Source organism: Tychonema sp. LEGE 06208, from assembly GCF_015207505.1.
GTDB lineage: Bacteria > Cyanobacteriota > Cyanobacteriia > Cyanobacteriales > Microcoleaceae > Microcoleus.
In genome coordinates this window covers 1-57,671 of the sequence record NZ_JADEWT010000029.1, presented here as the reverse complement: position 1 = coordinate 57,671, position 57,671 = coordinate 1, and the positions used below count along the sequence as shown (strand labels likewise).

Sequence of the window (57,671 nt, the reverse complement as noted above, 5' to 3'; positions counted from 1 at the left end):
GTGGTTTACAAGCAACTAAATCCGGTGTTTAATTTGACTGGGCCGAGGGCGGCGGGAGAGCTTAAAAATCAAACTGTGATTGTTAAGGGTGACGGTGGCGGCGGCCAAGTTGTTACGGAGTTTGTGCCGGATGAAAATAAGGGAATTTTGGAAAGTAAATAGAATTGCAACCGCAGATGTGGGCAGATGAACGCAGGTGAACGCAGATATAATTAAGATGGGATTGAGTAAGGAGCGGTTGGGATGACGACAACTTTAGAAAAGTTAGAATTACTCGATAAACCTATCTTAATTGACGGACTGAGCTGGAGAGAGTTTAAAGCTGTTGAACAGTTGCTCTCGCGTCCGGGGGTGAGATTGTCGTTTTTAGATGGGGTATTGGAGATTAGACGTATTTCTGGAAGAAAACATCAAATTGTTAAAGAACGGATTTCAACGCTAGTGAATCTGTATTTAGAATCCACAGGGATTGATTTTACGCCAACGGGCTCGGTGACACTAGAAAGTGAAACTGGAAGGGTGAAGCGAGAAGCGGATTTGTCTTACGAATTGGGGGCTAACCGAGAACATCCTGATTTGGTGGTGGAAGTGGTGGTGACTAGCGGTGGGATTAATAAGTTAGAGGCTTACAAACGCCTGGAAATTCCTGAAGTTTGGTTTTGGGAAAATGGCGCACTTCGTATGTATTCGTTGGGGGCTGATGAATATGCAGAGGTCGATCGCTCTTGTGTTCTCCCAGACTTAGATATTGTACTATTGGCGCGGTGTATCAATATGGAAAATCACCTTCAAGCCATGCGCGAAATCAGACAAGCAATTCAAAGTGTTTAGCAGCCTGTTTTTAGAGTAGATTATTGAACCGCGAAGACGCAGTACGCGAAGCGGCGCGCCAGCGCTAGGACACGAAGGAAGAATCAGGAAGAAGATAGATTGTTGATAGGGAGGCACCCTAGGGTATTTGGGATGGTGCGTCGCTGTCATATTTTTAAGCTGACTTGCAGATTATCAATAGCGACGCACCCTACGGTTTCTACTTTTTCCTTTTTCCTTCTTGCTTCTTCCCTCTTCCTTCGATTACAACTGACCAAAACCTTTTTTAGGCTTGTTCTTTTTCTTTTTCTTCTGGCCGCCCATTCCCGGCATTCCCGGCATTCCTCCCATTCCTGGCATTCCCGGCATTCCTCCCATTCCTGCAAAGTTGCCTTGACTCATTTGCTGCATCATGGTACGCATTTTTTGGAAGTCGCTGACGAGTTTTGTTACGTCATTTTCGGCGTAGCCTGCGCCTTTTCCTATACGGCGGCGACGGGATGGAGAACTTGCTAAAAGTTCGGGATTGCGGCGTTCTTCAATTGTCATTGAATTAATCATGGCTTCGGTGCGTTTTAGCTGCACTTCTCCCTGCCGCATTTGTTCGTCTGAGAGTTTGTTCATCCCCGGAATCATTTTCATGATGCCGCCGAGGGAACCCATATTTTTTAACAGTCTGGTTTGTTTGAGAAAGTCGGTAAAGTCAAACTTTGCCGTGAGCATTTTCTCTTGCATTTTCTCGGCGTCGGCGATGTCGAATTCTTCTTGCGCTTTTTCGACTAGCGTCAAGACATCGCCCATGCCAAGTATTCTCGATGCCATGCGATCGGGATAAAATGGTTGCAAGGCTTCCACTTTTTCGCCTACGCCGACAAATTTAATCGGCGCGCCGGATATTTGGCGCACGGATAAGGCTGCACCGCCGCGGCTGTCGCCGTCTAATTTGGTGAGGATTGCACCGGTAATCCCGATTTGTTCGTGAAAGGTGCGGGTTAAATTTGCGGCTTCTTGGCCGGTCATGGCATCAACAACTAACAGCGTTTCATGGGGTTGTACTGTTTGTTTGATGCGAACCAATTCTGCCATCATTTCTTGGTCGATTTGCAGGCGGCCTGCTGTGTCGATGATGATGGTATCTACGCCTAGTTCTTTGCCGCGTTCGAGCCCTTGGCGGGCGATTTCTACGGGATCGGTATCTTTGCCTAATTCAAATACTGGTACGTCGATTTGTTTACCGAGGGTAAGCAATTGGTCGATCGCCGCTGGTCGATAAATGTCGGTGGCGACTAGCAGTGCGGTAAGATTTTGCTTGCGGAGGTGCAGGGCTAGTTTGGCGGTGGCCGTGGTTTTCCCGGTTCCTTGCAAACCCGCCATCAGGATGACGGTGGGCGCGGATTCGGCGGTGGCGAGGGGTACGTTGGTTTCCCCCATGACGCGGACGAGTTCGTCGTGGACGATTTTGATGAATTGTTGGTCGGGACGGACGCCTGAAACGACTTCTGCCCCTTGTGCTTTGGCCGTTACCTCTCCGACAAAGTTTTTGACGACTTGGAGGTTGACATCGGCTTCCAGGAGGGCGCGGCGGACTTCTTTGATGGCTTCTTGGATGTTGCTCTCGGAGATTTTATTCTGTCCGCGCAGTTTTTTCCAGGTGGATTCGAGTCGATCGGCAAGGGCTTCAAACATAGGGCTTTGTTGGCTAGTCAGTCTTTTTTATTTTAGGGCTAAATGGGGGTTTTTGGATTGATGTTTGCTGAAAGAGTCCCAAACGCACGATCAACTCAAGAAACCGGGTTTTTTATGAAAATATTTCTTGTCACCCACAGCATCGTGTAAAAAACCCGGTTTCTGCCCTCATGGGTAGTTTGATGTTTGTATTTTTTAACCGCTGGCAATTTTCCACTAATTTTTGTTTTATTCTGTTGGCGGGTGCCAGCCAGCACTCCCACTGACGCCTAACGGTGACAGCAATATTATTGTTTAGTTGTAGTGCTGTGACTGTCGCGCGACAGCAGTCTGTAACTCCTCGAATTTCTGTACCTTCTTCACTCCAAGCAAAACGATCCGACTATTGCTGAGTGCGCGGGTTAAACAACGTAACGCTCGTTTGCGTGACTGAATCTAATGCGTCTGTTTGGGTTCCTTTGTAATTATTGCACAGACTGCAGGCCAGCCAGAGGTTTTCTTCAGCGTCGGTGCCACCCACTGCTTTGGGAATAATATGGTCAATTTCTAATATTCCCAGCACATACATTTGTCAACTAGGACAATAACCGCATCAGTCAAGTCGCGAGGGTACAAATTTTAGATTTTGAATTTAGGATTAAACTATTAGTAATTGATGGTTAATTTGACAAGTAATTATTAATCAAACAAATCCTCATTCCTCTTTTAGAGAACTTAAGCTGTGAGACAGGGAATTAATTCCCTGCCGGACTTTTGGACTGCGGAAAAGATTTATTAGCGCCAGCGATCCTTAGCTTCGCTCTACTCAATAAATAGCTCGATCGCCCATCAAATCCGCCTACCAAAAACTAAGCCAAAAACTGGAACTGAGTACCGTTAATTGCCAAAGCAAACGGACTGGCTTCTTCAAAGGAACCGAGAAGCTCAAAGTTATCCGTGTTTAAAACCACCCCCAAAATCCGTCCGTCTCTTCGATTGCGAATCACCATATCATCAATAATTCCGTCGTTATCGTAAGCAATCAGATTGTCATCAGTGAAGAGGAGGTCTAGTTCTGTTAAACCGTCAGTCAAACCGATGCGATCGCCTTCCTCAAAATTAAAATCTGTAATGACATCGGCTGCATTGACTCCAAATCCTTCGTCGTTGCTTCTGAGCACCAATATATCAGCACCGGGGCCTCCCGTGAGCACGTCAATTCCCCGATCGCCCACCAAGAAATCGTTGCCATCATTGCCGTCTAAATCGTCGTCTCCTTGCCCTCCCCGCAGGACATCGTTTCCAGACCCTCCAAAAATAATGTCGTTTCCCGCGTCGCCCCTAACTAAATCGTTGCCATCATTTCCATCCAGGCGATCGTTCTCTTTGCCGCCGTAAATGATATCATTTCCCTCGCCACCGCCGATAATATCATCCCCATTATTTCCTAGCAGCCGTTCGTTAGAATCCGACGAACCTGCTATGGTATCGTTGCCGTCTAGTCCCCAAACTCCCCAGGGAAAAGACGATAAATTTCCCTCTTCTACGTCAATCTCATCTGGTGTAGCGAATGCCAAAAAACGCGGGCCGCCACCAGCAAATACAGGAAATCCAGTCAAATCACCGATGAGATTGTTAATCGTCAAAGCCATAAGTATGTCCTTGCCAAAATGTTAATATTTACATTATATATTTTAATTAAATCATTGACAAATAGCAAGGCTATTTTATTTTATATTCCTTCAATAGACTCAATAATTGATGGCAATTGGCAAATCATCAATTACTAATTACAATTTTAAATTGCCAAGGCTGTGCCTCGTTCAACCCAAAGCTGCTATTTCGCCGAGGAGTCAAATAGCATTAGTCGCTGACAGGATCCGCTACGGCTCACCGCCTATAATGGGTGTTACCCGTCAGCCCGCAAACACGTTAATATCACCTATAACGTCGAGACTCAGAGGTTGTTTGTCAAGAAAAGTAAAAGTTTTTGGAGCGATCCTCCGAAAATACACCCAGTTTCCGAGACCAATACACAAACTTTACAAACAAGATCTAAGTTCTTTACATTCGCTCTAAATCGCCGTTCGCTCATTTTTTAACAAAATCCACTGCTTTCAGGTGTTTTGCTTATGTCTACTCCTAAATCGCCTTCCCCTCAAAACAACAATAACTCCGTAAAATCACGGTCAACCGCAAGTATCGCTCAAACAGAGCAAGACAGTGACAAGATGTCAAGCGAACCAAGCATGGAACAGCTACTCGAAGCTTTGGCGGCCCAAGTACCCAGTAAATCTGCTGAAATTGAAGGCTTGAAAACGTGGAAACAAGATTTAGAGCGACTGTTTCAATTTCTCGGCGATCGCCGCGTTTTAATCGCAGTCATGGAACCGGGAACTTTTGCCATACGTTATGGTAACGCGGCATTTTGCCGCTTGGCGGGTTGGGAGGGCACGCCCTTGGTAACTCAATCTAATAACGGTTGGTTTGCAGAAGCTGGCATCAGTTTGCTGGAACTGTTCGAGGATGGGGATGTCAAAATGGCAGAGCAATTGTACCGCCGTCACCTTTTGCATTGGGTGTTTAAGCAATTTTATCAAATTGACCTTGACAGTTTGCGGCTGCTAGATGAACCTCTCACGGCGAGTATGAAAAATCCCAAACACCGCGAACCTAAATTTATTGAATTTTGGTTGGGTTCGGAACAGTTAAAAATTACTCGAATTGACTCAAAAATAGATGAATTTGCCGATGTTCGTTTAAAATTAATGCCTCTTGCAGAATTGGAAGCTTGGCTGATGCAGCCGAATCAACTGGCAAATTTAGCCGATCGACTAAATTTAGATAATTACCTGGTGGAAGGTTTGTTGCTGCTAGAAGGTGTTGATGTCACGGTGCAGGAGCAAATACGGCGGCTGACTCAGTTATTGATCGATCGCAATTCGATGCTGCGGCCAGATAAATTTGAGAGAATCGATCGGTGTTTGCGATCGCTCTTCCATGCTGACGGCACTTTGCTGCTGCGCCCCGACGGCGAACAGGCACAGCTATTAGTTGCCAAAGATGACCAAAATTTGCAGCCGATTGTTTATTCAATGCAATCCCTAGAAGCTTCTCACTTTTTTAAGGCTACCGCAGCAAATCAAGTTTGGAACGTGCCAGACTTGCGCCGGGAATGCGAAACCGAGTGCGATCGAGCTTTGCGAAAAATGGGGACTCGATCGATGCTCCTCGTGCCCCTAGCCGTCAAATCTGTCACCCGCGAGGGGTGCGGGCTGCGGATTTTGGGCGTGGTGGGGCTGCTGTGCGATCGGCCCAACCAGTTCAACAACATCGACGCTCAACACGCCCAAGAACTCATTCCCGCCTTCATTGCAGCGCTGCGGCAAGCCATGCAGCAGCGGTTTACCAACATTCACAACATCCACCCCGCAGTCGAGTGGCGGTTCGCCCAAGAAGCAGAAAGGCGCAGTTGGGGACTGCCCCCAGAGACGATCGTCTTTGCAGAGGTTCATCCCCTGTACGGAATTTCCGACATTCGCGGTTCCAGCGACGAAAGAAACCGAGCAATTCAAACAGATTTGCTCGAACAATTCCGCTTGGGTTTAGCCATAGCCGATGCCGTTTGCCAAACACAAACTACCCACCTAGGCGAGCAAATGCGGCTCGACTTGCTCGACTACATCGAGCATTTAAAAGAAAAAGTAACAGTCGATATGGAAGTGCGAGCAGCCGAGTATTTAAACGAGCGTTTAGAAGTATATTTTGACTACTTTGTACAGTGCGGGCCCACGGTTCTGGTAGCAGTTGAAGCTTACCGAGCCGCCTGCGACAACGAACACAATTGCGTTTATAGCGATCGTACCCGCTACGATCAAATGTTGAACCTAATCGGCACTAAACTTCAAGAAATCTGGGCCCGCTGGCAAGAAAAAATGCAGCAAATCATCCCCCACTACTGCGACATCGAATGCACCGACGGCATCGATCACATGATTTATGTCGGAAAGTCGATCGATCCCAAATTCAGCCCGTTTCATTTGCACAGTTTGCGCTACGAACAACTGCGAGCAATTTGTGACTGTGCCCGCACAGTTTTTCGCCTGCAGGCCGAGTGTCAAATTAACATGGAACTCGCCCATTTAGTCTTAGTACAGAATACAACCATCGACATTTTTCACAACGAAAACACCGAAAAAATGTTCGATGTCAAAGGCACCCGCGACATCCGCTACGAACTCGTCAAAAAGCGGATAGAAAAAGCCGTTGACCAAGATGCAAAACAGCGCATTACCCAATCGGGAATGCTAACCGTAGTTTATTCAACCGAAGACGAATGGGAAGAATACCAACAATACTTGCGCTACTTGTCACGGGAAGGTTGGGTAGAGGCAAAAGTTCAGACGGGGATGGTAGAATCACTGCAAGGAGTCAGCGGTTTAAAATTCGCCCGCGTGCGTATTTTGCCGGATACCAAATCTCTTGCAGAATACCGTGAAGTTACCGTAGTCACCGAGTAAAATTATCCCGAAAATAATCTTAATTTTCGTCTGGTGCAGGGCAGGCAAAATATTTTGAGCGTACCTCTTTTAATATCAATTGCGGTTGCAATCCTCATGATGTTAACTGTTAACAGTTAACGGTTAACAGTTAACAGTGAATTTACTATTCTGATGAAGAGAGGGATTGCTATAATAGCTACAAATAATATCAAATCCTCTCTTCATCGGAATGATTCAGATCTATATTCTCGGACTCTGTGTACTCTGTGTTCTAGCGCCGGTTAAATCACCTGACGATGCAACCGGAAACGATATAATCTAAAAAATCTGCGTTACATCTGTGTGGTATCTGCCTTGAATCGGCGGTTGATGTAATCGATGATTTATGCAAGAAGTATATTGAAGGATCGATCGCTAAACACCTCATTTTTTGAGCGAACTGCTATAACCCTACCAAGGGATGTCAGCGGAGGTGAGGGCGAAAATATTTGACTGCTGGTTTACTACCAAAGGAGTCAGAAAGGGTAAGGGTTTGGGGCTGTCTATCAGCGGCCAAAGCGTGCAAGAAACCCGCGGCGGTAAACCCAGTTGCAAATCTGTGTTTCGTGGAGGTACCCAATTTGCGATCGCAAATGTCGATCGACTAAAATTTATGTAGCGTGGGAAAATACAGCAGATTGGACGCATCAATACAAAAGAAACCGGGTTTTTACCTGAATTCTCGGCTATAACACGTCTTTTCGTAAAAAAAACCGGTTTCTGGCCACCTGTGCAATCGCGAACTGTAATCTATCAAAGAGTCCACAGTTTACCGTTTAAAGCAGGCAATATGCAGTTACATTATTAGCTAAATGATGTCATAACTGTATTTGATAGGAGTTTTTCTAGTGAACGCTGCCGAACAAGCCAGAAATATAGAATTAGCTAGCAAAATTGCTGCGGTTGTTAATTTATTCAAATCGGAATTCCCGGATGTGAAAGTCGATTTGAAACCTTGGATGAACGATCGGGATACCAGGGAACTTGTCGATCCAGATTCCATCGACATTGGCTTCCATTTTCCCGGTAGAAGCCGCTACTTGCAAAGCCGCAGCATCCTGATTCAAATCCGATTTTACCAAGATCCAGTCGAAGGATCTCGGCGGGCGATCGGAGTTGAGGCAGCCGGTTACGATCATAGCGGTCAGCAGTGGCGCTTTTCTACGGTGGAAAATTGGGATTTTGTGGGTGAAACTGAACCTGTTGCGGAGTCTGCCGAAAAGCTCAAACACTTTTGCCGCGAGATATTCAATTTGTTTAATAGCTAATATTAATTTCTGGTTAATTACACATCATAAATCAGGCTTATAGTAAGGACTTTAGTCCTTATTAAGGCTTGTAGTGAGGACTTTAGTCCGTATTAAATTAAATTATCCTCGATGGAAAAAACTAAAGTCCTCACTACGAACCGGATTTTAAGTCGGGATTGTCGCAATTCTCGATCGCCCTACAGCCAACTGCATAAACAGATTTGTACGTTGTCGATCGCTTGCCAAACAAAGTATAGCGGTTATCGCGGACTTGTTCGTACAGGCGATCGCCCATCCACTTCATCCCCGGCATAGCGCGGTAAGCCGCCACAAACACCTCACCAGCAGGCAATATCCGCCCGATTTCCTCCGCCGCATCGCTACCTTGCCAGCGTTTTTCTAGATTCTGTGAATCTATCAAAATCATCCCCATTTCGCAGTCATCGGTAGCGATCCCAAAGCGATCTAATCCCTCTAAATCTTGCATAGAAATATATTCAAAATTCTGCCCTCCATCTAAGTTTTCCAGTAACTGCACCAAGGTGACGCAGAGATTGCAATTGCCGTCGTAAATTACCTTGTAATTCATAGGTTAACTGTTGACTGTTGAATGTTGACTGTTGACTGTTGACTAATGACTAATGACTAATGACTAATGACTAATGACTAATGACTAATGACTAATGACTAATGACTAATGACTGTTAACTGTTAACTGTTGACTACTGACTACTGACTACTGACTACTGACTACTGACTACTGACTTCTAGCGACAGGAATCTCGATCGCAAATTCCGTACCTTGACCCGGTGCAGAATGACATTTAAGCTCACCGCCGTGCTTTTCTACCACAATTTGATAGCTGATAGACAACCCCAAACCCGTACCTTTACCGGGTTCTTTCGTAGTAAAAAACGGATCGAACAGCCTTTGATGAACCTCTGGCGGAATCCCCGGCCCGTTGTCAGCAATCCGAATCACAATATGAGAAGCATTCCCAATAGAATCATCCGCAACAGCATCCCGTTCGTATTTTACATCAGTACAAATCCGCAGCGTCGGCGAAGGACAAGAAGGAATAGGCGCAGGTTCCCCATCTGCCCAATGTCCCGTGTCCATTGCTTCTTCCAAAGCATCTATTGCATTACCGATAATATTCATAAAAACCTGATTCAACTGTCCGGCATAACACTGTACGCGAGGCAAATCACCGAACTCTTTGACTAGGGTAATTTTCGGATGTCCTGCCGTTTCTTTTAACCTGTGCTGCAAAATCAACAAAGTGCTGTCAATCCCTTCGTGAATGTCAACCTGTTTTTGTTCGGCTTCATCCAATCGCGAGAAATTCTTCAGCGACAGCACAATTTGACGAATTCGCTCGGCTCCCATTTTCATTGATGTTAACAGTTTTGGCAAATCTTTGAGCAGAAAATGCAAATCTATATCCTCTATCTCTTGTTGAATTACTGCTGTTGGTTGAGGATATTCCTGCTGGTAAAGTTGCACCATTTTTAGCAAGTCTTTAAAGTAATCGTCAGCGTGCATGACGTTGCCGTAAATAAAGCTAACTGGATTGTTGATTTCGTGAGCTACACCAGCTACTAACTGCCCCAAACTCACCATTTTTTCATTTTGAACCATCAGGCTTTGAGTTTTGTGCACGTCCCGCAGCGCTTTGGCAAGTTCTTCATTTTTATTCCTCAATTGACTTTCCGAAAGGCGCACTGCTTCTTCTGCTTGTTTGCGATCGGTAATATCTTTGCGAATTGCTACATATTGATGGGGTTCTCCGTTAGAATTTAAGCAAGGTACAATAGTTGTATCCAACCAGAATAATGTGCCATCTTTAGCTTGATTTTTCATCTCTCCCCGCCAAACATTTCCTTGGCGAATGGTAGACCAAAGATGCTTGAAAAAATCCGGTGAATGATAAGCTGAATTGACAAGTCTGTGGGTTTTGCCGATCAAGTCTTCTCGATTGTATTTAAAGAGCTCGCAAAATTGGTTATTGACATAGGTAATGGCACCGAATTCGTCGGTATTCGAGACGATCGCAGATTCATCTAATGCAAATTTTTCAAATTCTAATTCTTGGAGAGTTTGTCGCAGTTCGGCTTCGGCTTGTTTGCGATCGCTAATATCGGTAATCATCCGCAAAACACCTGAAAATTCGCCTTTGTCATCGAACATCGGTGTCGCTGAGACGATCGCCCACAAGTGAGATCCATCAGAGCGAGTAAACTTAAAATCGTGGCGTTCCCGAATACCTTGTCGCCTGCGCTTTACGTAACCTTCAGCTATTTCCCTCGCCTCGGCGTCGATAAACTCAAATAGCGATCGCCCCAGCATCTCCTCCACAGTATACCCCAGCATTTCGGCCATCCGAGAGTTAGCAAAAGTCGTGGTGCTATCAGCGTCAAACATCCAAACGCCCTCCGAAGCCGTCTCGACAATGCAGCGGTAATAACTCTCGCTCTCCCTCACTGTTGCCTCTGCTTGCTTGCGATCGGTAATATCAGTTTCTACCGCAATAAAACCTTCTAGTTTCCCAGTTTCTTGATAAATCGGCACGATCGACATCGCCACCCAATAACCTTTTCCATCCTTGCTGTAATTGTAAATTTCCTGATTAAACGGTTCACCTGTCGCCAAAGCCGATCGCATTTGAGCAATAGTTAACGGGTCAGTGTGAGGGCCTTGCAGCACATCAACCGGTTTTTTTCCCAGCACTTCTTCTAGCTTGTAACCGCTAATCCGAGTAAACCCTTCATTCACCCATTCAATACAGCCTCGATCGTCAGTAATAATCACACCATTTTGCGTTTTTTGAGCCACGATCGCCAACCGCAACAATTCTGTTTCAGTTTTTTTACTTTCCGTAATATCTTGAGCAATACCCAGAATGTACTTAGGCGCGCCGGAAATGTCCAACAAAGGAACTTTTTTAGCCTGCAAAATCCGCTTTCCCCGGCGCGGTAGTTGAATAATTTGTTCTGGCAAATCCACACATTTTCCCGTAGCCAATACTTCTAAATCTTGGGTTTGCAAGTAATTTGCCTCCTCTGCTTCCAACAAATCAGCAGCATTGTTATTAAGCACTTCATCGCTGGAATAGCCAAATAAATTTTCGCTGGCTTTATTCCAATAAATAAATTTTTGTTCCGTAGCATCTTTGATAAACACGCTAATCGGCAGATTTTGCAGTACCGCATTCAGAAAATCTTCTGTATTTCGCAGCTTTTCCTCAGCTTGTTTGCGCTCCGTAATATCCCAAATCACTCCGTCGATATAAAAAACCCGCGACTGAAAATTTGCGGGCGAAATCGGCGAATCAGCAGCAGACAAAAACCCCTCAATTTCCCCTTGTCCCTCTTGTTTTCCTCTAGCCTCATTTACCTCGCCGCCAACAGATCGGCCTTTTTCGCAAACCCAGCTAATTTCACCGTCAGCCCGGACAATACGGTATTCAAGAATGTACGGAGTTTTTGTTGCTACACTTTTTTGGACAGCAGCATCCACATTTTTGCAGTCTTGAGGATGGATAATGCTGGCAAAAGAACGGACGCGATCGTTGATAAAATCAGAAGATGGATAGCCTGATATTTCTTGAATTGCCTCGCTCAAAAACCCCATTGTCCGTGTTGTGAATCGGCCGTCGCCCGTACCCTCGCAGGTACAGCGATAGACAGCACCGGGAATATTAGCTACTAAGTTTTTATAGCGTGCTTCGCTGCTTAACAAAGCTGAGTGGTCTTCGTTATGGCGATCGCCGTTATTAAATTTAGAAGAATTCGAGGAAGTTTGCATAATTTAGTCACTTGTGAGTGTGGGGGCAAGTGTTAGAGTAGATGCCTGTATAAAAAATGAATTTAATTGGGACAATAATCCGCTATCAACTAATATAGTACAAAATTACTTGGACTAACATTCAAAAAATTTTATTCTGGTTAATAGGTAAAGCTAATCAAAGATATTATGTAGAACGCAGAAGGTCGTTCGCCAAGGGATTTGATAACGGATTTAAGGGATTTAACCCATGGATGTTCGGGAAATATTTTTCCGATTCTCCCCTTGAGACTATCTTTCTCTTTCCCCATCGGACTATTCTCCCCATCTCCCCCTCTCCCCCGATCTCCATTGGGATCATCTGTGTTTTACTTTTGATCTGGCGAACTCTTAAGCTCGCAGTGTAACAAAAAATACTTGGTGGCAAACTTTACAGATGCTCTCTCCCCATTACACCATTAGACTATCTCCCCCCGCTGCCACTTCCCCAATTCCCCACTCTCGTTAGAATAAGAGAAGTTGCCTTGCTATCGATCGCCCTCAAACAAAAACCATGACTCAACAACAACCCCGGATTTGCATTCTCGGCGGAGGCTTCGGCGGACTCTACACAGCCCTGCGCTTGAGTCAGTTACCCTTCTCCAAAGCCGAAAAACCCGAAATAGTCCTAGTCGATCGGCGCGATCGCTTCCTGTTCGTTCCCCTGCTGTACGAACTCCTCACCGGTGAACTCCAAACCTGGGAAATCGCCCCGCCGTTTGCCGAACTATTGGAAAACACAGGCGTGCGCTTTTGTCAAGGCACCGTCTCAGGCATCGACTTAGACCAGAAGCGAGTGCAGTTACGCGACGGGCCAGAAATTCCGTGCGATCGCCTCGTTTTAGCTTTAGGCGGCGAAACCCCTCTCGATATGGTAAGAGGAGCCGTTGAATACGCTTATTCGTTCCGCACCCTCAAGGACGCCTACAGCTTGGAAGAAAGACTGCGGTTTCTCGAATCCAGCAATACCGACAAAATTCGGGTGGCGATCGTCGGCGCCGGTTATTCGGGAGTAGAATTAGCTTGTAAATTAGCCGATCGACTCGGAGACAAAGGCCGCATCCGGTTAGTCGAACAAAGCAACACAATTCTGCAGACATCGCCAGAGTTCAACCGCGAAGCCGCCAACAAAGCACTAGAAAAGCGCAAAGTGTGGATCGACTTAGAAACATCAGTAGAGGCGGTCGAATCCGACACCATATCCTTAGTCTACAAAGGACAATTAGACGTTCTCCCCGTAGACATAGTATTGTGGACAGTAGGAACTAAAGTTAGTCAAGCAGTGCGATCGCTACCCCTCAAACAAAACCGTCGCGGTCAACTAATAGTGAATCCGCAGATGCAAATTATCGACCATCCCGACATATTTGCCTTGGGAGACATAGCAGAATGTCACGATGCAACCGGTCAAAAAGTCCCCTCCACCGCTCAAACAGCATTCCAGCAAGCCGACTACACCGCCTGGAACATTTGGGCATCCCTGAGCGATCGTCCATTACTACCTTTCCGCTACCAGCCGCTAGGAGAAATGATGACATTAGGAATAGACAACGCCACCCTCACAGGTTTAGGAATCAAACTCGACGGACAACTAGCACACATTGCTCGCCGCCTAGCCTATCTCTATCGGATGCCCACATTTGACCACCAAATAAAAGTTGGATTCAACTGGATTAGCAAACCAATTCAGGACTTGTTGAAAAAGTAATAGTTAACTGTTAACTGTTAACTGTTAACTGTTGATTTATGATATAGAGGAGACGGCAGTGCCGTTTCCCTACGCCAGATTAATTGTAGGGAAACGGCCAAGCCGTCTCCTAATTTCTAATAATTCCGATGCAACCGGAAACTCTATGACTAACAATTAACTTATGATATAGAGGAGACGGCTTGGCCTTAGTCCCTACCTTGATTAATTGTAGGGAAACGGCACTGCCGTCTCCTAATTTCTAATAATTCCGATGCAACCGGAAACTCTATGACAAATAACAATTAACAACTAACAAATAACCAATAACTAATGACAAAAATTATATTTTTAGATGCCGCAGGTACATTATTTGACGTTCGCGGCAACGTCGGCGAAGTCTACGCAGAACTAGCCAAAAAATTTGGAGTTGCAGTTAAAAGCGAAGAGTTAAATGCAGCATTTTCCCAAAGTTTTGCCACAGCCAGTCCGATGGCATTTCCTGGGATAGAAGCAGCAAAAATTCCCCAGCTAGAATTTGAATGGTGGCTGACAGTTTCCGCGAAAGCATTTCAAATAGCAGGCGTTTTCCATCAATTCTCAGACTTTCCAAATTTCTTTGCCGAACTCTACGCTCATTTTGCCACCGCCGAGCCTTGGTTCGTCTATCCCGATGTATTCCCCGCCTTAAATAGGTGGCAGCAACAAGGAATTAAATTAGCAGTAGTATCGAATTTTGATTCGCGAATTTATGCAGTCTTAAAAGCATTAAATTTAGCAGAATATTTCACATCGGTGACAATTTCTACCGAAGTAGGTGCTGCTAAACCAGATTATAAGATTTTCACGGCAGCTTTACAAAAGCACAACTGTATTGCTGAAGATGTGTTGCATATTGGCGATAGTTTTAAGGCTGATTATTGTGGTGCTAAAAATTCTGGGTTAAAGGCAATTTGGTTGAATCGCCAACAGGAAAAACTGGATTTAGGAAAGTTGTATTTTCCGAAGGTGGAGGAATTTGCTAGCTTGGATTTGATCTAAATATGATTTTTATGATGTTAAGGTTATGATTTTTATGAATTGACTTTGAGAATTATTTATTGAATAATATGGATAATTTAACCGCAGAGGGCGCAGAGGGCGCAGAGGAAGAGAAGAGAGGGGTGATTTATATATCTGATTTTTACTGGAAAACTCTATGGAAACTCGACTTACTCAAGATCAGTTAGCACAGGTTGTCGCTGAAATCGATAGGTTATCAAACCAGCGTGAGTTAGAATTGGGAACGGATCGCGTAAGAGAAATTTTACGGGAGTTGAATTTGCCTGATGAACTTCTGGAAGATGCGATCGCCCAAATGCACCGCCGCGAGGCCTTGGAAAAACAGCAGCGACGGAATCGTTGGATTGCGATCGCCTCGACTGCGGTTGTGATTTCGGCGATCGCGATCGGCATTCTATTCGGGCAAAATCGACAGCAGCAAAATGCTGGAGTTGCGTCAACAGAAGACAGGATTTCGCTATCGAAAAAGGGTGGTGATAGCCTCAGTCAAGTCAATCGTCAAATCAATCCCCGCATCTACTACCAGGTGACGTTGAAAAATGCTCCGATCGGCAATCGGTTGTCTCTGCAATGCGACTGGACTAATCCGAGTGGTCAAATTGTTCATCAGAACAAGTATCAGACTCGCACGATCGATACATCAGTTTGGAATACTTACTGTTTTTATGACCTCGGATCTGCTTCCTTGCAGGGAAACTGGGAGGTTCGGATGTCTCTGGATGGGCGCGCGATCGGCAGTGAACCTTTCGTGGTGAAATAGATATGGGTGCGATCGGCAAACCTGCACATTTCATCGGCTACTGGGGACAAACTGATCTCACAAAAACCCTTAGCCGTTTAGTGCCTAATTACTTTATCCGATCGGGCAAATTATCCGAGTGGGCGATCGCCTCTGCATCAATCCTCGCGGCTGACACAGTGACGCTGAATGCTTGCGGGCGATTTCAACCGACGGATTTTCCGGGAGATGTTTGGGCTGGAGTGGAAACGGGACAGCTACGGCTGGGGCGCGATCCGTTTGGGCGCGTGCCGCTTTACTGGATTCAGTTGGCAAAAACGATTTGGTTTTCGACTCAAATGCAATTGCTGCTACCGCTGATTGATTCTCCTGAAGTGAGTCCGATCGCCCTACACAGTTATGCTTGTTTTTCCTATGTACCAACGCCGTTAACTGCGATCGAGCAAATTGCATCTGTAGCAGCCGGAACCGAAATCCTTTGGGAAATCGCCGATGTTCAGTCTCAGCCGAAAGTGAGATCGCTCAAATCAGCTTGGCAAGAAGCGCCGCAATTACTGCGGAGTGAAGATGAGGCGATCGCACAATTGCAAACGCTGTTACAACAGGCGATCGATCGACAGGTGGCTGATTTGCCGATCGACGAACCAGTCGGCGTTTTGCTATCAGGCGGGATTGATTCTTCCCTAGTGACAGCGCTGCTAGTCAAAGCAGGCTTGAAAGTCCGCGCCTATGCCCTCGATTTTGGTGTCGAAGCCTATTCCGAATTGCCCTACGCGCAACAGGTTGCCGACTTTTTCGGGATTCCGCTAATCCGAGTGGCGGCGACGGGCGATACAATCTTGGGCGCGATCGGGCCAACCGCCAAAGCCCTAGATTCACCCTACGGAGACGGCACAACAGCCCCGCTGTTTTTGCTCAAACAGGCGGCGGCGCAAGAGGTGCGAGTTGTATTCAATGGCGAAAACGGCGATCAGCTATTTGCCGGATGGACAAACAAACCCTTGATTGCTAACGGAGTTTACAGCGCAGAACATCCAGCCGGCAAAGAAACCTTTGAACAGCAGTATTTGCGGACGTTTCAGCGATTTTATGGTTATGAAAAACAGATTTTTACGCCCAGTTTTTTATCAAAGAGGCTCGATCGCACTCAATCCCACGATTTAAGCATTTACCTGCAAGATGCGATCGGTACCGACACCTGTCCCTCCCTGCTAGCCAAACTGCGGCGGGCTTCGCTGATGCTCAAAGGCGCCCAAAATATCCAGCCGAGGGCCACCGCATTGGGCTTTGCTTGCGGTTTGTGGGTGCGATCGCCCTTCTGCGACCCCGACCTCACGGAGTGGACGTTTCAACTCCCTGGCGAGCTGCTGCTGCAAGGTGCGTGCGAAAAATACATCCTCAAAAAAGCCTCCGAACGTTGGCTGCCACCGGAAATTGTCTGGCGGGAAAAACGCGGGATGGGTGTGCCGTTGAAGGTGTGGTATTACCGGGAGTTTTGGAGTGCGATCGGATCTCGGCTGAATCCGAATGTACTGCGATCGCAAAAATCCTGGCAACCGCATTTAGCCGACTCGATGTTATCGGGAAAACTCGGAGTTGCCATGCGCGATCGATACATTGGCAACAATCTGTGGTTGCTGCTGATGTGGCAAGCATGGCGAACCGAAGTTTTAGGCGAAATTCCAGTTAAGCGATCGCTGGATCATGTTTTTTGGTTGCCACCGGCGATCGGACAACGCATTTGGAAATATCGAAGACAGTTAACAGTTGACAGTTGACAGTTGACAGTTGATATGGTCGGGGCGGGTTTATAAATTTGTTGGCTTTGAATTTGAGAATACTGGTGAACCCGCCCCTACAAGATATGGAATTATATCAGAACAGATCCATCGGACTTGATATAACCTCCGTTACATCCGTTACATCCGCTACAAAATCCGTTGCCGAACTTCTTCCTTATGATTAAATCTTTGCTAAATAATGAAACGAAAATACATTCGCCACCATTCTCCGAAGCAATGGCCCAGCGACTTTTATCAACCTATGGTTCGCCCTTATATGTGTATCAAGCCGATCGCCTGCGTCAAACCCTAGAACACATTACCCGATCGATCGACTATCCGCACGTTCAGTTTCATTTTGCCACCGTCACCAACGGCAATATTGCTTTGTTGCAACTGATTCAGCCAACTGGTTGGGGGCTGCACGCGAATACGCCCGGTGATGTTTTTTTAGGACTGAAAGCGGGTTTTACGGGCGATCGCATTGTCTACACTGGCAGTAACCTCAACCGGGCGGATATTCAGCAACTGATTGAATGGAAGATCGATCGATTCAACTTCGATAGCCTGTCGCAACTCCAGGATTTTTGCGAATATTCGCGCAGTCAACCGCGATTAATCGATCCCGAAATTGGACTGCGGCTCAACTTACCCGAATTGACGGGAGACAGCCGTATCGGACTCAATCCCGCTGAATTTGAAAAAGCCAACGAAATCGCGCAGCAGCACAGTTTTAGCATCACTGGACTGCATTTTTATCGGGGGACTGGAACTAATGCCACTGGTGCTTTTACGCAAGTAATCGATCGCCTAATTGCGATCGCCCAACAGTTACCCGATTGGCGAATTCTCGACTTTGGGGGTGGTTTTGGCTATCCCTATCGAGGCGGTGCGGTGTTTGACTGGGGGGAGTTTGGGGCAGCGATTACTGAACGATTGAGTGCCCTATCTCGCCCGATCGAGTTAGTAATTGAACCGGGACGATCCGCGATCGCAGGTTGCGGTATTTTGCTAGCAAAAGTTGTGTCTGTGAAGTGGTTGGGCGAGCGGCAAATAGTCGGAGTCGATACCACTGTATCAAATCTATCAGTGCCTGCGGTACACGGAGGCTATCGGGCGATCGCAACTTGGGAAACCGGCGATGTATCGCGATACGAAACCGATATTTGTGGCAACACAACTTATTCGCGGGATTATTTAGGGCGCAACTGTTGGCTACCGAAACTGCAAATTGGAGATAATCTCGCCATTTTGGATAGTGGGGCTTACGGTTATGCGATGTCGTCACATTTTCTGCACCGCCCCCGCCCTGCGGAGGTGTTGATTGAGGCTAAGGGCGATCGACTAATTCGACAGCGAGAAGACTATTCCATTCTGTTAAACGGGCAAATCTTTTAAACCGAATTATTCATCTCTCTCTTCTCTTCCTCTGCGCCCTCTGCGCCCTCTGCGGTTAAATCATTCCGAAACAACCGCCAACGATATAAATCCATTAAATCAATCAGGAGTAACCGAAATGGGAATGAAATGCGTCCAGTGTAACACCGACAACAATTTGCGCGATCGTACCACCCACTCAGGTCACTGTAAGAATTGCAACCATCCCTTTGTATTTGATCCCACTACTATCACCGATCAAAAAATCGCCTTCACCGATCCATTTTTCAAGAATGCGATCGCAGATATCTCCAGCCAAAATATGTTATTTTTTACGCCCAAACAGTTTTTGTATTTGATGGATAAACGGCTAAAAAATCGCACGTCATCTAACCTTTGGAAGTGGACTTTAGAATATTTGATCCAGAGCTTGATAATTATAATCGTTGGCGGTTTATTCATGAGCTCTATTTTTTCTGACACTCTGGGATTTTTGATAGTGTGGACAGTTTTAAATATTATTTGGATTGGGGGCTTTTTTGCCAAAAGCAAATCTACCGAGCAAAGTGCTCGCAACAGAAGAATTAATGCCACAAATTTACAAACTTTAGGAATAATAATTTTAGTAACAGGGATTTCAGGAAGCTTGATACTGAACTATGTCCCAGGATACATTGCAGCGATCGCCCTAGGACTATTTTCCTACTGGCTGGGCATTTCACAAAAAAATCGTCCACAGATAACTGGTGAAATATTTCTAGTCAATCAAGCCCAGAGTAATGAGTGGCTGCTAGACTGGCAAAGAGTAAACGGTACACTAGAAAAACTCCTCCCAGCACCTCGCCAAGAAGCTTTATCCGCCAGCATCGATCCAGAAATTAGCGCCTACAGTTTCGATCGCGCAATCATCTGTGACAGTGACGAAACCGCCCAATTCCTGATTGCCAACAACGTCCATTTTGAAAACAACTGCGCCATTCTCAGCATCAGCGGCTATCCCCAAAGCATCTTCGACACAGTAATCGAAATGCTGCGACGCAATGCCGATTTAAAAGTGTATGCGCTGCACGATGCGAATCCTGCTGGAGTTAGTTTAGTCCATCAATTACGAACCAGTCCAAACTGGTTTGCAAATCAAGCCGTCACAATTTTTGATTTAGGCATTTCTCCCCGTCAAATCTTGGAAACTCGCGATATGTTTGTACAGCAATCTCAAACAATGGCACAAAGCGCTCGTCAATTACCCGATGCTGTGAGGCAAGGTTTAACAGCAGAAGAACTCGCATGGTTAGATGCCGGTAATTTCGTGGAATTAGAATCTTTTACGCCGCAGCGGTTGTTGCGGGTGGTGAATTATGGACTTGCTCAGAGTGGCGATCCGCAGGGCAACGACGGCTTAATATTAGCGGATAATTCTGTGGGATATGGCGGCGGCTATGTGTTTGTTTCTGATAGTTTCGGTTGAGGAACAGAGGAGACGGCAATGCCGTTTCCCTACCCCAAAATAATCCGATCGCCAAACAACAGAGGAGACGGCAATGCCGTTTCCCTACCCCAAAATAATCGTAGCAACAGAGGAGACGGCAATGCCGTTTCCCTACCTCAAAATAATCTGATTGCCCGGGATTTAATGCAACCATCGCCCGATTAATGGTAGGGAAACGGCACTGCCGTGTCCTGATTTATTTAATGCAACCATCGCCCGATTAATGGTAGGGAAACGGCACTGCCGTGTCCTGATTTCGGGTAACTTGCCCGTCATTTAAAAACACTCCCTAACGGCGATTCACCTGTAACCAAATTTCCAGTGTTACCAACAGCCACAGCTTCAGCCCGTAGCGGGGAAAAACTTCGCCTCGATAGTTTAGCCATTCCTCAATCAATGCCCGATCGAGGTAAGGTGCGATCGCCGCACGACGATTCAACAGCAACGATCGCGCTTGCCGCTGCCAATCCCTCAAAAACCACTGCTGCATCGACATCACCATCCCACTTTTCGGACGATTCACAATAACATCGGGCAGCAAATCGGCCACAGCAGCCTTGAGCACGGCCTTTTCCTGCGCGCCCGAAAGCTTGTACTCTGGCGGAATTTGCAAACTCAGCGCCACCATCCGCCGATCGAATAGGGGCGATCGAGCTTTTAGCCCCGCAGCAGCCGTCAGATTGTTTACCTTAGTTAAAATGTAATCGGCCCCTTTGTACTCAATATTCAGCCGCATCAACCGATTCAAAAAAGTCGTTTCTGTCTGTTGCAATTCCTGTGCAAACACCGAAGGCGCATCTTTTACCTGATTCCAAACCTCCGGTTTCAGCAAGCGCGGTAAATCCACATAGCATTTTTGAAACGAAGTCAAGTAAGCTGCGATCGGATCGGGTTTACCCTGAATCGAACCATACAAACTATTCAGCAACATCGGCTTATTTTTGGGCCCGCCAAAACACGGATCGCCACCTTCCCCATTCAGTACCACATCTGCGAATTGTTTTGCCGATCGCCCCAGCAGCAAATTGGGCACCGTCAAGCCTTCCCCCACCGGATCGTCCATAGCAGCCAGCGTTTCCGGTAGCAACTCCCAAATTTGCTTGGGCGAAACTTCTAAAATATGGTGCTCGGTGCCGCAATGTGCTGCGACGATGTTGGCAAATTCAATCTCGCTGGGATATTCGGCGCCAAAGTGCATCGAAAAAGTGTGCACTGGCCGATCGTGCAACCGGGCTGCGATCGCAGTCACGCAACTTGAATCAATGCCACCCGAAAGGTATGCTGCGACAGGTTCCCCGGCTGGTAGCCCTTCTTGCACCAGTTGTTCCAAGAGCGATCGCACTTGTTGACTGTGCCATTCCAAAGGGCGATCGGCGTTAGTAATTTGCTCCTGCGGTTCCCAATATCTCTGCGCTTTAACATCCGGTAAATACAAGTAGCTACCAGGGCGCAACTCTCGCACTCCTTCCCACAGCGTTTGCGCTCCGGGTACAAAGGCACAGCACAAATAGTCGCGCAAAGCAACTAAATCGAGTGTGCGATCGTGATACGAATTGAGCGATCGCAGTCGAGGCGCAATCCAGCGAGTATTTCCCGCACGGGTGTAATACAGCGTTTTGGCTCCGACGCGATCGCGCCCGATACAAAGCGTTTGCTCTTCTCTATCCCATACAGCCAGCGCAAACTGTCCTTCTAGCAAGCTAAGAGTTTGAGGGCCGGATGTTTCCCATAACTGCCCGACGATCGCCAAATCGCTCAATCCATCGGTATCAATCTGTTTTTTGAGCAGCAAAGTGCGATCGAAGCAGCAGTCACCCACCAGCACAAATCGCTGATTGGGGCTGAAGGTGGGTTCAGCTCCAATTATGGCAAAACCGGCGGTTTCCCAAGTTGCAGGGTGCGATCGGGTGGCAGTCCCCCAAGCGATCGCCCAATTCGGGTTAATCGACTTCTGATTTTCCATCGATTTATATCCGGTTGTATCGGAATAATTAAACCGCGAAGGCGCAAAGGACTCGAAGGAAGTACCCCCTGCCCCCCCAAGGGGGGAAAGAAGAAGATGCTGTTCTTTCTTCGCGCTCTTCGCGTCTTCGCGGTTCGTTTAATCTTACTCCATAACAGAACTTTATATAATACAATTCCGATTAAAAAACATTAGAAAGCAACTTATAAATCAAGCGAAATACGGCTGTTGCCGCGATCGCCCCCAAAGCCCCCAAACATCCCACAAACAACACGCCAACCATCGGAGAACCGGGATAAATCATAGTTGCGGCCTTCTGCCAAGCCGGGAAAAACCACAGCACAGCCAGAGTACCAGCACCAATAATCAGCATCTCAGTTTGTTCGATCGCCCTGCGGTACTGAGCGTAAATCAGCCCCCCCACGATCGCACCCAGCAACCCGATACTCAAGCCCGGAGATGGCAGCCAACTCGTCAGGGCGATCGCCAGCAACGCCCCCTCAAAACCCGTAAACGCAGCCCCACGCAAAACCTCCCAAATCGAAAAAGCCCCTCTCGGCCGAGGTTGCAGACTTCCCGGAGGAGTCACAGCAACAGGCAGAGGAGGCGGCAGAGGAGGTGGTAGCTGCACAGGAGGTAGGGGGGGCGGAGTCTGCACAGCAGGCGGCTGCACGACCACCGTAGGCTGTTGAGAATTGTATTTCAGAGCCGCTTGCACCTCCGCAGCAGATTGATAGCGCTGACTCGGAGCCGGCAACAACATTCGATCGAGAACTTCAGCCAAACGCGGGCTTACCTGCACCCTAGAACGCCAATTCCACTGATTTTGATAACTATCAAACAACTCCGTCGGCTGCAAATCGGTCAACAAAGTAATGCAAGTCACAGCCAAAGCATAAAAATCCGTTGCCGGATAAACTTCTTGCCCGCTCATCTGTTCTGGCGGAGCGTAACCCAAAGAATAAATACCAGTAGAAGCCTTAGAACTGCCCGCAGTTTGCGTCACCTGTTTGACAGCCCCAAAATCTAATAAATAAAGCCGACCATTTTTAGCCCGCATAATATTAGCAGGTTTAATATCTCGGTGAATCGAACCGCGAGAATGCACAAAATCGAGAACCTTCAAAATTTCTCCCAGCACCTCCAGCGTTTGGGCCTCCGAAAACTTACCCTTAGCAGCAAGTTCTTCCTCCAAATTTTCACCGTCAATAAATTCTTGAACCAAATAGAAAAACTGATCGTTGTTCCCCCCTTGCAAACTCGGAACAGTCAGCTCAAAAAACGCCAGCAAACTCGGAATTTGCGAATGTTCGTTTCCCAGTTCTTCCAGCACCGCCGCTTCCCGTTCAAACAGAGTATGAGCGATTCTTAGCTGTGCCGGAGTCATATTTGCCGACGGCTGCAAAAGTTTAGCCACGCACTGCCGCATCGCCGGAGTGTAGCGGTCTCTAGCCAAAAATGCCGCCCCAAAACCGCCTTGACCCAACAACCTCGCGGGCAAATAGCGGCCGCTCAAAATTAGGGGCATCCCGCAAGTCGTGCAAAACTTTTGCTGCACAGTTTTCAGCAGGGAACTATCATCGAGGTCTGCAAAATTGTTTTGAGGGCGCGGGCAGGCCGGGCGGGTGCAGTAAACTTCCATTGTGGTTTGCTCATTGGTCTTAGGGAATTGGTCATCGGGCTCTAGCGAAGCGGAGGGATTGGTCATCGGGCCGATGCCCGCGCGGGGAATTAGGAATTGGTAATTGGGAATTGTAATTGGTTTAATTCCTAATTCTAGGCGGTCAAACTTTTTAAGACTAATCCCAGTTTGTTTTACCCTCTTTATCTAGTTTTGGTATTAGGTTTTGGCATCAAAAAAGCCAATTACCGATTTCCGATTTCCGATTCTCGATTCCCAATTTATTCATTTTTCCAAGGGTTCTCAAACCGGATTTTTATTTATAAACTAACCGCGAACTACTAACTGCCAACGACCTCACAAATTAATTTCCCGCCGAGTTGGGAGTTACTATTTCTATCAGAGGCAAATCGATCGCCGGAGCTGCTTTTTTTTCTGAAATGGTGGAATAAGTAGTAAACAGGGGCAGAATTTCATTGCTGAAAGCCTCTGCTGCTTTAGAACGGTAGCGGTTGGGGTTGCAAATCAGGGACAAAATCCGCGTTACTAACACTTCGTCCATTTTAGATTTGTGCAAAACGCCCATCAGCAACTCTTTTTCGATCGCCGAAACCGACACAAAAGCAGCGCCTAGACCCGACTGAACCGCATTTTTAATAGCTTCGATCGAATTTAGCTCCATCTCGATTTTCAGGCGGCGCGTGTCAATGCCGCAGCGAGTCAGTACCTGATCGATGACTTTGCGGATAGTAGACTGGGAGTCTAGGGAAATAAACTGCAATTTATAAAGGTCTTCTTTTTGGATACTTTCTTGTTGTACCATCGGGTGAGACGGAGGCAGAATCAGAGCCAGTTCGTCCTCTGCGTAAGGAACAATTTCTAAAGCTTCTACAAGTTCGGTAGGAATTTCTCCGCCTACAATTGCTAAATCGATTTGCCCGTTGGCCACACTCCACGCGGTGCGGCGGGTAGAGTGAACGTGAAGCTGTACCGCTACATCCGGGTACTTTTGCCGGAACATCCCGATCATCCTGGGTAGCAAATACGTCCCGGTTGTTTGAGAAGCGCCGACTATCAAAGTACCGCCTTGGAGATTTTGCAAGTCTTCGAGAGCTCGACAAGTTTCTTGACAAAGCGATAAAATTTTCTCGCCGTAACTCAGCAGCAGGTGTCCGGCTTCGGTGAGTTGAGCCCTGCGCCCCCCCCTGTCAAACAGTGGCACGTCCAACTGTCTCTCTAGGTTTTGCACCTGCAAGCTAACTGCGGGCTGGGATACGTAGAGGCTGTCGGCGGCGCGTTTGAAGCTTCCTTCGGAGGCGATCGCCTTGAGAATACGTAACTGGTCTAAAGTGAAAGGAAGGTCAGACATATATCTAAATTGTCAGTTGTCAGTTGTCAGTTGTCAGTTGGTAGGGGCGGTGGATGGTGCGTGCCCGCCCTCTTAGTTGTCAGTTGTCAGTTGTCAGTTGTCAGTTGTCAGTTGTCAGTTGTCAGTTGTCAGTTGTCAGTTGTCAGTTGTCAGTTGTCAAGAAAGCAGTGGGCAGCGGGCAGTTGTCAAGAAAGCAGTTGTCAGTTGTCTGTAGCTGCGAATTGGCTGAGGGCTAATGACTAATGACTGATGACTAATGACTAATGACTGATGACTGATAACCGCTGAATGCTCCTATAGATACTTTGTGACACAACTTGGCCACGAATCAATAACTTTTCTTAATATTTGCAATGACGATCGACTTAGCGCTTGACTCCCACTTAGTTATTCTGGGACTTTTATTCGGTTTTGCGATCGCCCACAGCGGTTTAGCAGCCCTCCGGCCAACAGGTGAAAAGCTGATGGGGGCTAGACTTTACCGGGTTTTGTTTGCCCTTGTCAGTTTGCCGCTGGCGGTAATTCTGATTGTCTATTTTTTCAACCACCGCTACGACGGCGTGCAGCTTTGGCAAGTACAGGGAGTGCCCGGAGTTAAACCCGCAGTTTGGATACTTTCAGCAATTTCCTTTCTGTTTCTGTACCCCGCAACCTTCAACCTCCTAGAAATTGCCGCCGTCCAAAAGCCGGAAGTTCACCTCTACGAAGCCGGGATCATCCGCATCACCCGTCACCCGCAAATGGTGGGACAGGTGATTTGGTGCGTGGCCCACACCCTGTGGATTGGCACTAGCTTTACCCTCGTCACTTCCATCGGTTTGGTACTTCACCACCTGTTCGGAGTGTGGCACGGCGACCAGCGGCTGCGGGCGCGTTTTGGGGAATCCTTTGAAACCATCAAATCTCAAACCTCAATTATTCCATTTTTGGCCATCCTGCAAAAGCGTCAAACCCTTGATTTGCTTGAGTTTATGCGTCCTTCCTACCTAGGTGTAGTTATTTTTACGGGCCTGTTGTGGAAAATTCATCCTTTTTTGATGCGTGTCACTGGGAACATATACTGGTAGCATGATCCCTAGGATAGAAAAAAAATTATTAAATTCTGAGGGCTCATGGTGTTGTCGGTTAGCGAACGCACTTTTGCACAAGAGGTTTTTCAAGCCTCTACCCCCGTTTTAGTTCACTTTTGGGCACCTTGGTGCGGTTTGTGCCGCGCGATCGACCCTACGCTTGCGACTTTTGATGCACAGTGGGCAGGAAAAGTCAAGCTCCTAGGGGTGAATGCCGACCAAAGTTTGAAGTTAGCCAACACTTATCGGCTGACAAGTCTGCCGACTCTGATTTTGTTTGAGGGCGATCGAGTTCGATTTAGATTTGAACACTATCAAGGACGCGAGGAACTGCGGCGGACTCTCGATTCTTGGATGCTAGCCACTGTGAATTCTCCCCAAACTCAACGCCTGCAACCGCAGCAAGCAGTTAACAGGTAATCTCGTTTCCGGTTGTATCTGAATAATAAAATCGAGTCAACAGTTAACGCTCAACCATTCAGTTTTTCGACCCGCCCGTCAACAGTCAGTAGGGGCGGTGCCTGTGAGTGCGGGCCCTCTTAACAGTCAACAGTCAACAGTCAACAATCACCTGACGGTGCAACCGGAATTGATATAACAGGTCAACAAAGACATTTGGCCCGCGCGGTAGAAAGTATTTGGAATTCCCCATTTATTCGATCGACCATCCGACGACACCTCAGTAGAGGCAGAAACCGAGTTTTTTTACGAAAATACGGCGTATATCGCCTGATATCGATAAAAACCCGGTTTCTTGACTCGATCGGCTCCAAAAGTGTATTGATTTGTCAATCTATCTTTAGGAATAGATTGAAAGCGAACAAGATCGATCGGGAAAAAACAAAGCAGTTCTCAAGCATTGTCGATCGGCAATACTGAAAAATTGGAGCGAGTATTTTTGCCCAGTGGCGCAGGCGTGTGTCACAATTGTTTACAGTTTTGGCAATATCTAGTAGAAACTTTAAACAACCTATCAGTCATGGAACTGCTTTATCTATACGCTTGGCTGATTCCAGTCCTGCCGCTGGCAGGCGCAATGCTAGTAGGTTTAGGCTTAATCACCTTTAACCAGGCAACCAACAAACTCCGACAAGCGAATGCGATTTTAATCGTCTCCACGCTGGGAGGGTCAATGGTACTATCTTTCGCATTGCTGTGGAGTCAACTACAGGGCCACGCACCCTACACCCGCAATATTGAGTGGGCCTCTGCTGGCGACTTCTCGCTAAAAATGGGCTATATCATCGACCCCCTGACGGCGGTAATGCTGGCGATCGTCACCACGGTCGCCTTTTTGGTGATGATTTACACCGACGGGTACATGGCTCACGATGACGGGTACGTGCGATTTTACGCCTACCTCAGCATCTTCAGCGCCTCAATGTTAGGTCTAGTCCTCAGCCCGAACATCATTCAGGTTTACATTTTCTGGGAACTCGTAGGTATGTGTTCATACCTGCTAGTCGGATTTTGGTACGATCGCAAACCCGCAGCAGACGCTTGCCAAAAAGCCTTCGTCACCAACCGCGTCGGCGACTTCGGCCTGCTGCTGGGCATCCTCGGCATTTACTGGGCCACCGGCAGCTTTGAATTTGAGGTGATGGGCGAACGCCTGCACTCCCTAGTCGAATCCGGGGCCCTTTCGGCGACTCTAGCGACAATCTTCGGTGTTTTGATCTTTTTGGGCCCAGTCGCCAAATCCGCTCAATTCCCCCTCCACGTCTGGCTCCCAGACGCAATGGAAGGCCCCACACCGATTTCAGCCTTGATTCACGCGGCCACGATGGTAGCCGCCGGAGTCTTCCTGATCGCTAGGATGTACCCAGTATTGGAAGGTCTGCCTGAAGTCATGAATCTGATCGCCTGCACCGGCTGTTTTACAGCATTCATGGGTGCTTCGATCGCAATTACGCAAAATGACATCAAAAAAGGCTTAGCCTACTCCACCATCTCCCAATTGGGCTACATGGTCATGGCAATGGGCGTCGGCGCCTACAGTGCCGGACTGTTCCACTTAATGACCCACGCTTACTTCAAAGCAATGCTGTTCCTGTGCTCGGGTTCAGTCATTCACGGCATGGAAAATGTCGTCGGCCACAACCCAGCTCTGGCTCAAGACATGAGAGTCATGGGCGGCTTGCGTAAATATATGCCAATTACCGCTTCTTGCTTTTTAATCGGTAATTTAGCAATCTGCGGCATTCCGCCCTTTGCAGGTTTTTGGTCAAAAGACGAAATCCTCGCCCAAGCTTTTCACGCTAATCCCGCTCTCTGGGCGGTGAGTTGGCTGACTGCGGGCATGACCGCGTTTTATATGTTTCGGATGTATTTCAGCACCTTTGAGGGCGAATTCCGGGGCAATAACAGCGCCATCAAGCAACGACTCCTACAACCGAATCTGGTTTTCGGCCCCGGAGCGATGAATGTTAAGGAATTGGCACCCACTGGCGAAAGTCACGGCGAACACGACCATTTTCCTCACGAATCTCCTCTGACAATGGCTCTGCCGTTGGTGTTGCTGGCTGTACCTTCAGTATTTATCGGTTTTGTCGGTACGCCGTTTGCTAATTATTTCGAGCAGTTTGTGCGCGCGCCAGGGGAATCTCTCGAAGAAGTTTTGCAACACGCGGCTGAGTTTGATTTGACGGAATTCCTCATCATGGGCGGGAGCTCTGTAGGTATTGCTTTGCTTGGCATTACTTTGGCTTCTCTGATGTATTTGAGCCGGAAAATTGACCCGAGTGCGGTAGCTGCAAAAATCAAACCGCTTTACGAGTTCTCTCTCAACAAGTGGTATCTCGACGATATCAACGAAGTTCTCTTTGTCAAAGGCAGCCGCCGTTTAGCGCGACAAGTCATGGAAGTGGATTTGCGAGTTGTCGATGGTATTGTCAACTTGACAGGGTTTCTGACTCTAGTTACGGGCGAAGGTTTGAAATACTTTGAAAGCGGTCGCGCTCAATTTTACGCCCTGATCGTGTTTGTCGCAGTTCTGGGTTTTGCGATCGTTTCGGGAGTCAGTTAAATCTGTAGGGAAATGGCAATGCCTATTGGTCTCAACAATCGCCTGAAACCTTTTGTCTTTCTCCTTTACTGCCGAGGTCTGATCCCCCTAAATCCCCCTTAAGAAGAGGGACTTTGAGCAGATTCTTGTCCCACCCCCTACTCCCCTTTTTAAGGGGGGCTAGGGGGGATCTGGCCTCGGAGATCGACGAGAGATACAAAGGTTTTCAGGCGATTGTTGAGACGCCTTGGGCGAAGCGAAGCGGAGGGATTGCCGTATCCCCACCAAGAGATATTTTAAGAAATGCTATTAGCTCAATAACTCACAATTGACAATTAGCCAATAGATGTACATCTTTGATTAAACTCAATTTGTGCGATCGCACAAATTGTCGCAAATATAGCAAAAACAAATGTTTCGTATAAAGAAAGTATAAAATTTATAGGAAAACGGTTAAAATATGTTTAAACCTAATAGTTGATGGCTAATTTTAAAACGCAATGGATACAGCTAATTTCCCCTGGTTAACAACAACAATTCTGTTTCCCATTGCTGCGTCCTTGCTGATTCCTTTGATTCCCGACAAGGATGGCAAGACGGTGCGCTGGTATGCACTAATTGTAGGTTTGATCGATTTTGCTCTGCTTGTTTACGCTTTTTGCACTCATTACGACTTCAGCAATCCAGATTTGCAACTGGTAGAAAGCTATACTTGGGTACAGCAACTCGATTTAAATTGGTCGGTGGGTGCTGACGGTTTGTCGATGCCGCTGATTTTGCTGACTGGTTTTATTACTACGCTGGCTACTTTAGCAGCTTGGCCAGTCACATTTAAACCGAAGCTTTTTTACTTTTTGATGCTGGTCATGTACGGCGGACAAATCGCAGTTTTTGCCGTACAGGATATGTTGCTGTTTTTCCTAGTTTGGGAACTGGAATTAGTCCCTATTTACCTAATTTTGTCCATCTGGGGCGGCAAGAAGCGCCTCTACGCAGCAACTAAGTTTATCCTGTACACCGCAGGCGGTTCGCTGTTTATTTTGGTGGGTGCGCTGACGATGGCGTTTTATGGCGATACCGTGACTTTCGATATGCGGGCGATCGCGCTTAAAGACTTCGCCCCCAATATAGAATTGCTTCTGTACGCAGGTTTCTTAATAGCCTACGGCGTCAAACTGCCAATTTTTCCCCTCCACACTTGGCTCCCCGACGCTCACGGCGAAGCCACCGCACCCGCCCATATGTTGCTAGCAGGAATTCTCCTGAAAATGGGCGGTTACGCTTTACTGCGGATGAATGCGGGAATGCTCCCCGACGCTCACGCTACCTTCGCACCGCTGTTAGTAATTTTGGGCGTAGTTAACATTGTTTACGCCGCCTTAACTTCTTTTGCTCAGCGCAATTTGAAGCGGAAAATTGCTTATTCTTCGATTTCGCACATGGGCTTTGTGCTGATTGGGATAGCTTCGTTTACCGATTTGGGAATTAGCGGTGCAATGCTGCAAATGGTTTCCCACGGTTTAATCGGGGCGAGTTTGTTCTTTATGGTAGGTTGCACTTACGATCGCACCCACACCCTCATGCTCGACGAAATGGGCGGTGTCGGGCAGAAAATGCGTAAGGTTTTTGCAATGTGGACTGCTTGTTCTATGGCTTCTTTGGCTTTGCCGGGAATGAGCGGTTTTGTAGCAGAATTGATGGTATTTGTGGGCTTTGCAACCAGTGATGCTTACAATCCGGTATTTAAGGTTTGTGTGGTATTTCTAGCTGCTGTCGGCGTAATTTTGACTCCGATTTATCTGCTGTCGATGCTGCGGGAAATCTTCTACGGCCCGGAAAACAAGCAATTGGTGGAACACGAAGAGTTGGTGGATGCGGAACCGCGAGAAGTGTTTATTATTGCGGCTCTGTTAGTGCCGATTATTGGCATTGGTTTGTATCCAAAGATGCTGACTCAGGTTTACGATGCGACTACTTCACAGTTGACTGCAAAGTTGCGGGCTTCTGTACCGTCTCTGGTGGCTAAGGCTGCTGATAAAACGGTGGCTCTGCGCGCTCCGGCGATCGAGCCGAGCAAGTTGTGATTTAAACTGGATTTAGGAATAAAACCCCCAAACCATTTTAAAGATAGGGTTTGGGGGTTTTCTATTTTGTTTTGGGCTGGAACTTGTCTATTAGGTTTGCATCAATTTGCGATGATGTTATCTTTGAGATGTTTAGTCTTAACAATTTCATACTCAAACACAATGACAGACTATATTAAAGAGCATTATGTCAAGCCACTTTATCTCAAGGTTTTACACGGTAACTTTTTAGGGATTGGTAAAGATATAGATGCGTTTGTGGACTTGACAAAAGTTGCTCTAGATGAAGTAACTGACAAAGAACTGATCCAGATGTATAACGGTTGTTGGAGACATACAATTACCGCAAGTTGGTTTTGTGGAATTGGGCGCTTTCCACAACATCTCAAGAAAATTGAAACTTTGCTGATTCCAAGCCGAACTTGTTATGCAGGACAATTTCATTGTTTTGCGTTAGCTCGTCTTGACAATGCTGAGTCGGTAAGAATTTTGCGATCGTATTTAGACACATACTTACCCGTTGGCGCTCGACAATACGACCAAAAATGGGCTATTGGAGCATTATGGTGGTTAGATCGCAGGCATGGAACAGATTATGCACAGGTTTATCTAGAAAACCCCGATAATTGGAAACTTGGATATCGAGACCAAGAGTATGGGACACTAAGCGCAGAGGAAGGAATTCTCCACTTTCAAAAGGTTATGGACTTTGTAGACAAATATTTCCCAGAATTTACGGCGTAGATAGCTCCGCTTTCTAGATATCGATTTGCCAGGAAGAAGCGATAATAGATAATATGCCATTTTAATTCTAAGAGTGTGCTAGCCATGACTGAGTTACTGGAGCGTGCGATCGCTAAGTTGAAAACCTTGTCTGCAAGTGAGCAAGATGCTTTAGCGAAGCCCTCGAAGAGGATCGCCTCAATGATTTTGGAAGAACTTCAAGACGATCTAAAATGGGATCGAGCATTTGCGAGTTCTCCCGATGCTCTTGCCAAACTTGCAGCCTCCGCAATGGCTGAGTATCACGCAGGTAAAACCCAAAAACTCGATCCAGAAACCTTGTGAAGTAGTGAGCTATCATATCCATAACAAGAGCAAGAGTTATAAAAAAGAGGAAATGTATGCAAACAATCCTTTTGAGTCGTGAAGAAGTCGCTCGTCGTGCGAAACATTTGTATGAAAGCACCATCCGCCAAAAAATTGAATTAGAAGAGAATATTGGCAAGATGGTCATCATTGATATAGAAACAGGTGACTACGAAGTTGATAAAACTGGGCTAAAAGCCGCACGTAGTCTGATGGCAAAGCATCCGTATGCTCGACTTTTTGGCATTCGTATTGGTTACAATGTGGCTGCTTCGTTGGGTGGTGTAATGGAGCGTGTCAACAAGTGATTTCTGGTATTGTGACGGATCGGCACGCGATCGTCGCGTTGACGTTTCTCCTCCCAAGCGGCTCTACTTTCCCGATCGAGTTTGTCATAGATACGGGCTTCACTGACTACCTATGTTTGCCACCGGAGGCAGTTACCTTACTGGGGTTGCCGTTTCTGTACGATATGCCTGTAAACTTAGCAGATAACAGTGAAGTCCTAGTAGCAGTTCACGAAGCAATCATCCTTTGGGACGGGGAAGAACGAGAAGTTCGTGTATTTGCTACAGGGCGAAGGCCTCTGATTGGAACTGCTTTGCTGGACGAGCAAGAACTTGTGATTCAGTTCACTGAGGGGGGGTTAGTGACGATTGATGAGTTGTAGTTTCCAACGCTCGATCGCAAAACCCAATACTTTAAAATTACCATTTGGTCGATCGCCATTCAATTCGGTACGATCGCCCTTTTAGTTTCTAGCATTATTTTTTTAGGGAAAGTGCGAGCTTTGGAAAGGTCGATCGCACCCTCGCAAGTTTCGATTCGCTCAACTTGCCAGGAAGAAGCGATAATAAATAATATGCCATTTTTATTGTAAGAGTGTGCCAACTATGACTGAGTTACTTGAGCGTGCGATCGCTAAGTTGAAAACCTTGTCTGCAAGTGAACAAGATGCGATCGCCTCAATGATTTTGGAAGAACTTCAAGACGATCTGAGATGGGATCGAGCATTTGCGAGTTCTCCCGATGTTCTTGCTAAACTTGCAGCCTCCGCAATGGCTGAGTATCACGCAGGTAAAACCCAAGAACTCGATCCAGAAACATTGTGAAGTCTCGTACTACAACCGAATTCCGTACATCTTTTGCCACACTGCCAAAACAAGTTCAAGAGCAAACACGCGAAGCATATCGCCAATTCAAGGAAAACCCAAGTTATCCAAGTCTGCGTTTCAAAAAAGTGCATCCAGAGTTACCAATCTACTCTGCTCGAATTAGCAACAACTATCGAGCCGTTGGTCAGTTGGATGGAGATACCGTGATCTGGTTTTGGGTAGGTTCACACGCAGAGTACGACAGGTTGCTATCTCACTTATAATGGTTATTTCATCTACTTTAGTTTAACTTTATCAGAACGTTCACTGCGGTTGTTGAGAAAGACCATGAAACTGCTTTTGAGCTTTATACTGAGGCATTTTTATGTTGAACGAGACAGTTGATGAAATCCAGCGCGATCCTTCAAAGTATCTGCGTCAAGTGGAAGCAGGTGCAACTTTTGTTATCCTGCTTGCAGATAAGCCGATCGCCGAACTAAGACCTATTTCTAGCAGCAAGCAATTACGACCATTCGGTTTGTGTGCAGGCGAGTTTACCGTTCCAGATGATTTCGACGATCCTTTGCCGGAAGATATCCTCAGTGCATTTGAAGGTAAATGAAGATTCTGCTAGATACGCACATCTTTTTATGGTTCATCAGTGGTGACAGTTATCAACAGATGTTCGAGATGCAATTCGCTATCCAGATAATTATGTAGCAGTTCAGGGTTATTTGCCGTCGCACAACTTAACTTAACCGCTGAAGAGTTTTTAGAGTCTTGGTAACATTAAAGGGAATACTAACCAAACTGCAACTCATCCTAAAAACCATCGAAGGTACCCGCATTACTTGCCAAACCATCCCTTGATGACTCATCATTATGTTGATGATTGTTTCATTCTGATAACTCAATTAATATGCGATCGCTCCTCTTGACTCTAGCTCTCATGTGTTTAGCCACCCCCGCTGTTGCCGCAACCTGCGAAGAAAGCTTTCAAAAAAAGGGAGACTTTTTCAATGGTGCTGCCTTTTCTGCGCGTGTTCAGGTTGAGGGATTATCGATAGAAAGAGCATTTTCCCAATTACGACCCATTTTGGCCCGCGAGAGCATCAGAACGATCAGCACCGATGTGAGCGCAGGTGTAATGAAAGCTGAAAATCCCGCAACAGCATTTCAGCGTGCTTTGCCGATCGATGTTTTTGCCTCAGCCGACGGAAATCTATTAACTGTCGAGATGATCTTTACCATTCCCAGCGGCGTGGGCGCAAGTAGGGATACCGTGAAGCGATACTTGTGCGGTGCGCTAAATCAATTGTTGCCCAAAACTACAAACTAATATTTAACCGTAGATCGATCGCCCTTCTCTTCAAGCTCGATCGCTCTTTTAGTTTCCAGTCTGGCGAACTAAAATTGCTTAAGATTCAGCAGGGATCTGGAATGATGAAATAATCGATTGCCGAATGGGGATCTGAATTACAAACTCAGTGCCTGAGCCAGGTGTAGAAAAACACTTGATTTTACCGCGATGTTTTTCAGTAATGATTTGATAACTAATCGACATTCCCAAACCCGTACCTTTACCGATCGCTTTAGTAGTAAAAAAGGGGTCAAAAATGCGCTGCTTCACTGGGTCTGGCATACCGATTCCGTTATCAGCGATCGCCACCTCCACCCATTGATTGTCGATCGCAGAAGTCCGAATCGTAATCTGGTTTGGGGTATCTTTAAGCTCCTGATAGGAGCGTTTGGTATTCATCTCATCTAGGGCATCCAAAGCATTCACCAAAATATTCATGAATACCTGATTGAGTTGTCCGGGGAAACATTCCACCTTCGGCAATGTGTCATAGTCTTTGATTACTACCACGGCTGGACACTCTGGTTTATCTTTGAGCCGGTGTTGCAAAATCAGCAATGTACTTTCAATTCCCTCATGAATATCAACATCTTTGAAGTCTGCTTCATCCATGCGAGAAAAATTTCGCAACGAGAGAACAATACTGCGAATTCGATCGGTGCCTACCTTCATAGATGAAATTATCTTTTGGATATCTTCTGTGAGGAATTCCAAATCAATTTCCTCTGCCATTGCTTGCACGTCTGGATCGTTGCTGGGATGGCGCTGTTGATAGAGTTCGATCATCTGCAGCAGATCTTGGGTGTATTCGTCCAGGTAGGTGAGATTACCGTGGATGAAGTTGACCGGGTTATTGATTTCATGGGCAATTCCCGCAACCAACTGTCCCAAGCTAGACATTTTTTCGCTTTGGATAACTTGCATCTGAGCTTTTTGCAGTTCGTTGAGGGTCGTCTCCAGTTCTTTAGCTTGTGCAGTGGAGGAGATTGCTAGTTCTTCGATCGCAGCAACCTGGGGCAGACTTGTCCAGCAAGCAATTGCCACCCCCACAAATGCCAGCGTCATCAACACAATAATCAGCAGATAGGGATTGTTGGTTCCGGCTTCTACCCGCAGCCAGGATCTGATCAGCCAACTGATCGTCGCTGTACCACAAATCAGCGCGATCAACATTGCAACCTGAAACACTATAAAATCTTCGTTTTTAGGAGGAATTACTGGCTTGGTATGGAGTCGATCCCACCACGGTAAGTGCAAAGGTGCCCAAGGAATCCGCCGAATTGCCGCGTCGATCGCGATCGCTGCTAACGGCAACAGCAATCCGAGACCAAAATCCATCCATCCCCAGGCAACACCACCCACCACCAGGGAAATGAACTCCACCACCAGTAATGCTAAGGATAGTCGCCCCCAACGCACGACTGGATCGTTGCGCTGCATCCACAGCCCCAAGTGGAACCCCATGATAGAAATGAAAAAACTCACCCCTGACACCACGACAATTCGAGTGGTGTTGCCCCAGACTAAAAATCCTAAACTACAGATAAAGGTTAGCAGCAGGGCGGGTTCTAGGGAACCCCGACGGGACACTGCACCAAACACTGGAGACAACAGCCCATCCTGCGCGAGTTGGAAAAGGATGCGGGGCGTATTGCAAACGCTAGTGGCAGATCCCAACAAACAGCTAGCAGCAACCAGCAAAGTGACTATGACAGGGGCAGCGTCTCCCCAGAAAGGCTTGGCAGCCACCAAGAAATTGCCGTACAAATTGCCTTCTAAACCGGAAGCGGTTGCCAACTGCACCAACACTAAAGTGCCACCGACAAACACCAGAGGCATGAACCAGGCAACCCAAGACAGGGCCTTGAGGGTGTCTTTTGGGTGGAGACTGTCTGCTACAAAGGATGAAGCTGTGTCACAGCCATAGAAGCTATAAGCGGCAAACAAGTACCATTTCAGCCAGTCCTGGACACTGATGGCATCAATGCTGCTGGGCAAGAGTCCGGGGCTTTGGGGCGCAAAGGCAAGCCAGCCTAAACCCTGAACGCAGAAGAGGAGTAAAAAGCCGATCGAAGGAAAGACAAAAAAGAGGTGCAGAATGGCGACGGCGCGGGTGCCACTGAATGCTAAAAAGTAAGCGATCGCAGTAAAACCGATCTCAAACACTTTTTCTGGAATACTCAGCCCCATCGGTTCTAAATGGAATTGGATCAAATCTGTGATGACGATCGCATTAATGGTCGGAAAGGAAACCCACCCCAAGAAGTAGGCAATCCCCAAGTAGCGGGAAAGGGCAGGGTAACGATCGAGCAGTCGCGTAATGTAATTGGGTGTTCCCCCAGATATATCTGGATATTTCTCACCCAAACTCTGAACTTGAAGGTTAAACAGAATTCCGACGATCGCACCAGGAATCCAGACCAACAGCGATGCCGAGCCAATTTCTGCTTGCATCGACGGCGCTAAGGTAAACCACATAAGATATCCAACTACACTAAACCCCCAAGCTTCCGCAGAGGACATGGTGCGCCGGAGGCGATTCAGAAATGGCAAGCGATCTATTTCCATAACCAGTAAATCGGGGTAATCGTGTTGTGATACAAGTGTAATTTCCACAATCAAGAAAAAAACAAATACCTAGTGTTTCCTTCTAGAAATGAAAATTCTCAGCTCGATCTGATGTAGCGATGAAAGATTGAGGCAATCAGTTGAGGTTGCCAGCGATCGTAATACTCAATACCAAATACTTCAAAATTACCAGTGAATCAAGCGCCATTCAATGAGCGTGCGTTAGCGAAGCTTGCAGAAGAGGATCGCTCTCTTAGTTTCTAGTCCGATCGTTCTTTTTTGTGAGACATATAGATATCCTATAATTAAAGCTGTTGGTGTCGTACTACAATGATTTCTATGCTACAAATTACAAGCTGAATACCGAGCGACAGTGGGACATTACCATGAGAATTGACCGACTAGAAATCGAAAACTTCAAGAAATTTTCAGACTATACTCTTGACTTGCATCCCCAATTTACCTTGCTAGTTGGGGACAATGGCACAGGTAAAACGACGATCCTCGATGCTTTGGCGATCGCGGCTGGAATTTGGCTGGTCAACTCCCCCGACACAACCCTCAACAATAGCCGCCGTAACATTCTTCCCTCAGAAATTCGCTTAGAAGCCATCGAATCCGGCACCATCACCCAATTTATAGAACGAAAACCCGTCCAGATTAAAGCGATCGGCACGATTAACAGTCAGCCAGTCCAATGGCTCAGACAAATCAAAACTAACGGCTCTAGAACCTCCAACACAGCCAAACAAGCTCTAGAAATTATCTCCACTTTATTTCAACAGGTTGAAGCAGGCGAAAAAATTTGGCTACCCATCATCGCCTACTACGGAGCAGGTCGAGCTTGGCTACCCTCCAACCAACGTGACCCCAAAGCAACTACCCATACCAGCCCCGCCCGCCGTTGGGATGCCTTCTATGACTGCTTTGAAGAACGGATTAGAATCGCCGATCTCCATACTTGGTTCCTGAAAGAAGCGATCGCTTCGGTCAATCGACAGGGACAAATGCGCCCTGGTTACAACGTGGTAAAGTTTGCTATTTTGCATTGTATTCCCAACGCAGATGACCTATGGTTTGATCCAGAGCGATCGGAAATTGTTGTTTCCATCCAAGGCAACCCCCAACCCTTTAGTAACCTTAGTGCAGGTCAAAAAATGATGGTAGGTCTAATTGCCGATATTGCCATCAAAATCGTTACTCAAAATGCCTCTTTCCTATCAGAATATATATCTATTCAAGAATTGCCTCTGATTTTGCAAGAAACACCAGGGCTAGTCTTAATTGATGAAATAGATGTACATCTCCATCCGAAATGGCAACGTCAAGTTGTGAATGACCTCACCAAAACCTTCCCCTCAATCCAGTTTGTTTGCACTTCCCATTCGCCGCTTGTTATTGGTGAAGTCGAAGCAAGCTGTATTAGAAACCTCGAACGTGATGAAGAAACTGGCAAAGTTGTTTCTACAATTCCCTTAGAATCTTATGGTCTTGATGCCAACCGAATACTAGAGGAGCAGATGGGATCGTCAGAACGTAATCAAGAGGTCGCAGACAAGCTTCACGCTCTTTTTAGACTAATTGATAATGAGAATTTTGATGGTGCACGTAAAGCTATGATTCCCATTGGTGAAAAAATTGGACACCAAGCTCCTGAGATTACTCAAGCTCGATCGCTGATTAAATTCTTAGAAGGTAATGAATGAGAAATATCCAGAAAAAGACCGAACCAACGTCGTTGACACAGCATCGCTGCAATACAAATACTGACTATGATAACTATGCCGAAAAAGATGACCTGAGAGCAAGTCTGGTGAGCGAGCAAAGAGGAATTTGCTGTTACTGTATGCAACGGATTTGTCCTGACTCAGAAAACATGAAAATTGAACACTGGCAAAGCCAAGATATATACCCTCAGAGACAGCTAGAATACAATAATCTCCTTGGGGCTTGTCGAGGAGGAGAAGGGCAAAAGAAAGATCAACAGCACTGTGACACAAAAAAAGGAAATCTCGATCTAACTTTTAACCCTGCCAATCCATCTCATAACGTCGAAGGTAAAATACGTTTCTTGGGAGACGGTACAGTTGAATCAAATGATCTCCAATTTAATAAAGAAATCAAGGAAGTCTTGAATTTGAATGAAGGTGCGTTGGTTCGTAATCGTAAAGGAGTATTAGAAGCCTTTCGCCAAGGATTGATTCAAAAACACCCCTCTGATGCAGATATACGAAAAGCACTACGCAAGTGGAATGGCGATAATGGAGCAGAACTCGAACCATTTTGCCAGGTTGTTGTTTATTATCTTCGTAAAAAGATTGCGAAAATGAAATCAAAATAACTTCTGAATGAACTTTTCAAAATGCGATCGAAGATCTCCTCCCAGAACCGATCGCCATTAGAGGGAGGAGGACGCATCATTCTGTCAGCATGGCACCGAGGGAGAGACAAAACAGATGCTACACGTTGGCTTTGCCAAATCGTTGCAGAATGTTAAATAAATTTTCTTGTGTTTGATGAGAATGATTAGACTGAAACTATAGCAGTTCTCAGTAACATAAGGTACGCCTCTAGATGAGTCGATACAGATTCTGAACGATCGTAATGAATATGTACCAGATGGCAATCGAAATATCAACGAACATTTTGTCAGGCATCCCTCAAATTATAAGCTGCGGGTCAAGTTGGTTGCAAATTGCAGTGAGTGCGTTGCGAAAATAGGTCGATCGACCTAATATTTTTTACTTTCAAATCGATTTCTCATAACTCTTGTGGGGAGTAGGGGTTAGGCATCCTGCCCGCCATAAAGCTTAACATTCTGCCCGCCTGAAACGTTAATTTTGAATAAAGGACAAAGGACAGTTGACAAATTGCGATCGCTCCCCGAGCAGGCATAAAAGATATATGATAATCTTTTACAAATTTTTACGGCTCCATGAGGAACCCGAAAAGATATATCATTATCTTAACCGGATCATTTCTTCCCCAAGGATATGTTCTACTGCTCAAATCCAAGGTGCTCTAATCCTTTCAATCCCGACAACTCTAAATTTTGTCAAAGTTGCGGCGAATCAGACCTCACGCCTCTCTTCAGAAACCGCTACCGCGTGATTCGACTGTTGGGCGAAGGGGGATTTGGCAGAACTTATGAAGCGGTAGATACCGATCGCATGGACGATTCCTGCGTCATCAAGCAGTTTTCCCCCCAAGTTCAGGGAACATCAGCACTTCAAAAGGCTACAGAACTGTTTAAGCAAGAAGCGAAACGGCTTTACGAACTCGGCGAACATCCCCAAATCCCTCGATTAATTGCTTATTTTGAACAAGACAAGCGGCTTTATTTAGTACAAGAGTTGATTGAGGGGCAAAATTTACTGGCTGAATTAACTCAGCAGGGCGCTTTTAACGAAGAAAAAATTTGGCAGTTACTGGCAGATATTTTACCGATTCTGAAATTTGTGCACGATCGCCATGTCATTCACCGAGACATCAAACTTGAGAATATCATCCGCCGCCGCACCTCAGCCAGCTCATCCATGCCAAAAGCTGCAAATTTTCGCAATTCTGCTTTCCGCAGAGGAGGGCGGGGAGAATTAGTTTTGATTGATTTCGGCGTTTCCAAACAAGTGACGGGCTCGCTGATGAGCAAAGTCGGCACCACCGTAGGAACGCCCGGATATTCGCCGATGGAACAAATGCGGGGTCAAGTTTTCCCCGGAAGCGATTTATATAGTTTGGGGATAACTTGTCTCAGACTGCTAACTAAATGTTTGCCACAAGTTGACGGTTCCGATGACCTTTACGATCCGATTAACGGCGGCTGGATTTGGAGAGAACGCTTACCAGCCGGCACAAAAATCAGCAGCGAATTGGCAATAATTTTAGATAAATTAATTCAAGATTATCTCAAAAATAGATATCAATCGGCTGATGAAGTAATCAAAGCTTTAAATCTCTATTCTCTACCTCCCCCACCTCACTGTGGTAAGGGCGGACAACTTACTTTAAATTATCCTCAGCCCAAGGCAGCTCTACCTCCGCTCAATGCTTATTTGACCGAAATTGAACAACTTGCTCTCAATAGTCAGAGCCAGCAAAGCCGACAAATCAACAGCAATATCTCTGTTAATCCGAGTGGAAAATTCCACACCAATCCGCCTCCCAACAAGGGATCGCAAAGTATTGCTACTGTCAAAAGTACCTTTGAATTTCAGGTAGTTACAGTAGACAATCGCGGGCAGCAAACTAATCTTAACAGCCGCAAAGCGCGTTTTTTTGAAGAACATATCGGCAGCGGTACAGTCATGGAAATGGTATCTGTTCCTGGCGGTACTTTCCTGATGGGCAGCCAAAAAGATCGGGGTGACAGCGACGAAAAACCACAGCATTCAGTAACTTTAGCTGCTTTCTATATTGGTAAATTTCCAGTCACTCAGTCGCAATGGACTGCTGTTGCAGCGCTGCCGGAAATTAAAATGTTTCTCAATCCTGAGCCTTCCCGTTTTAAAGGTGTAAATCGACCGATTGAAAATGTATCTTGGTACGAAGCGGTGGAGTTTTGCGCTAGACTTTCTCACAAAACTGGTAAGAAGTATAGCTTGCCTAGCGAGGCGCAGTGGGAATATGCTTGCCGGGGGCAAACTATGACGGCGTTTCACTTTGGGGAAACGATTACTAGCGAGTTAGCAAATTACAACGGAAATGCTAATTATGCTGATGCGCCGAAGGGAGTTTATCGATTTCAAACTACAGATGTTGGCAGTTTTAAACCAAATGCTTTCGGATTGTACGATTTCCACGGCAATGTATGGGAATGGTGCGCGGATGCTTGGCACAGTAATTATAAAGGTGCGCCTGTTGATGGCAGTGTTTGGGAGTCTGGCGGCGACTATTCGCTGAGGTTGTTACGGGGGGGTTCTTGGAACGATCGCCCTCCGAATTGTCGCAGCGCGTGCCGTCTCAGATATCAGCCGGATTGTAAGGCTAGTATTGTAGGTTTTCGTGTGGTTGTTTCTGTTGTTTGATATTGTGTTGGCTTCTATTTTAAACACCCTAAAACAAGTTCGATGGTTCGGATTTTAGTCCTTAAAATCCTAGGACTAAAGTCCGAACTACAAACACCAGTTTCTACCTTAGCTTAATTAGCTTTCTTCTGAGGAGCCATCATGCGTTCTACACTCATAGCAGCCACGCTCAATGTCACTACAGCCATGCCAATAATTGCCAAAGGCTGCAACTTCTCATTGATAATGACAAACCCGAAGAGTGCGGTCATCGCCGGCCCCAAAGTGCCAATTACGGAGGCTAAGGCCGCCCCGGCAAACCGGATAGCAAAATTGTTCAAAAGATAGCTAAACAGCGTCAGCACCCCTAAAATAACGCCTCCAAAAATCAAACCGGGCCATACATTTGGGTCGATTTTAGGAGCTAAATTTTCCGAGAGCGGCACCCACAAACTCAGGGCGGAAAATACAAAAATCGTGGCGAAATTAACTAAACTAAAAGGAATCGGGTGCAGCTTGCCCGCGGCCATTTGCGTCAGCAATACGTAACCTGCAAAGGTAATGCCAGCACCGAGTGCCGCGGCGACTCCCACCCCGACATTGCCGCCGCCGGGAGCTGGCGCTGCAAAACTCGGCCAGCCGGCTAAAATCAAACCTGCGGTAATTCCGCAGATTGCCAAAAAGCCGATCGTGCTTGGGCGAGCGCCAAACAAGATCCAAGAACCGAGTACGGTGACGATCGGGTAAATAAAGAAAATCGTAATCGCAATTCCCGCCGGAATATTGCCGATCGCCAAATAAATCAAAACCTGAGACAAAAACAGAAAAAATGCGCTTCCTAAAACCTTGCTCCACAAAGCGCGATCGCCCGACTGGAACAACCGCCTAATATCTTTCCACACAGAAGGATACAGAAAAGTTGCCAATATTGGCATCAAAGCCATCACCACGATCAGCCGCATCAACAAAATCAACAAAGAATTGCCAAAACCAGGAGTTACAACTCCCGGAACTTCAAACAAGCCAAAAATCATCCGAGGATTTCTGCTTTTAATCAAAATTCTCAAACAAACATTAAACAGCGACAATACCACCGCCGAAGACAAAGCCAGCATCAAACCTGCTTGCACTTGAGAACCGGCTTTAGCAATTGCTGCAGAACCTGAAGAAGGCTGCGACACAGAGTCCCGCGGCGCATCCACAGGTGCTGGCGCTATAGCTGGGGGGCGGACAGAATTAGCTGATACTTCGGGATAGGAATCTCTAGGGTCGAAAGGATTGTCAAGATATTCTTCTTCTTCTTGTTCGAGTTCTTCCCTGATGCGGTTTACAAGATTTTGTAACAGCTCTTCCCCTTGCCGCTCTAGGGTTTGCATATTATTGAGCCGCATGGAAAGCTCGCTTTCATAGCTGCTCAAATCTTGTTCGAGCATCTGGAAACTGCGATCGATCCTTTGATCCAGCGCCGCCAGCAACTCCGAGGCCCGTTCGTCGTAGTTGCTCGGCGGCATCGGTATCGGGAATTCGCCACTGGGAATCGGGCTGCTGAGAGAATGTCCCGAGTTAGCACTGAGTTCGCTGAACCGCTGCACCAACAAATCCTGCAAATTGTGAGCCAAAACTTGAGCCAACTGCTTCAGCCACAATTGTTGCTGCTGAATGTATCGCCCAGACAGAGATTCCATTTGCTGGGACTGCAATTTGCGATATTGCTCTCTGAGGTCTTCAATATCGTCAATCAGGTTATTTTTTTCACTTTCGAGCCGAGTAATGTCCTGATTTAACTGGCCTTTGACATTTTGGTGCAAAGCGTCCAGTTCCTGAATCACTGAGTGGAGGACTTCCTCTGCTGACTGTGCATCCCCTGGGTCGTCTTTTGACGAGTATACGTTGCGCTGCGCCATTAGCCTATAACCTCTAATTTAAACTGCACGTTCAGTGTTCTTAAGTATTTTTGCAAAGTAGAGCCCAACTTCCAGTCATTTTCTGTAAAAGATCCCTGACACTGTTTAATCAATATTAGTCGCTTGGGTTGAAGATGTGAGAAAATTGCGATCGCCCCAAAAACACTTTGTGCAATTAGAAATCATACTACAGCTTGACCTGTACACCGATTGCTCTGGGTCATTTTCGGATCTGAAACCAGCTTGCCAAAAGAATGCCGCTGCTGTTGTGCCCCAAACCCCGATTCAGTCACTTCTCTATTTTTTGACCGCAATCGGCAGCGACAGTTTTTGACGCCCAACAGTAGAATGAGGGTTCCAGCGCAATCTGCCTGCCTTCGACAACACTACTGCTGAGTTCCCAGCCCAAGTTCTCTTTAAGCATTCGCACAAAACTCCGAGAAACCCGGTTTCTGGGTTAATTTCTCGCCACTAATATCAAATCCGGTAGCATCGGAATTATAAAATCGAGTCAGATTAAATCCGCGCTTCATAGTTCTGTATTCATCTCTCTCTTGTCTTCCTCTGTGTTCTCTGCGCCCTAGCGCCGGTTAAATCACCTGACGATGCTACCGGAAACGATATAAACCCAAAACTCCGAGAAACCCGGTTTCTGAGGATGTTAAAAGTGTCATTTTTTTACTCGCCAAAGTTTTAAGAGGCGATCGCACCGTAAAAAAGCCACCCGCGCCCTCAAAAAATTAACACATCTCATCCCCAAGAGCAACAGATATGGCATCCGAAATTCATGACAATTTCTTTACAGGCGATCGACAAACTCTGAATATTTCCTCAGAAGCCGAAGTCTTTGTCTTTCCCGCATCATTTGCCCAGCAGCGCCTGTGGTTCCTCGACCAATTCTCACCAGAAAACCCTTTCTACAACGTAGTAACAGCACTGCGATTAATCGGTTCCCTCAACTTAACAGCCTTGGAAGAAACCTTCAACGAAATAGTGCAGCGACACGAAACTTTGCGAACCACTTTTGCAGCGGTATCAGGTCAACCAATGCAGATAATTTCTCTGAACTCTCAGATAACTTTTCAAATATTAGAACTGCAACATTTGCCGCCAGAACAACGGCAAACAGAAGCCAAAAAACTCTCCGCCGCCGAATCTCTGCGCCCTTTCAATTTATCCACCGGGCCGCTGATGCGAGTCACCATCCTGCGGCTGACAGAAACGGAGCATATTCTATTGCTCAATATGCACCACATAGCCTCCGATGATTGGTCGATCGGCGTGCTAATTCGAGAACTAGAAGCTATCTACACAGCTTTGATAAATCAACAGCCATCTCCCCTGCCAGAATTATCACTGCAATATGCCGACTTTGCCGAGTGGCAGCGAGAATGGCTGCAAGGTGAAGTATTAGAAACTCAGCTTGCTTATTGGCGGCCGCAATTGCACGGGATTTCTGTGTTAAATTTGCCGATCGATCGCCCTGCACCAGCTAGGCAAAATTATCGCGGAAAAACTCAATATTTAGAACTGCCGAAACAACTGAAGGATGCACTTGTAGCGCTCTCGCAGCGAGAAGGAGCGACTTTATTTATGACACTGCTCGCAGCATTTCAAACTTTGCTTTACCGCTACTCGCAGCAAGCAGATATTGTTGTCGGTTCGCCGATCGCCAATCGCAACCGCAGCGAAATTGAAGCATTAATCGGTTTTTTTGTCAATACTTTAGTGCTGCGAACAGACTGCTCGGGAAACCCGACGTTTCGAGATTTTTTGGGCCGGGTGCGGGAAGTAACCCTGGGAGCTTACGCTCACCAAGATTTGCCCTTTGAGAAGCTAGTCGAGGAATTGCACCCGGAGCGATCGCTCAATCGCCACCCGTTATTTCAAGTGGTATTCGGTCTGCAAAATGTGCCTGTGGACGAGTTAGAATTGCCAGAATTAAAGTTGAGTTCTTTTCCTTTGGAGACTCAAACAACGCGCTTTGATTTAGAGCTGCATTTGTGGGAAGCTGCGGATAAGTTTAGGAGCAGGTACGGGGAAGAGTGGGAACATTCGTCAGGCCTCAGAGGTTTAGCTGTGTACAATACGGATTTATTTGATGAAGTTACGATCGCCCGAATGCTGAGGCATTTTAAAACGCTGCTGGAAAGCATTGTCGCCAATCCAGAACAAAGAATTGCTAACTTACCTTTATTGAGCGAGAATGAAGTGAATCAATTATTAATAGAATGGAACGAAACTCGCACGGATTATCCTCAAAATAAGTGCATTCATCAGTTATTTGAAGAGCGGGCCCTGCAGCACCCGGAGGCTGTCGCCCTAACTTTCGAGGGCCAGCATTGGACTTACAGAGAACTCAACAGCAAAGCGAACCAACTGGCGGGCTATTTACAAAAACAGGGCGTGGGTGCGGAGGTTTTAGTGGGGCTTTGCGCCGATCGCTCGATCGAGCTAATTGTCGGGATGTTGGCTGTACTGAAGGCTGGAGGCGCTTATTTACCCTTAGATCCGAGCTATCCGCGCGATCGGCTAAACTTGATGCTGGAAGATGCTCAAGTTAAAGTCTTGCTAATTCAGGATAAATTGATTGAGAATTTCCGAGACTTCTCAAACTTGGTGATTAAGTGCGATCGCGACTGGGAACACATAGCCAAAGAAAGCGCCGAAAATCCCGCCAACACCGTCACAGCAGACAACCTAGCTTACGTTATTTACACATCTGGATCTACAGGAAAACCCAAGGGAGTTGCTGTCACCCACAAAGCAGTAAATCGGCTGGTAATCAACACAAACTACATAAAAATAGAACCGGGCGATAAAATTGCCCAAGCATCAAACGCTTCATTCGATGCAGCCACATTCGAGATTTGGGGAGCCTTGCTTAACGGCGCTCAACTCGTGGTAATTAGCACCAATATTACCCTTTCGCCTCACGATTTAGCCTTAGAACTGCGCCAAGAAGGCATCACAGTTTTGTTTTTAACAACAGCCTTATTTCAACAAATTGCTAGAATTTTACCGCAAGCTTTTAATTCGCTGCGCTGCTTGCTGTTTGGCGGAGAAGCCGTCGATATGAGATGGGTTAAAAAAGTTTTAAAACAAAATCCAACCACTCAATTAATTCACGTTTACGGGCCGACAGAAAATACCACATTTTCGGCTTATTATTGCGTGCAAGACGTACCAGAAACCGCAACCTCTATCCCCATCGGCCGCCCGATCGCCAACACGCAGATTTATCTCCTCGATGCGGATTTGCAGCCGGTGGCGATCGGTGTTGCAGGTCAATTATACCTCGGCGGTGACGGACTGGCGCGAGGCTACCTCAACCGCCCAGATTTAACCGCTGCTGCATTCATTCCTAACCCTTTTAGCAATAAATCTGGTTCTAGCCTTTATAAAACAGGTGATTTATGCCGCTATTGGGTTGACGGAAACATCGAGTTTTTAGGCCGCGTTGACGACCAAGTAAAAATTCGCGGCTACCGCATAGAATTGGGAGAAATTGAAGCGGCTTTGTGCCAGCATCCCCAAGTGCGCGAAGCAGTAGTAATTGTGAGAGAAGACATCCCCGACGATAAACATTTGGTAGCTTATGTTGTGACTGACGGCCTTAAGGAAAAATCAGACATTCACAATCTAAAATCAAGTGAATTGCGCCAATTTTTGACAGAAAAGTTACCGGGATATATGGTTCCTGCAACTTATGCAGTGTTGGAGTCCCTACCGCTGACGCCTAATGGCAAAGTCGATCGTCGTGCTTTGCCTAATATAGATACAGACAACGAGGATCTAACAGAAAACTATGTAGCGCCTCGGACTAATATAGAAGAAATGCTGGGAAAAATTTGGGCTAAGATTTTGGGAAAGCAGCAGGTTAGTATCTACGATAATTTCTTTGAATTAGGCGGGCATTCCCTGCTAGCAACTCAGTTAATTTCTCGCATCCGAGACGCTTTGCAAGTTGAGCTACCGGTCAGCAATTTGTTTGAGGCTCCGACTGTGGCGAGTCTGGCAAAATACATTGAAACAATGCGCTGGGCCGCGAAAGGTTTGGATGCTCCCAGAACCGACGAAAAAGAGCGAGAAGATGTGGAATTTTAAGGGCTTACATACAGCAGATTCCACGTTTATAAAGTACACCCAGATTGCTCTTCTATTGCCGTAGGGACACGGCACTGCCGTCTCCCTACCTCTGTTGTGTACCTCACTAACCTGAAAAGTGCTGTAATTGCGGGATGATTTTGATTGTTTTGTGGAATGACCGTCCAAAAGTGGGGTTCATCTCACTTTTGCAGGCAAGCTATAAATTGGAGTTTTGAGGCCCGAGGCTGCCAGGAAAGAGGAAGAAGGAAGGAGCCAGAAGAAGTGTTTTTACAAATAGGAGATGCTCCCGGATGACAACCCTCCTCAAACCCTGATGGAGTAAAGATTGAGCATCGCTTATGCTAAAAAAAGATAGGCAGCCTTAACTGAACGGTATTGCAATATACTGGTCTTTAGTTACTTTCCCTGTTGAATAAATCTTCATTAGGATTACTGACGGCTAAAAACTTCAGAAGCAGCAACTCTGTTTGACAGCCTGTCTTTTGACATTGTTGATACTTGTGTAGCATAATGGCTTTTTTTCGATATTTTAGCAAACGACAATGAGTAAATTGAACAGCGTTTTGAACCCTTCACTGGTTACTGAACCTCCCAGTAATCGTTTTTATCGCACCGTTTGGCGATGGCATTTCTATGCAGGCTTGTTTGTTATTCCTTTCATGCTGATTTTGTCAATCACAGGCATCATTTACCTGTTTAAACCGCAATTAGATGCTGCGATGTATCACCAGAATATGTTTGTGCAGCCTGCGGATGTGGTGATGCCTTATACTCAACAGGTGGCAGTTGTTCAACGAACTTATCCTGATGCCAAAGTAACAAAATTTACGCCGAGCGTTGCGTCTAATCGTAGTGCTGAAGTGACGATCGCGACTAAAGATGAAAGAACACTAGCCGTTTTCGTGAATCCTTATACGGCTAAGATTTTAGGCGATCGCGATGAAAATAATAATCTCCAAGCGATCGCACGCAAGATTCACGGCGAACTGATGATCGGAAAATTGGGAGATTATTTAGTAGAGCTTGCTTCCTGTTGGGGACTGATTTTGCTAATTACCGGATTATATTTATGGTTGCCTCGCGGCAAAGTAAATTTTTTAGGAACATTAATTCCGCGTGTGTGGAGCCAGAACAAGCGGGTATTTTGGCGGGACTTACACGCCGTTTCGGGATTTTATGGCGTATTGCTAATTGGCTTTCTCATCATTAGCGGACTACCCTGGACAGGTTTTTGGGGAGATACCTTCGCTCGTTTGTCGAGTCACTATCCTGCACAAATGTGGGATAACGTGCCTCAATCTACAACACTCACAGGCTCACTCAATCAACAGGGCAATCTAATTGTGCCTTGGGCAGTAGAGCAATTACCAATTCCCAAATCTAGTAAGCTTGGAGAGGAGCATCATTCAGGACACAACGAAATTATCAGGGGAACTCCTGCTGGTACGTCCGTAAATCTAGATTCTGTTGTAACTTTAGCCCAAGCAAAAGGCGCACCCCCTGGATTTAGTGTTAGTTTTCCAGAATCCCAAACGGGTGTGTACACGGTTTCGGCATTTCCCAATAATCCGGCGCAAGAAGTCACTCTGCACATCGATCGATACAGTGGCAAAGTGTTAGCAGATGTGCGGTGGAAGGATTACGGGTTAATACCCAAAGCCGTAGAAATGGGAATTTCCATTCACATGGGCAAATATTTTGGATTGAGCAATCAACTGCTGATGTTGTTTGCATCCTTAATTTTGATTGTGCTTTCAGTCAGTGGTGCGGTGATGTGGTGGCAGCGGCGTCCGAAAGGGACGGGTTGGCTTGGTGCGCCTGCAATGCCCAATCATGTTCAGGGATGGAAAGTGCCACTTGCAATCGTTGCTGTTTTAGGGATTGCCTTCCCGCTTGTAGGACTTTCACTTGTCACCGTTCTGCTGTTGGATTATTTCGTGTTGGCTCGTATTCCTGCCGTGAAGCGCATTTTCAGTTAAAGGTAGGAGGGTGACAAAGAGGTCTAAGAACTAGACCGAATCAGTGCGTAGGTTGGCCCCCGAGGGAACGAACCCTCCGTTTCACTCCGCCCAACATTTTCGCTACAATTTTCCTTAACTGAACCGTATTGAAATATGGTGCGCCTAGTACGCCGATTACACTCACGCTCCAGCAAACTGAAACGCAGATCGGCCTTACTATCCATAATGAAGGCGATCCGATCGCCCTAGACGCTCAATCTATCCTCTTTCAACAATTTCGTCGAACCCTTTGTGCCGAGGAGCAAACTGGCTGGGGATGAGGATTATTTTTAGCGAAGAGTATTATTGAAGCCCATAAAGGGACACTTGCGGTTGAAAGTGCAGAGGGCAAGGGGACAAGCTTTATTATCAATTTATCAAAGATTCTTTTTTAGTTCGGGACATTAAGACTAAGAACCAAAATAGGGTATAAGATAATGAATCCACAGTCCACATTGTGAGCTGACCCAGAGAGGAAGCGCTTCAGCAAAGGCGATCGCTCTACACCCGCTATCTTTAAGCCGTCTGTCCTGCGAAACACCGCCTTTCGGAATTGACAAATCAGAGATATATCTACCTCACGAGTTCCTCACATTTTCTTCACATTTTAAACGTAATGTTGAGCGCCCTAACTCCGCATCATGAAATCATAAAAGAGTAATCTCAGTTTTTTACCAGTACAGTAGATGAGGTCATTTATAATAACGACTTTTATGGCGGGCTGGTAATTTAATAACACTATTGATAAGTCATAAAAACTAAACGGAAGTGAGCAGGCTGAGGCACTGAAACTGCAATGTCGTTGCTTAAATCTAGCAGTGAAAGTCCGGCTGTGACTGAGAAAAGCAAGTTAATGGTAACAGAAATTATGTTGGAGCGACTGTTTAAAAAACCTGTGAATTGGATAAGCTCTACTATAGTAAGTCATCCCAAAGGTAGAGATTATATTGAGCAACTCTGATTATGGTTAAACCAACGACGAAATAAACAAAATCTGAGATTCAATCGAAACTAGACGAGGTGAAAACAAAAGCCTCTAGTTCGAGAAAAAAATTAGAAATTGATCGCTGGAGTCGTCTTACAGAGTTGAGGGGGTCTAACAAGACGCACCGTCATGGTTTCTCAAAAACTTTTGCTTTTTTGTGAAATTTTAGTAAGGTTCAACACTTATCGGAGATTTTTACTTATGGCTGGTCCATTTCGAGTTGCACCACAGGAAATAAAAAGTGGAATTCCCACCTGGGCTGGGGGAAGACAAACTAAAGTGATCGTTGATTGTCAAGCCGGTGGTAATTGTGATATGACTGCTGGTGGTTCTTCGACTGAAGTTAATGTGCTTAGAGTAGGTCGAAATGAATTTCAGCGTTCATTTGGTGGTGTGCAATTAGCCGTTAAAAATTTAACTCTGGAGGATATTACGGTGACGACAGAATAAAAGTTAACCGCCCTAATGAAATTTTAACTGGATCTAAATTTTATGACTTTTCGTAATCGGACAATTCTCTGACACGGGCAAGTATTTTTGGATTCAGTTATCGCCGAAAACTGTCAATTTAGGAGGTCATCAATAATGGCATGGACTTACGACAAAAGCAATATGGAATTTGTTGGTCAACTCACAAAATCCGAACAGGAAAAATTTGACAAATTTCAAAATAAGATTGAAAAGGATGGGGTTCATCCTAGAGACGCAGCTCAAACAGCCGGTAGTACAAACTACAGACAATTGCAAGGAACTCAAAACCAATTTGAGATTCGCTTAAGTCAAGGAACGCGGGCTACATTTTTTGTTCATGACCAAACCAAAGTAGTTGAAATGAGTCAAATCGGCGGTCATACATGATCCCAACTCCAGTGCGATCGCCGCTTTCGTAGCTTTCGTAGGGTGCGAAAACGTGCGTGTAACGCACCATATATAGCAATCCTAAATGATTTGCGTAATTCTTGTAGGGGCAATCCCCCCGTGGTTGCCCCGATAGATAGGGGGTAGGCACGGGGCACTACCCCTACAAATTTATCTGAATGATTTAGGATTGCTATATATCTACCTCACGAGTTACTCACATTTTCTTCACATTTTAAACGTAATATTGATCGCCCTCAATCCGCATCATGAAATCATAAAAAAGTAATCTCAGTTTTTTACCCGTACAGTAGATGAGGTCATTTACAATAACGACTTTTCTGGCGGGCTGGTAATTTAATAACACTATTGATAAGTCCGATAAACTCAACATAAGTAAGCAGCCTGACGCACTAAAACTGCAAGTTTGTTATCTCAATATGGCTGTCAAAGTTATACTGTCAGCGAGAAAAACAAGTTTTTAGTAACAGCAATTATGAGGTTTTTCCAATATTAAACTTGCGGACAAATCTTTAAATTTCTAATAACCTATTCACAATGATAGATATTTTATTCAACGATTAGGTTTAAGTTAGGTTTACGAGGAAAGAAACCAAATCTGAGATTCAATCGAAACTCGACGAGGTGAACAAAAGCCTCTAATTTAATCGAAAAAATCTGAATTTGACTGCTGGAATCGTCTGAGAGAGTTTAGAAACAAAAGACAACGACCTTAATAACAAAGGAAAAAATCATGTCTAACAAAACACATACTGTAGCCGCTGGAGAAACATTTTCTAGTATTGCAGAGTTCCACTATGGTAATGGCAGTGATGCGAACGCGCAGAAAATTGCAGCTGCTAATCCTGGTGTTAGCCCTGGAAAATTACAAGTTGGTCAAACACTTCAAGTTCCTGCTTAACAGGTTTGAAAAGCTTGTCAACATAGCTGGTTCTAATAGCAGCTATTAAGCATCCAGGAGGTTAGCCAATAAAACTAACCTTCTGGTCGCACAAATTTCCATAAAAAAGTTTCTTTTTGACAACCGCTTATGTTTGATATTTTTCTGAGTTTTCTGAATAACACAGACTAATTTAGAAGAAAAATAAGGGCTGAAAGAATTGTGTTTAGCGATTCCAATTGCCGAGTGGTTTCCAATAGCTTTACCCAAGACTTAGCTAATGTCGGAAATTTTTGGAACGACAAAATTACAGCAGTTAAAGTAATCTCTGGTACATGGCAAGTTTTTGGGGATACTAACTTCAACGGGAGTAATGTGAAACTTCCACCGGGAGAGTATCCTAATCTTGCAATCAGCCCAGGTGTTATCAATAACGATAGCATTTCGTCACTCAAGATTGTAGGATAACGAGCCAGAAAGCATCACATCCGTTGACCCCCCGTTGCCAGTGGTGGCAATGGGGGATTTTAATTTATGATTTAAGGAGAATACTCATGTCTTACCTTACGAAACTCAGTCGAGCGTCAAGTTTAATAGCTTTTGTTGCTTGTGGTGCAATTCTAGCTGTAATTCCCAGGGAACCTGCTTTGGCAAGACCCACATCTCCTAGCAGTTATCAAAGTTCTTGTCAGAATATTAAGATTACCGGAGCGACTTTATCAGCAAGATGTCGTTTAGCTAATGGCTCAACTAAGTCAACATCAATTTTGATTCGGGGAATAGAGAATCAAAATGGAAACTTGACGTATTCTCGCAATCCAAGAGCCGCTAGCAGTTATCAATTTTCTTGTAAGAATATCGATCGTACCGGAGCGACTTTATTAGCAAGATGTCGTCTAGCTAATGGCTCAACCAAGTCAACATCAATTTTGATTCGGGGAATAGAGAATCAAAATGGAAACTTGACGTATTCTCGCTAGCCATTAAGGTCTGATTAATCCACGACATACAGCAAACAAGGAGAATTCCATGACGAACTATGACTACATTATTATCGGTGCAGGTTCGGCAGGCTGCGTGGTCGCCAACCGTTTGACAGAAGACAGTAAAACAACAGTGTTATTACTCGAAGCTGGCAACCCAGATACTAAACCGGAGATTCAAATCCCGGCGGAATGCCTAAAACTATTAGGTTCTGAGGTGGACTGGGGATATTTTTCTGAACCAGAAGCGTACTTAAATAATCGCAAAATCTATTGTCCCCGCGGCAAAGTCTTGGGTGGCAGCAGTGCGATTAATTTCATGCTTTATATTCGAGGCAATCCTCATGATTATGACCACTGGCAACAATTAGGTAATCCCGGTTGGAGTTACCAGGATATGTTGCCCTATTTCAAGAAATCCGAGCACCAGCAACGAGGTGCCTCCGAATACCACGGGGTTGATGGGGAGTTGAGCGTCACCGATCTCATGGACACTGCGGTAATGTCTCAACGCTTTGTCGAGACAGCAGTGGCAATGGGCTATGACGATAATCCTGACTTCAACGGCAGTCAACAAGAAGGGGCAGGCTTTTATCAATTTACGATTAAAGATGGGAAGCGGCACAGTACGGCTGCGGCTTTTCTGCTTCCCATTCTCGATCGTCCGAATTTGACAACCACAACAGGCGCGTTGGTGACTCGGTTGTTATTTGAGGGCACTTGCACCGTTGGGGTGGAATATCTTCACGAGGGCACGCTGCACCAAGTCAGCGTCAACCAGGAAGTGATTTTAAGTGCTGGTGCGTTCGATTCGCCCAAACTGCTGATGCTTTCCGGCATTGGGGATGCAGCACACCTGCAAGCCTTGGGCATTCCTGTTGTCGCCGATCTGCCTGGGGTCGGCCAAAATCTCCAAGACCACGTTCTCGTTCCCATTACCTACCAGGCAACTGAGGCTGTCCACCCTGCCAGCAGCAGCAGTGGGATTGGTGAAGCTGGATTGTTCTTGCATAGCGAGCATAACTTGGATGTTGCGCCAGATTTACAGTGTTTCGCAGGTCCCATTCTGTGGGCACCACCTGGCTCTAACCGCTCTGGTCCAGGATTCTTTGGGGTCGCCTCTTTGACCCATGCTCAAAATATTGGGAGTGTCAGCTTGCGATCGTCCGATCCCAAAGATACACCGATGATTCGGCTGAACTATCTACAAAGTGAAACCGATGTACAAACGCTAGTCGCAGGACTTAAACTACTCCGCCAAATCTTTGAGACTCATGCCTTTGATGAGTTTCAAGGGGAGGAACTGGCTCCTGGTAGCGACATGCAGAGCGATGAAGCGCTCTCCGCTTACATCCGAGACGCTTGCGATACGATGTACCATCCTGTCGGCACTTGCAAAATGGGCATTGATTCAATGGCGGTGGTAGACCCCGAACTGAGGGTACATGGGGTTGAGGGGTTGAGGGTCGTCGATGCTTCCATCATGCCAACGATCACTACAGGAAATACGAATGGGCCGATAATTGCGATCGGCGAAAAAGCAGCCGATTTAATTAAAGTCGCAGGTGGCGTTTCAAAGCAAAGACCTTTGGCGATGATCGCACACTGAAAAGAGCGATCGATCAGTTTTTAGGAGAATCGACGATCGTGATGCTCGATCGATTAAGTCCAGATGAAGTGACAGCACTAGAACTGGCAACGGGTGTACCGAAATGCTTTGAAATATGCCTAACACAACAGGAAACTTGAGCGCGCCAACCCAACATGAAACGCCAACAGTGCTGCAACGAATGTCTGATGCCATCAACGCACACGACGTTGATGCGTTCGTGAGCTGCTTCGCTAATGATTTCAAGGGCGAACAACCGCTGCATCCTGAGAGTGCCTTCACCGGACTAGCCCAAGTCCGGGAGAACTGGACTGCCCTCTTTGCCCAGGTTCCAGATTTACGTGCAACTTTGGTCGCTTCGACGATCCACTGTGACCTCGCCTGGGCTGAATGGCACTGGCAAGGTACGCGCACGTCCGGATCGGCACTGAATATGCGTGGTGTAGTCGTTGCTGGACTACGCAACGGAATCATCGCGTGGGCAAGGCTATACATGGAGCCGGTTCATGACCAGTCGTGAACTGGCTAGGTAGAAGTAGATTCTAAGAAGAAAACCGAACGCTCAAAACTACAAGAGGAAACGATGAAAACACTACTGAAGCGATTTGCGTTACTGCTTGGTTTGATGACTGGTGTTTCAACTTATCTTGTCTTACCAGCCTCGGCTGATTCTACTGCTGACTTGGTACTCAGTTTGAAGTGCCAAGGTGGATACAACGTTAATGTTTGGAAAAGGTATAATTCGGGCGAACTTCTCTACCGTTCTACAAGTCCTCAAGGTAATTTGAGTTTGGGCAAGGGAACTAGAGACGATACGGGAGCGGCTCAAGTTTATAAGTTTAAGAATGGCAACTATAAATATCAAGTGCTTGGTGGTAAGGGAGATCGTCAAGGGAAGGGGACTGTGCGATTCGTTGAAACGTGAATCACGGTAATCAGTCCGTACATAGCGTTTCCAGCCATAAGGCTGAACTCTCGGGCTGATAAGGGTGCAAGCCCCTTCTGCCAGACTCAGGTATGACTCCCTATCTGCCCACACCGACCAAGCTCGATTCTTGGAGAGTGAAGCTGGGAACAGGACGCAACCAGACATCTAATGTGAGGTGACACTGGCGTTAATGGGGAGTTCCAACGGTGAAACAGAGCCTAGGGCGTCGGTTCAGTATTAGGAGTTGACAAAACAAACTGAAAATGATATGTGAATTGAAAAGCCTGTTAAATTCTGACAATCAGGAAGAAGGAAGAAACCTTATGCGCCCTCCCTTATGGCATCCTCCAATTGAACTCTCAGAAACAGAAGCGTTGATTATCAAGCGCATTAAACGAGCCAAGTTATTCACGTTTCTTCGACTGAACCGTTCATTCATATTTAATGATGAGTTTCAAGAACAACTTGCTACAATTTTTAAAGACAGCACAGTAGGTCAGGGCCCAGTTCCTCCTGCACAAATTGCTCTGGCAATTATTCTGCAAGCCTACTTAGGCATTTCTGACGATGAAGTAATTGAAGAAATGCTCATGGATCAACGTTGGCAGTTAGTTCTCGATTGTCTGGCATTGTGAAACTCCCCCTTTTAGCAAAGCAACTTTGGTGAGATTCAGAAATCGCTTAATTAAAAAAGAACTAGACCAACGTTTAATTGACCGCACCGTAGAAATTGCCAAACAAAAAGGTGGATTTGGCTCATCTCAACTTAAAGCGGCTTTAGATTCCTCCCCGTTATGGGGAGCCGGGAAAGTCGAAGATACATATAATCTATTGGGTCATGCTTTGCGGAAAGCAGTAAGCATGATAGCTGCTGTGCAGGGGCGGGAGCCAGCAGAAATTGCCCTGGAAGCAGGTGCACCCATCCTTAATAGTTCCAGCTTAAA

Annotated in this window: 50 protein-coding genes and 1 pseudogene (1 of these 51 running past the window's edge); 39 read left to right on the top strand and 12 right to left on the bottom strand. The window is 46.2% G+C overall.

What is annotated here, in order from left to right:
• Both lptC and IQ263_RS10470 read left to right on the top strand, forming a co-directional pair.
• Positions 1-162 carry the 3' end of an LPS export ABC transporter periplasmic protein LptC gene (gene lptC, locus IQ263_RS10475; protein WP_194067366.1) on the top strand. The gene continues 1,038 nt to the left of window position 1, outside the view, so the window shows 162 of its 1,200 coding nt (coding positions 1,039-1,200); its start codon lies off the left edge, out of view; it ends in the stop codon at positions 160-162.
• An 81-nt stretch (positions 163-243) separates the two neighbouring features.
• Positions 244-831 carry a Uma2 family endonuclease gene (locus IQ263_RS10470; RefSeq protein ID WP_194067365.1) on the top strand — a complete coding sequence of 196 codons (588 nt, stop codon included), beginning with the start codon at positions 244-246 and terminating at the stop codon, positions 829-831.
• Between the two features lie 243 nt (positions 832-1,074).
• Here the strand turns inward: IQ263_RS10470 and ffh are convergent, their stop codons facing one another.
• From ffh to IQ263_RS10455, 3 genes are all read right to left on the bottom strand, one after another.
• Positions 1,075-2,496 (bottom strand): signal recognition particle protein, encoded by a 1,422-nt coding sequence (gene ffh / locus IQ263_RS10465; protein ID WP_194067364.1) that lies wholly within the window; start codon positions 2,494-2,496, stop codon positions 1,075-1,077.
• Positions 2,497-2,878: 382 nt separating this feature from the next.
• Positions 2,879-3,058, bottom strand: coding sequence for an HNH endonuclease (locus IQ263_RS28440; protein WP_333193868.1), 180 nt, complete (start codon positions 3,056-3,058; stop codon positions 2,879-2,881).
• A gap of 286 nt (positions 3,059-3,344) precedes the next feature.
• The gene (locus IQ263_RS10455) at positions 3,345-4,127 is read right to left on the bottom strand and encodes a calcium-binding protein (RefSeq protein ID WP_194067363.1); all 783 of its coding nucleotides are present in this window, start codon (positions 4,125-4,127) and stop codon (positions 3,345-3,347) included.
• Positions 4,128-4,706: 579 nt separating this feature from the next.
• Here IQ263_RS10455 and IQ263_RS10450 point away from each other — a divergent pair.
• The 3 genes from IQ263_RS10450 to IQ263_RS10440 all read left to right on the top strand — a co-directional run bounded on the left by IQ263_RS10450 (position 4,707) and on the right by IQ263_RS10440 (position 8,284).
• The gene (locus IQ263_RS10450) at positions 4,707-6,995 is read left to right on the top strand and encodes a GAF domain-containing protein (RefSeq protein WP_228049951.1); all 2,289 of its coding nucleotides are present in this window, start codon (positions 4,707-4,709) and stop codon (positions 6,993-6,995) included.
• 442 nt (positions 6,996-7,437) lie between these two features.
• Positions 7,438-7,635: a hypothetical protein gene (locus IQ263_RS10445; protein ID WP_194067361.1), complete on the top strand. Its 198-nt coding sequence runs from the start codon at positions 7,438-7,440 to the stop codon at positions 7,633-7,635.
• Positions 7,636-7,864: 229 nt separating this feature from the next.
• Positions 7,865-8,284, top strand: coding sequence for a hypothetical protein (locus IQ263_RS10440; protein WP_194067360.1), 420 nt, complete (start codon positions 7,865-7,867; stop codon positions 8,282-8,284).
• 133 nt (positions 8,285-8,417) lie between these two features.
• On the opposite strand, the gene IQ263_RS10435 is transcribed toward IQ263_RS10440, so the two are convergent.
• Positions 8,418-8,855: a thiol-disulfide oxidoreductase DCC family protein gene (locus tag IQ263_RS10435; RefSeq protein ID WP_194067359.1), complete on the bottom strand. Its 438-nt coding sequence runs from the start codon at positions 8,853-8,855 to the stop codon at positions 8,418-8,420.
• Between the two features lie 168 nt (positions 8,856-9,023).
• Complete coding sequence (locus IQ263_RS10430) at positions 9,024-12,074, bottom strand: PAS domain-containing sensor histidine kinase (protein ID WP_194067358.1); 3,051 nt, start codon at positions 12,072-12,074, stop codon at positions 9,024-9,026.
• A gap of 532 nt (positions 12,075-12,606) precedes the next feature.
• On the opposite strand from IQ263_RS10430, the gene IQ263_RS10425 reads away from it, so the two are divergent.
• From IQ263_RS10425 to IQ263_RS10395, 7 genes are all read left to right on the top strand, one after another.
• Complete coding sequence (locus tag IQ263_RS10425) at positions 12,607-13,800, top strand: NAD(P)/FAD-dependent oxidoreductase (RefSeq protein WP_194067357.1); 1,194 nt, start codon at positions 12,607-12,609, stop codon at positions 13,798-13,800.
• A gap of 312 nt (positions 13,801-14,112) precedes the next feature.
• On the top strand, positions 14,113-14,820 hold the full coding sequence (locus IQ263_RS10420) for an HAD-IA family hydrolase (protein ID WP_194067356.1): 708 nt from the start codon (positions 14,113-14,115) through the stop codon (positions 14,818-14,820).
• 157 nt (positions 14,821-14,977) lie between these two features.
• On the top strand, positions 14,978-15,601 hold the full coding sequence (locus tag IQ263_RS10415; protein ID WP_194067355.1) for a DUF3859 domain-containing protein: 624 nt from the start codon (positions 14,978-14,980) through the stop codon (positions 15,599-15,601).
• A gap of 2 nt (positions 15,602-15,603) precedes the next feature.
• Positions 15,604-17,358, top strand: coding sequence for an asparagine synthetase B family protein (locus IQ263_RS10410; RefSeq protein WP_194067354.1), 1,755 nt, complete (start codon positions 15,604-15,606; stop codon positions 17,356-17,358).
• Positions 17,359-17,538: 180 nt separating this feature from the next.
• The gene (locus tag IQ263_RS10405) at positions 17,539-18,759 is read left to right on the top strand and encodes a diaminopimelate decarboxylase family protein (protein ID WP_194067353.1); all 1,221 of its coding nucleotides are present in this window, start codon (positions 17,539-17,541) and stop codon (positions 18,757-18,759) included.
• 118 nt (positions 18,760-18,877) lie between these two features.
• Positions 18,878-20,203 carry a toprim domain-containing protein gene (locus IQ263_RS10400; RefSeq protein WP_194067352.1) on the top strand — a complete coding sequence of 442 codons (1,326 nt, stop codon included), beginning with the start codon at positions 18,878-18,880 and terminating at the stop codon, positions 20,201-20,203.
• Positions 20,204-20,221: 18 nt separating this feature from the next.
• Positions 20,222-20,389 (top strand): hypothetical protein, encoded by a 168-nt coding sequence (locus tag IQ263_RS10395; RefSeq protein ID WP_194067351.1) that lies wholly within the window; start codon positions 20,222-20,224, stop codon positions 20,387-20,389.
• Between the two features lie 124 nt (positions 20,390-20,513).
• Here IQ263_RS10395 and IQ263_RS10390 read toward each other — a convergent pair whose 3' ends face one another.
• The 3 genes from IQ263_RS10390 to IQ263_RS10380 form a co-directional block, all read right to left on the bottom strand.
• Positions 20,514-22,187, bottom strand: a complete 1,674-nt coding sequence (locus IQ263_RS10390) for an asparagine synthetase B family protein (RefSeq protein WP_194067350.1) — start codon at positions 22,185-22,187, stop codon at positions 20,514-20,516.
• Between the two features lie 181 nt (positions 22,188-22,368).
• Positions 22,369-23,829: a serine/threonine-protein kinase gene (locus tag IQ263_RS10385; RefSeq protein WP_194067349.1), complete on the bottom strand. Its 1,461-nt coding sequence runs from the start codon at positions 23,827-23,829 to the stop codon at positions 22,369-22,371.
• 343 nt (positions 23,830-24,172) lie between these two features.
• On the bottom strand, positions 24,173-25,177 hold the full coding sequence (locus IQ263_RS10380) for a LysR family transcriptional regulator (protein WP_194067348.1): 1,005 nt from the start codon (positions 25,175-25,177) through the stop codon (positions 24,173-24,175).
• A 353-nt stretch (positions 25,178-25,530) separates the two neighbouring features.
• Between IQ263_RS10380 and IQ263_RS10375 the strand changes: the two genes are divergently transcribed.
• The 8 genes from IQ263_RS10375 to IQ263_RS10340 all read left to right on the top strand — a co-directional run bounded on the left by IQ263_RS10375 (position 25,531) and on the right by IQ263_RS10340 (position 33,094).
• Positions 25,531-26,244, top strand: coding sequence for an NnrU family protein (locus tag IQ263_RS10375; RefSeq protein WP_194067347.1), 714 nt, complete (start codon positions 25,531-25,533; stop codon positions 26,242-26,244).
• A gap of 45 nt (positions 26,245-26,289) precedes the next feature.
• On the top strand, positions 26,290-26,667 hold the full coding sequence (locus tag IQ263_RS10370) for a thioredoxin family protein (RefSeq protein ID WP_194067346.1): 378 nt from the start codon (positions 26,290-26,292) through the stop codon (positions 26,665-26,667).
• A 559-nt stretch (positions 26,668-27,226) separates the two neighbouring features.
• Positions 27,227-29,272 (top strand): NAD(P)H-quinone oxidoreductase subunit 5, encoded by a 2,046-nt coding sequence (locus IQ263_RS10365; protein WP_194067369.1) that lies wholly within the window; start codon positions 27,227-27,229, stop codon positions 29,270-29,272.
• Positions 29,273-29,751: 479 nt separating this feature from the next.
• Entirely contained in the window at positions 29,752-31,335 is a 1,584-nt protein-coding gene (gene ndhD1, locus IQ263_RS10360; protein WP_194067345.1) for a photosynthetic/respiratory NAD(P)H-quinone oxidoreductase subunit D1, read from the top strand.
• Positions 31,336-31,497: 162 nt separating this feature from the next.
• Positions 31,498-32,079 carry a DUF6000 family protein gene (locus IQ263_RS10355; RefSeq protein ID WP_194067344.1) on the top strand — a complete coding sequence of 194 codons (582 nt, stop codon included), beginning with the start codon at positions 31,498-31,500 and terminating at the stop codon, positions 32,077-32,079.
• Between the two features lie 84 nt (positions 32,080-32,163).
• The gene (locus IQ263_RS10350) at positions 32,164-32,403 is read left to right on the top strand and encodes a hypothetical protein (protein WP_194067343.1); all 240 of its coding nucleotides are present in this window, start codon (positions 32,164-32,166) and stop codon (positions 32,401-32,403) included.
• Positions 32,404-32,459: 56 nt separating this feature from the next.
• The gene (locus tag IQ263_RS10345; protein WP_172190858.1) at positions 32,460-32,732 is read left to right on the top strand and encodes a hypothetical protein; all 273 of its coding nucleotides are present in this window, start codon (positions 32,460-32,462) and stop codon (positions 32,730-32,732) included.
• Entirely contained in the window at positions 32,729-33,094 is a 366-nt protein-coding gene (locus IQ263_RS10340) for a clan AA aspartic protease (protein WP_194067342.1), read from the top strand. Before IQ263_RS10345 ends, IQ263_RS10340 begins: the two co-directional genes overlap by 4 nt.
• Before the next feature lie 59 nt (positions 33,095-33,153).
• Here IQ263_RS10340 and IQ263_RS10335 read toward each other — a convergent pair whose 3' ends face one another.
• Entirely contained in the window at positions 33,154-33,315 is a 162-nt protein-coding gene (locus IQ263_RS10335) for a hypothetical protein (RefSeq protein ID WP_194067341.1), read from the bottom strand.
• Positions 33,316-33,317: 2 nt separating this feature from the next.
• Here IQ263_RS10335 and IQ263_RS10330 point away from each other — a divergent pair, with 2 nt between their 5' ends.
• The 4 genes from IQ263_RS10330 to IQ263_RS10320 all read left to right on the top strand — a co-directional run bounded on the left by IQ263_RS10330 (position 33,318) and on the right by IQ263_RS10320 (position 34,857).
• Positions 33,318-33,536 carry a hypothetical protein gene (locus IQ263_RS10330; protein ID WP_194067340.1) on the top strand — a complete coding sequence of 73 codons (219 nt, stop codon included), beginning with the start codon at positions 33,318-33,320 and terminating at the stop codon, positions 33,534-33,536.
• Positions 33,533-33,802 carry a type II toxin-antitoxin system RelE family toxin gene (locus IQ263_RS30100; protein ID WP_442922484.1) on the top strand — a complete coding sequence of 90 codons (270 nt, stop codon included), beginning with the start codon at positions 33,533-33,535 and terminating at the stop codon, positions 33,800-33,802. The genes IQ263_RS10330 and IQ263_RS30100 overlap by 4 nt, the downstream gene beginning before the upstream one ends.
• Positions 33,803-33,903: 101 nt before the next feature.
• Positions 33,904-34,140 carry a type II toxin-antitoxin system Phd/YefM family antitoxin gene (locus tag IQ263_RS10325; protein WP_194067339.1) on the top strand — a complete coding sequence of 79 codons (237 nt, stop codon included), beginning with the start codon at positions 33,904-33,906 and terminating at the stop codon, positions 34,138-34,140.
• Between the two features lie 327 nt (positions 34,141-34,467).
• Positions 34,468-34,857 (top strand): hypothetical protein, encoded by a 390-nt coding sequence (locus IQ263_RS10320; protein ID WP_194067338.1) that lies wholly within the window; start codon positions 34,468-34,470, stop codon positions 34,855-34,857.
• 78 nt (positions 34,858-34,935) lie between these two features.
• On the opposite strand, the gene IQ263_RS10315 is transcribed toward IQ263_RS10320, so the two are convergent.
• Positions 34,936-37,446, bottom strand: a complete 2,511-nt coding sequence (locus IQ263_RS10315; protein ID WP_194067337.1) for an ATP-binding protein — start codon at positions 37,444-37,446, stop codon at positions 34,936-34,938.
• 317 nt (positions 37,447-37,763) lie between these two features.
• Between IQ263_RS10315 and IQ263_RS10310 the strand changes: the two genes are divergently transcribed.
• The 3 genes from IQ263_RS10310 to IQ263_RS10300 all read left to right on the top strand — a co-directional run bounded on the left by IQ263_RS10310 (position 37,764) and on the right by IQ263_RS10300 (position 42,470).
• A complete protein-coding gene (locus IQ263_RS10310; protein ID WP_339384833.1) occupies positions 37,764-39,152 on the top strand; it encodes an AAA family ATPase in 1,389 nt (462 codons plus the stop codon).
• On the top strand, positions 39,149-39,787 hold the full coding sequence (locus IQ263_RS10305; protein WP_194067336.1) for a retron system putative HNH endonuclease: 639 nt from the start codon (positions 39,149-39,151) through the stop codon (positions 39,785-39,787). The genes IQ263_RS10310 and IQ263_RS10305 overlap by 4 nt, the downstream gene beginning before the upstream one ends.
• Before the next feature lie 652 nt (positions 39,788-40,439).
• Positions 40,440-42,470: a bifunctional serine/threonine-protein kinase/formylglycine-generating enzyme family protein gene (locus IQ263_RS10300; protein ID WP_194067335.1), complete on the top strand. Its 2,031-nt coding sequence runs from the start codon at positions 40,440-40,442 to the stop codon at positions 42,468-42,470.
• Between the two features lie 113 nt (positions 42,471-42,583).
• Here the strand turns inward: IQ263_RS10300 and IQ263_RS10295 are convergent, their stop codons facing one another.
• Positions 42,584-44,353: a DMT family transporter gene (locus IQ263_RS10295; protein WP_194067334.1), complete on the bottom strand. Its 1,770-nt coding sequence runs from the start codon at positions 44,351-44,353 to the stop codon at positions 42,584-42,586.
• A 771-nt stretch (positions 44,354-45,124) separates the two neighbouring features.
• Between IQ263_RS10295 and IQ263_RS10290 the strand changes: the two genes are divergently transcribed.
• The 8 genes from IQ263_RS10290 (at position 45,125) to IQ263_RS10255 (ending at position 55,799) form a co-directional block, all read left to right on the top strand.
• On the top strand, positions 45,125-48,460 hold the full coding sequence (locus IQ263_RS10290) for a non-ribosomal peptide synthetase (protein WP_194067333.1): 3,336 nt from the start codon (positions 45,125-45,127) through the stop codon (positions 48,458-48,460).
• Between the two features lie 545 nt (positions 48,461-49,005).
• On the top strand, positions 49,006-50,442 hold the full coding sequence (locus IQ263_RS10285) for a PepSY-associated TM helix domain-containing protein (protein WP_194067332.1): 1,437 nt from the start codon (positions 49,006-49,008) through the stop codon (positions 50,440-50,442).
• A 1,207-nt stretch (positions 50,443-51,649) separates the two neighbouring features.
• Positions 51,650-51,898 carry a hypothetical protein gene (locus tag IQ263_RS10280; RefSeq protein WP_228049949.1) on the top strand — a complete coding sequence of 83 codons (249 nt, stop codon included), beginning with the start codon at positions 51,650-51,652 and terminating at the stop codon, positions 51,896-51,898.
• A 135-nt stretch (positions 51,899-52,033) separates the two neighbouring features.
• Complete coding sequence (locus tag IQ263_RS10275) at positions 52,034-52,306, top strand: hypothetical protein (RefSeq protein ID WP_194067330.1); 273 nt, start codon at positions 52,034-52,036, stop codon at positions 52,304-52,306.
• Between the two features lie 754 nt (positions 52,307-53,060).
• Positions 53,061-53,228: a LysM peptidoglycan-binding domain-containing protein gene (locus IQ263_RS10270; RefSeq protein WP_194067329.1), complete on the top strand. Its 168-nt coding sequence runs from the start codon at positions 53,061-53,063 to the stop codon at positions 53,226-53,228.
• 201 nt (positions 53,229-53,429) lie between these two features.
• Positions 53,430-53,675: a beta/gamma crystallin-related protein gene (locus IQ263_RS10265; protein WP_339384831.1), complete on the top strand. Its 246-nt coding sequence runs from the start codon at positions 53,430-53,432 to the stop codon at positions 53,673-53,675.
• An 86-nt stretch (positions 53,676-53,761) separates the two neighbouring features.
• Entirely contained in the window at positions 53,762-54,187 is a 426-nt protein-coding gene (locus tag IQ263_RS10260; protein ID WP_194067328.1) for a CVNH domain-containing protein, read from the top strand.
• A 49-nt stretch (positions 54,188-54,236) separates the two neighbouring features.
• Positions 54,237-55,799: a GMC family oxidoreductase gene (locus IQ263_RS10255; protein ID WP_194067327.1), complete on the top strand. Its 1,563-nt coding sequence runs from the start codon at positions 54,237-54,239 to the stop codon at positions 55,797-55,799.
• A 13-nt stretch (positions 55,800-55,812) separates the two neighbouring features.
• On the opposite strand, the gene IQ263_RS28435 is transcribed toward IQ263_RS10255, so the two are convergent.
• A complete protein-coding gene (locus tag IQ263_RS28435) occupies positions 55,813-56,064 on the bottom strand; it encodes a hypothetical protein (RefSeq protein ID WP_228049954.1) in 252 nt (83 codons plus the stop codon).
• Here IQ263_RS28435 and IQ263_RS29790 point away from each other — a divergent pair.
• The 4 genes and pseudogenes from IQ263_RS29790 to IQ263_RS28425 form a co-directional block, all read left to right on the top strand.
• Positions 55,981-56,319, top strand: a complete 339-nt coding sequence (locus IQ263_RS29790; RefSeq protein WP_228049952.1) for a nuclear transport factor 2 family protein — start codon at positions 55,981-55,983, stop codon at positions 56,317-56,319. The two genes, IQ263_RS28435 and IQ263_RS29790, sit on opposite strands and share 84 nt — an antisense overlap.
• A 63-nt stretch (positions 56,320-56,382) precedes the next feature.
• Entirely contained in the window at positions 56,383-56,724 is a 342-nt protein-coding gene (locus IQ263_RS10245) for a hypothetical protein (RefSeq protein WP_194067325.1), read from the top strand.
• 326 nt (positions 56,725-57,050) lie between these two features.
• Positions 57,051-57,362 carry a transposase gene (locus IQ263_RS28430; RefSeq protein ID WP_228049948.1) on the top strand — a complete coding sequence of 104 codons (312 nt, stop codon included), beginning with the start codon at positions 57,051-57,053 and terminating at the stop codon, positions 57,360-57,362.
• 28 nt (positions 57,363-57,390) lie between these two features.
• Positions 57,391-57,671, top strand: a pseudogene (locus tag IQ263_RS28425) (IS5/IS1182 family transposase); the annotation flags it as partial.

Bases quoted from the DNA above. Each gene is read 5' to 3' on its own strand.
- IQ263_RS10470 (WP_194067365.1), top strand. From the start codon at position 244: ATGACGACAACTTTAGAAAAGTTAGAATTACTCGATAAACCTATCTTA.
- ffh (WP_194067364.1), bottom strand. From the start codon at position 2,496: ATGTTTGAAGCCCTTGCCGATCGACTCGAATCCACCTGGAAAAAACTG.
- IQ263_RS10455 (WP_194067363.1), bottom strand. From the start codon at position 4,127: ATGGCTTTGACGATTAACAATCTCATCGGTGATTTGACTGGATTTCCT.
- IQ263_RS10450 (WP_228049951.1), top strand. From the start codon at position 4,707: ATGTCAAGCGAACCAAGCATGGAACAGCTACTCGAAGCTTTGGCGGCC.
- IQ263_RS10445 (WP_194067361.1), top strand. From the start codon at position 7,438: ATGTCAGCGGAGGTGAGGGCGAAAATATTTGACTGCTGGTTTACTACC.
- IQ263_RS10435 (WP_194067359.1), bottom strand. From the start codon at position 8,855: ATGAATTACAAGGTAATTTACGACGGCAATTGCAATCTCTGCGTCACC.
- IQ263_RS10430 (WP_194067358.1), bottom strand. From the start codon at position 12,074: ATGCAAACTTCCTCGAATTCTTCTAAATTTAATAACGGCGATCGCCAT.
- IQ263_RS10425 (WP_194067357.1), top strand. From the start codon at position 12,607: ATGACTCAACAACAACCCCGGATTTGCATTCTCGGCGGAGGCTTCGGC.
- IQ263_RS10420 (WP_194067356.1), top strand. From the start codon at position 14,113: ATGACAAAAATTATATTTTTAGATGCCGCAGGTACATTATTTGACGTT.
- IQ263_RS10415 (WP_194067355.1), top strand. From the start codon at position 14,978: ATGGAAACTCGACTTACTCAAGATCAGTTAGCACAGGTTGTCGCTGAA.
- IQ263_RS10410 (WP_194067354.1), top strand. From the start codon at position 15,604: ATGGGTGCGATCGGCAAACCTGCACATTTCATCGGCTACTGGGGACAA.
- IQ263_RS10405 (WP_194067353.1), top strand. From the start codon at position 17,539: ATGATTAAATCTTTGCTAAATAATGAAACGAAAATACATTCGCCACCA.
- IQ263_RS10400 (WP_194067352.1), top strand. From the start codon at position 18,878: ATGGGAATGAAATGCGTCCAGTGTAACACCGACAACAATTTGCGCGAT.
- IQ263_RS10395 (WP_194067351.1), top strand. From the start codon at position 20,222: ATGCCGTTTCCCTACCCCAAAATAATCCGATCGCCAAACAACAGAGGA.
- IQ263_RS10390 (WP_194067350.1), bottom strand. From the start codon at position 22,187: ATGGAAAATCAGAAGTCGATTAACCCGAATTGGGCGATCGCTTGGGGG.
- IQ263_RS10385 (WP_194067349.1), bottom strand. From the start codon at position 23,829: ATGGAAGTTTACTGCACCCGCCCGGCCTGCCCGCGCCCTCAAAACAAT.
- IQ263_RS10380 (WP_194067348.1), bottom strand. From the start codon at position 25,177: ATGTCTGACCTTCCTTTCACTTTAGACCAGTTACGTATTCTCAAGGCG.
- IQ263_RS10375 (WP_194067347.1), top strand. From the start codon at position 25,531: ATGACGATCGACTTAGCGCTTGACTCCCACTTAGTTATTCTGGGACTT.
- IQ263_RS10370 (WP_194067346.1), top strand. From the start codon at position 26,290: ATGGTGTTGTCGGTTAGCGAACGCACTTTTGCACAAGAGGTTTTTCAA.
- IQ263_RS10365 (WP_194067369.1), top strand. From the start codon at position 27,227: ATGGAACTGCTTTATCTATACGCTTGGCTGATTCCAGTCCTGCCGCTG.
- ndhD1 (WP_194067345.1), top strand. From the start codon at position 29,752: ATGGATACAGCTAATTTCCCCTGGTTAACAACAACAATTCTGTTTCCC.
- IQ263_RS10355 (WP_194067344.1), top strand. From the start codon at position 31,498: ATGACAGACTATATTAAAGAGCATTATGTCAAGCCACTTTATCTCAAG.
- IQ263_RS10350 (WP_194067343.1), top strand. From the start codon at position 32,164: ATGACTGAGTTACTGGAGCGTGCGATCGCTAAGTTGAAAACCTTGTCT.
- IQ263_RS10345 (WP_172190858.1), top strand. From the start codon at position 32,460: ATGCAAACAATCCTTTTGAGTCGTGAAGAAGTCGCTCGTCGTGCGAAA.
- IQ263_RS10330 (WP_194067340.1), top strand. From the start codon at position 33,318: ATGACTGAGTTACTTGAGCGTGCGATCGCTAAGTTGAAAACCTTGTCT.
- IQ263_RS10325 (WP_194067339.1), top strand. From the start codon at position 33,904: ATGTTGAACGAGACAGTTGATGAAATCCAGCGCGATCCTTCAAAGTAT.
- IQ263_RS10320 (WP_194067338.1), top strand. From the start codon at position 34,468: ATGTGTTTAGCCACCCCCGCTGTTGCCGCAACCTGCGAAGAAAGCTTT.
- IQ263_RS10315 (WP_194067337.1), bottom strand. From the start codon at position 37,446: ATGGAAATAGATCGCTTGCCATTTCTGAATCGCCTCCGGCGCACCATG.
- IQ263_RS10305 (WP_194067336.1), top strand. From the start codon at position 39,149: ATGAGAAATATCCAGAAAAAGACCGAACCAACGTCGTTGACACAGCAT.
- IQ263_RS10300 (WP_194067335.1), top strand. From the start codon at position 40,440: ATGTTCTACTGCTCAAATCCAAGGTGCTCTAATCCTTTCAATCCCGAC.
- IQ263_RS10295 (WP_194067334.1), bottom strand. From the start codon at position 44,353: ATGGCGCAGCGCAACGTATACTCGTCAAAAGACGACCCAGGGGATGCA.
- IQ263_RS10290 (WP_194067333.1), top strand. From the start codon at position 45,125: ATGGCATCCGAAATTCATGACAATTTCTTTACAGGCGATCGACAAACT.
- IQ263_RS10285 (WP_194067332.1), top strand. From the start codon at position 49,006: ATGAGTAAATTGAACAGCGTTTTGAACCCTTCACTGGTTACTGAACCT.
- IQ263_RS10280 (WP_228049949.1), top strand. From the start codon at position 51,650: ATGGCTGGTCCATTTCGAGTTGCACCACAGGAAATAAAAAGTGGAATT.
- IQ263_RS10275 (WP_194067330.1), top strand. From the start codon at position 52,034: ATGGCATGGACTTACGACAAAAGCAATATGGAATTTGTTGGTCAACTC.
- IQ263_RS10270 (WP_194067329.1), top strand. From the start codon at position 53,061: ATGTCTAACAAAACACATACTGTAGCCGCTGGAGAAACATTTTCTAGT.
- IQ263_RS10260 (WP_194067328.1), top strand. From the start codon at position 53,762: ATGTCTTACCTTACGAAACTCAGTCGAGCGTCAAGTTTAATAGCTTTT.
- IQ263_RS10255 (WP_194067327.1), top strand. From the start codon at position 54,237: ATGACGAACTATGACTACATTATTATCGGTGCAGGTTCGGCAGGCTGC.
- IQ263_RS29790 (WP_228049952.1), top strand. From the start codon at position 55,981: ATGTCTGATGCCATCAACGCACACGACGTTGATGCGTTCGTGAGCTGC.
- IQ263_RS28435 (WP_228049954.1), bottom strand. From the start codon at position 56,064: ATGCAGCGGTTGTTCGCCCTTGAAATCATTAGCGAAGCAGCTCACGAA.
- IQ263_RS10245 (WP_194067325.1), top strand. From the start codon at position 56,383: ATGAAAACACTACTGAAGCGATTTGCGTTACTGCTTGGTTTGATGACT.
- IQ263_RS28430 (WP_228049948.1), top strand. From the start codon at position 57,051: ATGCGCCCTCCCTTATGGCATCCTCCAATTGAACTCTCAGAAACAGAA.